Origin of the sequence: Rhodococcus sp. 077-4, assembly GCF_047782425.1 — a bacterium.
Taxonomy (GTDB): domain Bacteria; phylum Actinomycetota; class Actinomycetes; order Mycobacteriales; family Mycobacteriaceae; genus Rhodococcoides.
This window is the reverse complement of sequence record NZ_JAJPWC010000008.1, coordinates 1-55722: the sequence shown is the minus strand read 5'-3', so window position 1 is coordinate 55722 and position 55722 is coordinate 1. Positions and strand designations below refer to the sequence as shown.

At 64.1% G+C, this 55722-nt stretch carries 58 protein-coding genes, 2 tRNA genes and 1 riboswitch (1 of these 61 only partly in view); of the genes, 28 read left to right on the top strand and 32 right to left on the bottom strand.

What is annotated here, in order from left to right:
- From ACNEOT_RS24770 to ACNEOT_RS24750, 5 genes are all read left to right on the top strand, one after another.
- On the top strand, nucleotides 1–333 hold the end of the coding sequence (locus ACNEOT_RS24770) for a DUF3105 domain-containing protein (protein WP_415977384.1). The gene continues 573 nt to the left of window position 1, outside the view; 333 of the gene's 906 nt are visible here — the last part of the coding sequence; its start codon lies beyond the left edge, outside the window; its stop codon occupies nucleotides 331–333.
- A complete protein-coding gene (locus ACNEOT_RS24765) occupies nucleotides 333–1055 on the top strand; it encodes a DUF305 domain-containing protein (protein WP_415977383.1) in 723 nt (240 codons plus the stop codon). Before ACNEOT_RS24770 ends, ACNEOT_RS24765 begins: the two co-directional genes overlap by 1 nt.
- 69 nt (nucleotides 1056–1124) lie before the next feature.
- Nucleotides 1125–1197: transfer RNA gene (locus ACNEOT_RS24760), tRNA-Arg, on the top strand.
- 60 nt (nucleotides 1198–1257) lie between these two features.
- Nucleotides 1258–2151, top strand: a complete 894-nt coding sequence (locus ACNEOT_RS24755) for a hypothetical protein (protein ID WP_415977382.1) — start codon at nucleotides 1258–1260, stop codon at nucleotides 2149–2151.
- 14 nt (nucleotides 2152–2165) lie between these two features.
- Entirely contained in the window at nucleotides 2166–2753 is a 588-nt protein-coding gene (locus tag ACNEOT_RS24750; protein WP_415977380.1) for a class I SAM-dependent methyltransferase, read from the top strand.
- A gap of 53 nt (nucleotides 2754–2806) precedes the next feature.
- On the opposite strand, the gene ACNEOT_RS24745 is transcribed toward ACNEOT_RS24750, so the two are convergent.
- Nucleotides 2807–2877, bottom strand: a tRNA-Cys gene (locus tag ACNEOT_RS24745).
- 131 nt (nucleotides 2878–3008) lie between these two features.
- Between ACNEOT_RS24745 and ACNEOT_RS24740 the strand changes: the two genes are divergently transcribed.
- Together ACNEOT_RS24740 and ACNEOT_RS24735 are read left to right on the top strand one after the other, a co-directional pair.
- Nucleotides 3009–3542: a MarR family winged helix-turn-helix transcriptional regulator gene (locus ACNEOT_RS24740; RefSeq protein WP_415977379.1), complete on the top strand. Its 534-nt coding sequence runs from the start codon at nucleotides 3009–3011 to the stop codon at nucleotides 3540–3542.
- A 103-nt stretch (nucleotides 3543–3645) separates the two neighbouring features.
- Entirely contained in the window at nucleotides 3646–4470 is an 825-nt protein-coding gene (locus tag ACNEOT_RS24735) for a hypothetical protein (RefSeq protein ID WP_415977377.1), read from the top strand.
- A gap of 46 nt (nucleotides 4471–4516) precedes the next feature.
- On the opposite strand, the gene ACNEOT_RS24730 is transcribed toward ACNEOT_RS24735, so the two are convergent.
- The 7 genes from ACNEOT_RS24730 to ACNEOT_RS24700 form a co-directional block, all read right to left on the bottom strand.
- On the bottom strand, nucleotides 4517–5293 hold the full coding sequence (locus ACNEOT_RS24730) for an enoyl-CoA hydratase (RefSeq protein WP_415977376.1): 777 nt from the start codon (nucleotides 5291–5293) through the stop codon (nucleotides 4517–4519).
- Nucleotides 5290–6198 (bottom strand): 3-hydroxyisobutyrate dehydrogenase, encoded by a 909-nt coding sequence (mmsB, locus tag ACNEOT_RS24725; protein WP_415977374.1) that lies wholly within the window; start codon nucleotides 6196–6198, stop codon nucleotides 5290–5292. Before mmsB ends, ACNEOT_RS24730 begins: the two co-directional genes overlap by 4 nt.
- A complete protein-coding gene (locus tag ACNEOT_RS24720) occupies nucleotides 6195–7268 on the bottom strand; it encodes an enoyl-CoA hydratase/isomerase family protein (RefSeq protein ID WP_415977372.1) in 1074 nt (357 codons plus the stop codon). Before ACNEOT_RS24720 ends, mmsB begins: the two co-directional genes overlap by 4 nt.
- Nucleotides 7265–8404, bottom strand: a complete 1140-nt coding sequence (locus ACNEOT_RS24715; protein ID WP_415977370.1) for an isobutyryl-CoA dehydrogenase — start codon at nucleotides 8402–8404, stop codon at nucleotides 7265–7267. Before ACNEOT_RS24715 ends, ACNEOT_RS24720 begins: the two co-directional genes overlap by 4 nt.
- A 7-nt stretch (nucleotides 8405–8411) precedes the next feature.
- Nucleotides 8412–9920, bottom strand: coding sequence for a CoA-acylating methylmalonate-semialdehyde dehydrogenase (locus ACNEOT_RS24710; RefSeq protein ID WP_415977368.1), 1509 nt, complete (start codon nucleotides 9918–9920; stop codon nucleotides 8412–8414).
- Nucleotides 9921–9997: 77 nt separating this feature from the next.
- Nucleotides 9998–10750 (bottom strand): SWIM zinc finger family protein, encoded by a 753-nt coding sequence (locus ACNEOT_RS24705; RefSeq protein ID WP_415977367.1) that lies wholly within the window; start codon nucleotides 10748–10750, stop codon nucleotides 9998–10000.
- On the bottom strand, nucleotides 10750–13593 hold the full coding sequence (locus ACNEOT_RS24700; protein WP_415977416.1) for a DEAD/DEAH box helicase: 2844 nt from the start codon (nucleotides 13591–13593) through the stop codon (nucleotides 10750–10752). Before ACNEOT_RS24700 ends, ACNEOT_RS24705 begins: the two co-directional genes overlap by 1 nt.
- A gap of 72 nt (nucleotides 13594–13665) precedes the next feature.
- On the opposite strand from ACNEOT_RS24700, the gene ACNEOT_RS24695 reads away from it, so the two are divergent.
- The 3 genes from ACNEOT_RS24695 (at nucleotide 13666) to ACNEOT_RS24685 (ending at nucleotide 16242) form a co-directional block, all read left to right on the top strand.
- A complete protein-coding gene (locus ACNEOT_RS24695) occupies nucleotides 13666–14565 on the top strand; it encodes an NADP-dependent oxidoreductase (RefSeq protein ID WP_415977366.1) in 900 nt (299 codons plus the stop codon).
- A gap of 144 nt (nucleotides 14566–14709) precedes the next feature.
- Nucleotides 14710–15384, top strand: a complete 675-nt coding sequence (locus tag ACNEOT_RS24690) for an HNH endonuclease family protein (RefSeq protein WP_415977414.1) — start codon at nucleotides 14710–14712, stop codon at nucleotides 15382–15384.
- 30 nt (nucleotides 15385–15414) lie between these two features.
- Complete coding sequence (locus tag ACNEOT_RS24685) at nucleotides 15415–16242, top strand: shikimate 5-dehydrogenase (protein WP_415977365.1); 828 nt, start codon at nucleotides 15415–15417, stop codon at nucleotides 16240–16242.
- A 1-nt stretch (nucleotide 16243) separates the two neighbouring features.
- Here ACNEOT_RS24685 and nagB read toward each other — a convergent pair whose 3' ends face one another.
- The 3 genes from nagB to ACNEOT_RS24670 are packed head-to-tail and all read right to left on the bottom strand — an operon-like array spanning nucleotide 16244 to nucleotide 19452.
- The gene (gene nagB, locus ACNEOT_RS24680; RefSeq protein WP_415977364.1) at nucleotides 16244–17023 is read right to left on the bottom strand and encodes a glucosamine-6-phosphate deaminase; all 780 of its coding nucleotides are present in this window, start codon (nucleotides 17021–17023) and stop codon (nucleotides 16244–16246) included.
- The gene (locus ACNEOT_RS24675) at nucleotides 17024–18208 is read right to left on the bottom strand and encodes an N-acetylglucosamine-6-phosphate deacetylase (protein WP_415977362.1); all 1185 of its coding nucleotides are present in this window, start codon (nucleotides 18206–18208) and stop codon (nucleotides 17024–17026) included.
- Complete coding sequence (locus ACNEOT_RS24670) at nucleotides 18205–19452, bottom strand: PTS transporter subunit EIIC (protein ID WP_415977361.1); 1248 nt, start codon at nucleotides 19450–19452, stop codon at nucleotides 18205–18207. The genes ACNEOT_RS24675 and ACNEOT_RS24670 overlap by 4 nt, the downstream gene beginning before the upstream one ends.
- A gap of 162 nt (nucleotides 19453–19614) precedes the next feature.
- Between ACNEOT_RS24670 and ACNEOT_RS24665 the strand changes: the two genes are divergently transcribed.
- Both ACNEOT_RS24665 and ACNEOT_RS24660 read left to right on the top strand, forming a co-directional pair.
- A complete protein-coding gene (locus ACNEOT_RS24665; protein ID WP_415977360.1) occupies nucleotides 19615–19845 on the top strand; it encodes a glucose PTS transporter subunit EIIB in 231 nt (76 codons plus the stop codon).
- Nucleotides 19842–20306 carry a PTS sugar transporter subunit IIA gene (locus tag ACNEOT_RS24660; RefSeq protein WP_415977359.1) on the top strand — a complete coding sequence of 155 codons (465 nt, stop codon included), beginning with the start codon at nucleotides 19842–19844 and terminating at the stop codon, nucleotides 20304–20306. The genes ACNEOT_RS24665 and ACNEOT_RS24660 overlap by 4 nt, the downstream gene beginning before the upstream one ends.
- 2 nt (nucleotides 20307–20308) lie before the next feature.
- Here the strand turns inward: ACNEOT_RS24660 and ACNEOT_RS24655 are convergent, their stop codons facing one another.
- Nucleotides 20309–21055: a GntR family transcriptional regulator gene (locus ACNEOT_RS24655; RefSeq protein WP_415977412.1), complete on the bottom strand. Its 747-nt coding sequence runs from the start codon at nucleotides 21053–21055 to the stop codon at nucleotides 20309–20311.
- A gap of 176 nt (nucleotides 21056–21231) precedes the next feature.
- Here ACNEOT_RS24655 and ACNEOT_RS24650 point away from each other — a divergent pair, with 176 nt between their 5' ends.
- Nucleotides 21232–22449, top strand: coding sequence for a benzoate/H(+) symporter BenE family transporter (locus ACNEOT_RS24650; protein WP_415977358.1), 1218 nt, complete (start codon nucleotides 21232–21234; stop codon nucleotides 22447–22449).
- 10 nt (nucleotides 22450–22459) lie between these two features.
- The gene (locus ACNEOT_RS24645; protein ID WP_415977357.1) at nucleotides 22460–22933 is read left to right on the top strand and encodes an acyl-CoA thioesterase; all 474 of its coding nucleotides are present in this window, start codon (nucleotides 22460–22462) and stop codon (nucleotides 22931–22933) included.
- Nucleotides 22934–22936: 3 nt separating this feature from the next.
- On the opposite strand, the gene ACNEOT_RS24640 is transcribed toward ACNEOT_RS24645, so the two are convergent.
- A complete protein-coding gene (locus ACNEOT_RS24640; RefSeq protein WP_415977356.1) occupies nucleotides 22937–23962 on the bottom strand; it encodes a phosphotransferase family protein in 1026 nt (341 codons plus the stop codon).
- 109 nt (nucleotides 23963–24071) lie between these two features.
- Complete coding sequence (locus ACNEOT_RS24635; protein ID WP_415977355.1) at nucleotides 24072–24398, bottom strand: hypothetical protein; 327 nt, start codon at nucleotides 24396–24398, stop codon at nucleotides 24072–24074.
- A gap of 593 nt (nucleotides 24399–24991) precedes the next feature.
- Between ACNEOT_RS24635 and ACNEOT_RS24630 the strand changes: the two genes are divergently transcribed.
- The gene (locus tag ACNEOT_RS24630) at nucleotides 24992–25705 is read left to right on the top strand and encodes a hypothetical protein (protein ID WP_415977353.1); all 714 of its coding nucleotides are present in this window, start codon (nucleotides 24992–24994) and stop codon (nucleotides 25703–25705) included.
- A 40-nt stretch (nucleotides 25706–25745) separates the two neighbouring features.
- On the opposite strand, the gene ACNEOT_RS24625 is transcribed toward ACNEOT_RS24630, so the two are convergent.
- From ACNEOT_RS24625 to ACNEOT_RS24615, 3 genes are read right to left on the bottom strand one after another with little or no spacing between them, the layout of a single operon-like run.
- Nucleotides 25746–27167 (bottom strand): NAD(P)(+) transhydrogenase (Re/Si-specific) subunit beta, encoded by a 1422-nt coding sequence (locus tag ACNEOT_RS24625; protein WP_415977352.1) that lies wholly within the window; start codon nucleotides 27165–27167, stop codon nucleotides 25746–25748.
- On the bottom strand, nucleotides 27167–27490 hold the full coding sequence (locus ACNEOT_RS24620; RefSeq protein WP_415977351.1) for an NAD(P) transhydrogenase subunit alpha: 324 nt from the start codon (nucleotides 27488–27490) through the stop codon (nucleotides 27167–27169). The genes ACNEOT_RS24625 and ACNEOT_RS24620 overlap by 1 nt, the downstream gene beginning before the upstream one ends.
- On the bottom strand, nucleotides 27490–28608 hold the full coding sequence (locus tag ACNEOT_RS24615; RefSeq protein ID WP_415977350.1) for a Re/Si-specific NAD(P)(+) transhydrogenase subunit alpha: 1119 nt from the start codon (nucleotides 28606–28608) through the stop codon (nucleotides 27490–27492). Before ACNEOT_RS24615 ends, ACNEOT_RS24620 begins: the two co-directional genes overlap by 1 nt.
- 255 nt (nucleotides 28609–28863) lie before the next feature.
- Here ACNEOT_RS24615 and ACNEOT_RS24610 point away from each other — a divergent pair, with 255 nt between their 5' ends.
- A complete protein-coding gene (locus ACNEOT_RS24610) occupies nucleotides 28864–29304 on the top strand; it encodes an HIT family protein (protein ID WP_415977348.1) in 441 nt (146 codons plus the stop codon).
- On the top strand, nucleotides 29301–29951 hold the full coding sequence (locus ACNEOT_RS24605) for a Type 1 glutamine amidotransferase-like domain-containing protein (RefSeq protein ID WP_415977347.1): 651 nt from the start codon (nucleotides 29301–29303) through the stop codon (nucleotides 29949–29951). The genes ACNEOT_RS24610 and ACNEOT_RS24605 overlap by 4 nt, the downstream gene beginning before the upstream one ends.
- Before the next feature lies 1 nt (nucleotide 29952).
- Here ACNEOT_RS24605 and ACNEOT_RS24600 read toward each other — a convergent pair whose 3' ends face one another.
- The gene (locus tag ACNEOT_RS24600; RefSeq protein ID WP_415977346.1) at nucleotides 29953–30264 is read right to left on the bottom strand and encodes a hypothetical protein; all 312 of its coding nucleotides are present in this window, start codon (nucleotides 30262–30264) and stop codon (nucleotides 29953–29955) included.
- A 192-nt stretch (nucleotides 30265–30456) separates the two neighbouring features.
- Here ACNEOT_RS24600 and ACNEOT_RS24595 point away from each other — a divergent pair, with 192 nt between their 5' ends.
- The 3 genes from ACNEOT_RS24595 to ACNEOT_RS24585 all read left to right on the top strand — a co-directional run bounded on the left by ACNEOT_RS24595 (nucleotide 30457) and on the right by ACNEOT_RS24585 (nucleotide 32986).
- Nucleotides 30457–30972 (top strand): DUF3558 domain-containing protein, encoded by a 516-nt coding sequence (locus ACNEOT_RS24595; protein WP_415977345.1) that lies wholly within the window; start codon nucleotides 30457–30459, stop codon nucleotides 30970–30972.
- A gap of 10 nt (nucleotides 30973–30982) precedes the next feature.
- Nucleotides 30983–31513 (top strand): DUF3558 domain-containing protein, encoded by a 531-nt coding sequence (locus tag ACNEOT_RS24590; protein ID WP_415977344.1) that lies wholly within the window; start codon nucleotides 30983–30985, stop codon nucleotides 31511–31513.
- Between the two features lie 90 nt (nucleotides 31514–31603).
- Nucleotides 31604–32986, top strand: a complete 1383-nt coding sequence (locus tag ACNEOT_RS24585; protein WP_415977343.1) for an FAD-binding oxidoreductase — start codon at nucleotides 31604–31606, stop codon at nucleotides 32984–32986.
- A 103-nt stretch (nucleotides 32987–33089) separates the two neighbouring features.
- Here ACNEOT_RS24585 and ACNEOT_RS24580 read toward each other — a convergent pair whose 3' ends face one another.
- The 10 genes from ACNEOT_RS24580 to ACNEOT_RS24535 form a co-directional block, all read right to left on the bottom strand.
- Nucleotides 33090–34394: an aspartate aminotransferase family protein gene (locus tag ACNEOT_RS24580; RefSeq protein WP_415977341.1), complete on the bottom strand. Its 1305-nt coding sequence runs from the start codon at nucleotides 34392–34394 to the stop codon at nucleotides 33090–33092.
- Nucleotides 34395–35537, bottom strand: a complete 1143-nt coding sequence (locus ACNEOT_RS24575; RefSeq protein WP_415977340.1) for an ABC transporter substrate-binding protein — start codon at nucleotides 35535–35537, stop codon at nucleotides 34395–34397. It lies immediately after the preceding gene.
- Between the two features lie 3 nt (nucleotides 35538–35540).
- On the bottom strand, nucleotides 35541–36284 hold the full coding sequence (locus tag ACNEOT_RS24570; RefSeq protein WP_415977338.1) for an ABC transporter permease: 744 nt from the start codon (nucleotides 36282–36284) through the stop codon (nucleotides 35541–35543).
- The gene (locus ACNEOT_RS24565; protein ID WP_415977337.1) at nucleotides 36281–37060 is read right to left on the bottom strand and encodes an ABC transporter ATP-binding protein; all 780 of its coding nucleotides are present in this window, start codon (nucleotides 37058–37060) and stop codon (nucleotides 36281–36283) included. Before ACNEOT_RS24565 ends, ACNEOT_RS24570 begins: the two co-directional genes overlap by 4 nt.
- Nucleotides 37057–37992 (bottom strand): ABC transporter permease, encoded by a 936-nt coding sequence (locus ACNEOT_RS24560; RefSeq protein WP_415977336.1) that lies wholly within the window; start codon nucleotides 37990–37992, stop codon nucleotides 37057–37059. Before ACNEOT_RS24560 ends, ACNEOT_RS24565 begins: the two co-directional genes overlap by 4 nt.
- Nucleotides 37989–39020 (bottom strand): TIGR03842 family LLM class F420-dependent oxidoreductase, encoded by a 1032-nt coding sequence (locus ACNEOT_RS24555; protein WP_415977335.1) that lies wholly within the window; start codon nucleotides 39018–39020, stop codon nucleotides 37989–37991. The genes ACNEOT_RS24560 and ACNEOT_RS24555 overlap by 4 nt, the downstream gene beginning before the upstream one ends.
- 3 nt (nucleotides 39021–39023) lie before the next feature.
- On the bottom strand, nucleotides 39024–40445 hold the full coding sequence (hydA, locus tag ACNEOT_RS24550) for a dihydropyrimidinase (protein WP_415977334.1): 1422 nt from the start codon (nucleotides 40443–40445) through the stop codon (nucleotides 39024–39026).
- The gene (locus ACNEOT_RS24545; RefSeq protein ID WP_415977410.1) at nucleotides 40445–41284 is read right to left on the bottom strand and encodes a nitrilase-related carbon-nitrogen hydrolase; all 840 of its coding nucleotides are present in this window, start codon (nucleotides 41282–41284) and stop codon (nucleotides 40445–40447) included. Before ACNEOT_RS24545 ends, hydA begins: the two co-directional genes overlap by 1 nt.
- An 84-nt stretch (nucleotides 41285–41368) precedes the next feature.
- Nucleotides 41369–42889: an ATP-dependent DNA ligase gene (locus ACNEOT_RS24540; RefSeq protein ID WP_415977333.1), complete on the bottom strand. Its 1521-nt coding sequence runs from the start codon at nucleotides 42887–42889 to the stop codon at nucleotides 41369–41371.
- 137 nt (nucleotides 42890–43026) lie between these two features.
- A complete protein-coding gene (locus ACNEOT_RS24535) occupies nucleotides 43027–44589 on the bottom strand; it encodes a carboxylesterase/lipase family protein (RefSeq protein ID WP_415977332.1) in 1563 nt (520 codons plus the stop codon).
- 98 nt (nucleotides 44590–44687) lie between these two features.
- On the opposite strand from ACNEOT_RS24535, the gene ACNEOT_RS24530 reads away from it, so the two are divergent.
- From ACNEOT_RS24530 to ACNEOT_RS24505, 6 genes are all read left to right on the top strand, one after another.
- A complete protein-coding gene (locus tag ACNEOT_RS24530; protein ID WP_415977331.1) occupies nucleotides 44688–45332 on the top strand; it encodes a hypothetical protein in 645 nt (214 codons plus the stop codon).
- 117 nt (nucleotides 45333–45449) lie between these two features.
- Nucleotides 45450–46847 (top strand): sugar porter family MFS transporter, encoded by a 1398-nt coding sequence (locus tag ACNEOT_RS24525; protein WP_415977330.1) that lies wholly within the window; start codon nucleotides 45450–45452, stop codon nucleotides 46845–46847.
- A 63-nt stretch (nucleotides 46848–46910) separates the two neighbouring features.
- Nucleotides 46911–47010: riboswitch (TPP riboswitch) on the top strand.
- Nucleotides 47004–47726, top strand: coding sequence for a TenA family protein (locus tag ACNEOT_RS24520; protein WP_415977329.1), 723 nt, complete (start codon nucleotides 47004–47006; stop codon nucleotides 47724–47726). (Overlaps the previous riboswitch by 7 nt.)
- Entirely contained in the window at nucleotides 47723–48736 is a 1014-nt protein-coding gene (locus ACNEOT_RS24515; protein ID WP_415977328.1) for an ABC transporter substrate-binding protein, read from the top strand. Before ACNEOT_RS24520 ends, ACNEOT_RS24515 begins: the two co-directional genes overlap by 4 nt.
- Nucleotides 48714–49550 carry an ABC transporter permease gene (locus ACNEOT_RS24510; RefSeq protein WP_415977327.1) on the top strand — a complete coding sequence of 279 codons (837 nt, stop codon included), beginning with the start codon at nucleotides 48714–48716 and terminating at the stop codon, nucleotides 49548–49550. The genes ACNEOT_RS24515 and ACNEOT_RS24510 overlap by 23 nt, the downstream gene beginning before the upstream one ends.
- The gene (locus ACNEOT_RS24505; RefSeq protein WP_415977326.1) at nucleotides 49543–50289 is read left to right on the top strand and encodes an ABC transporter ATP-binding protein; all 747 of its coding nucleotides are present in this window, start codon (nucleotides 49543–49545) and stop codon (nucleotides 50287–50289) included. Before ACNEOT_RS24510 ends, ACNEOT_RS24505 begins: the two co-directional genes overlap by 8 nt.
- Before the next feature lie 12 nt (nucleotides 50290–50301).
- On the opposite strand, the gene ACNEOT_RS24500 is transcribed toward ACNEOT_RS24505, so the two are convergent.
- Nucleotides 50302–51597, bottom strand: coding sequence for an LCP family protein (locus tag ACNEOT_RS24500; RefSeq protein WP_415977324.1), 1296 nt, complete (start codon nucleotides 51595–51597; stop codon nucleotides 50302–50304).
- A gap of 20 nt (nucleotides 51598–51617) precedes the next feature.
- Nucleotides 51618–52274: an FMN-dependent NADH-azoreductase gene (locus ACNEOT_RS24495; RefSeq protein ID WP_415977323.1), complete on the bottom strand. Its 657-nt coding sequence runs from the start codon at nucleotides 52272–52274 to the stop codon at nucleotides 51618–51620.
- Nucleotides 52275–52349: 75 nt separating this feature from the next.
- Between ACNEOT_RS24495 and ACNEOT_RS24490 the strand changes: the two genes are divergently transcribed.
- Nucleotides 52350–52712, top strand: a complete 363-nt coding sequence (locus tag ACNEOT_RS24490; protein WP_415977322.1) for a helix-turn-helix domain-containing protein — start codon at nucleotides 52350–52352, stop codon at nucleotides 52710–52712.
- Between the two features lie 15 nt (nucleotides 52713–52727).
- Here ACNEOT_RS24490 and ACNEOT_RS24485 read toward each other — a convergent pair whose 3' ends face one another.
- Both ACNEOT_RS24485 and ACNEOT_RS24480 read right to left on the bottom strand, forming a co-directional pair.
- Nucleotides 52728–53048 (bottom strand): homoserine dehydrogenase, encoded by a 321-nt coding sequence (locus ACNEOT_RS24485; protein WP_415977409.1) that lies wholly within the window; start codon nucleotides 53046–53048, stop codon nucleotides 52728–52730.
- Nucleotides 53049–53279: 231 nt separating this feature from the next.
- On the bottom strand, nucleotides 53280–54050 hold the full coding sequence (locus ACNEOT_RS24480; RefSeq protein ID WP_415977321.1) for a hypothetical protein: 771 nt from the start codon (nucleotides 54048–54050) through the stop codon (nucleotides 53280–53282).
- A 185-nt stretch (nucleotides 54051–54235) separates the two neighbouring features.
- Here ACNEOT_RS24480 and ACNEOT_RS24475 point away from each other — a divergent pair, with 185 nt between their 5' ends.
- Nucleotides 54236–54520 carry a GNAT family N-acetyltransferase gene (locus ACNEOT_RS24475; protein ID WP_415977320.1) on the top strand — a complete coding sequence of 95 codons (285 nt, stop codon included), beginning with the start codon at nucleotides 54236–54238 and terminating at the stop codon, nucleotides 54518–54520.
- Nucleotides 54521–55722 lie beyond the last annotated feature (1202 nt).

Genomic DNA, 55722 nt, shown 5'->3' with positions numbered 1-55722 from the left:
CCTGTTTCGCTGCAGTCCTGGGGTCACCAGCTCAAGCTGGACAGCGTCGACGACGAACGGATCAGCCAGTTCATCGCTGCACTGCGCCTCAATCGTTTCGCATACCCGGAGGTCGGTGCCAGCTGCGCATCGGTCCCGAACACCACCGGCGACGGCTTCGATCCCGATAGCCCGCCCCTGTTCGACGCTTCCGCACCGGGCGCGGACGCTGTCCCGATGGACGGCGGCGGCATCACCCCCGATACCAGTGAGACCAGCGGAGCCGGCGGACTACCGGGTGGCCTCCCGGGCGGAATGCAGCTGCCCGACGGTCTTCAGGTACCCGCGAGCTGATGACGGAACCGACACCGCCCGACGCCGCGGCAGCCACCACGACCGCGACGAAGCCGAGTCAGCGCACCGCCCTGGTAGCGCTGGCCCTGATCGCCGTTCTGGCGATCGGCTTCGCCCTGGGCTTTCTGGTGCAGAGTCCGCTGCGCGACGACGACACTGCACCCGCCGCGGACTCGGTCGATGTCGGGTTCGCTCAGGACATGACCGTGCACCACAACCAGGCCATCGAGATGGCCGCGGTGGCATTGACCAACGCCCCTGATCAAGCCGTCAAGAATCTGGCGTTCGACATGCTCACCTCGCAGCAGAACCAGGTGGGACAGATGCAGGGCTGGTTGGCTCTGTGGGACCGAGCACCGATTTCGACCGACGGATACATGACCTGGATGACCGAGGACGATTCTCACGGCCACTCGATGGGTGGGATGTCGATGGATCCCGGTTCTTCGGATCCCACCAGGGCCATGCCGGGCATGGCCAGTTCGGCGGAACTCGCCGCGCTGCGCCAGGCGACCGGCTCGGCCGTCGACGTGATGTTCCTGCAGCTCATGCTGCGCCACCACGAGGGCGGCCTGGCAATGATGGAGTACGCGCAGACGCATGCGCAGTCACCGGCGGTGATCAATCTGGCCAAGTCCATGGTTGCCACCCAGACCAGCGAGTCGACGCTGATGAAGCAGATGCTCGCCGCGAAGGGTGCGCAGCCGCTGCCCGAGGGGTGATTTCGGCTGCGGTCACCCATGCGCTAGTCTTTCGTACAGCCCAACAGGCACACCGGCTGAAGCCGGTGCGCCCCCGTAGCTCAGGGGATAGAGCGTTCGCCTCCGGAGCGAAAGGCCGCAGGTTCGAATCCTGCCGGGGGCACACATCTTTCACGCACGTCATCCTCGTACGGTGACTGCTCGAACGAGACGGACTTTCTCCATGTCCGAGGATCTCCCCCATATCGACACCGTCACAGACGACCTGTATTCGCTGGCACCCGCTGATTTCGTCTCGCATCGCACCGCCTACGTCACCCGGTTCAAGAAAGCCGGCGACAAAGCCGGTGCCACCCGCATCGGTGCCCTCCGCAAGCCCACGGTCGTAGCGTGGTTGGTCAACGTCCTCGCCCGTCGAGACGAGTCCGCCCTGGCGGAGCTGTTCGACCTCGGTGAGCAACTGGAACGAGCTCAGCAGCGCGGAGACGGCCCCCGGCTGCGCGAATTATCCACTGCTAGAAGCACTTCGATACGGACACTCACCGATCGAGCCGTCTCGCTGGGACGCGACCTCGGGACGACCGTCGGCGACAACGCCGCCCGCGAGATCTCCAACACCCTCAATGCGGCGATGGCCGACCCCGAGATACGCGACCGGGTTCGCGCAGGCAGAACTGTGGTGGCCGAAACCTACAGCGGCTTCGGGCCTGCGCTGCTCTCGCTCGTTCCCGATCCACCCGACGATCACGATGACGACGACGTCCATGAGTCAGGCCCGGCATCTCCGGAGATCGAGGACGACCGGCAGAAAATCGACGAAGCCGAACGGAACCGACTGCTCGCCGAACTCGAGTCGGCCGAATCCGATCTCGATACCGCTCGCACCGACGCCGAGGTCGCCCAGGCCGACACCGAACGAACGGCGTCCGAATTACGCAGCGCTGCAGCAGAAGTCGAGCGGATCGAGGCCGAGTTGGAGGCCGCCCGAGCCAGAGCGCAGGCTGCGCGAGAAGCAGACGAGGCCAGTGTCGTACAGGCGGAGTCGACGGCAGAGGCACTCGAAGCGGCCCGCGCCCGGGTCGCCGAAGCCCAGTCGGCCCTCGAAGAACTGAGCTGACCTACCCTGGCGAGGTGACCACACGCTGGCAAGCCGAGAACTCCGCGGACGACTCCGCGCGCTACATCGAGCGATTCGACCGCCTGGCCGAACGCGGCGTGGATCTACACGGCGAGGCCCGGATGGTCGACGCGGTGGTCTCCCCCGCGTCGAGCATCCTCGATGCCGGATGCGGAACCGGCCGACTCGGTGCGGAGTTGGCCCGACGCGGCCACCGTGTGACCGCCGTCGATCTGGATCCGGTTCTGGTCGACGCGGCGCGGAGTCGCCCCGAACTCGAGGTGCATCTCGCCGATCTGACGACGCTCGATCTGGGACGGACGTTCGACGCGGTTGTCGCGGCAGGCAATGTGTTGGTATTCATGCAGCCCGGTACCGAACACACTGCGCTCGAACGTATTTGGGCACACCTGGCCGATGATGGGGTGTTCGTCACCGGATTCGCCACAGATCGCGAGTACACCGTCGGCATGCTCGACGAGGATCTGGCTGCGGCAGGATTCATCCTCGAGCATCGATTTGCGACGTGGGATCTACGGCCCTGGCACGTCGACGCCGACTGGGCCGTCACCGTGGCACGGAAGCCGGCATTGCTGGCCTGACGTCCCGGGAAAAGCAATCGGGGCCGACCACTGATGGTCGGCCCCGATCTTCGAGCGAGCGACGGGATTCGAACCCGTGTAAACGGCTTTGCAGGCCGGTGCCTAGCCACTCAGCCACACCCGCATCGCCTATGACGATGCCGTGTACGGCACCGGAGATCCACAGTTGCGATCACCGTGATTCGAAGACCCTCGACATCACGGCCCCGTGATTCGGTAGACGCACGAACCGGACACCGTGGGAGGATGGTCGGTATGCCAGCACCGTCTCCGCTTCCCCTCGATCCCATTGCAGAGGCTCATCGTCAATGGACCAAGCACGGGTGGTCCGACGCCGCCGACGGTATGGCCGCGGTGACGTCGTTGATGCGTGCGCAGCAGATCATGCTGGCCCGGGTCGAGGAAGCGTTGAAGCCGACGGGGCTGACCTTTTCGCGTTACGAATTGCTGACGTTGTTGACGTTCACCAAGAATGGCGCCCTGCCCATGGCAAAGGCGAGTGCGCGTCTGCAGGTGCATCCCACGAGCGTGACCAACGCTGTCGACCGACTCGAGTCCGTCGGGTACGTTCGGCGCATTCCCCACCCGAGCGATCGACGCACCACTCTTGTCGAAATCACCGAGCAGGGACGCACGTTGGCCGTCGAGGCCACCGAGCGCTTGAACTCGCTGGTATTCGCCAAACCAGGGCTGGCGCGTGACAAGTTGCTGGCTCTCGTTCGGATCTTGGCGGAACTGCGTTCGGATGCAGGCGATTTCGACAGTGACGAAATAACCACATCGTTCTGAGTTCGGTCGTGACTCGTCACAAGGCAATGGCACACCCGTACCGTTCCGTGGTCCAATTGCAGTGGGGTCAGGGCGGAGTCGATCTGCTGAAGGGTGGGGCGGGGTGCTGGTGTTGGGGGTCGGTGCGGGGGCACACGGTGTACGCGCAATTCTGACGTATTTGGACAGTCCCCATCGCACCCCCATCGTGTCGCGGACGGTGCGGCGCGCCCCCGGCCAGTCGCTGTCCACCACGATCGCCACCGGCGTCGACGCCATCCACTCCATCGCCGCGACGATGTCGCTCCCGGTACAGTTCTCGGCCATCGCCTACCGGGTGGCCACCGATCCCGGCCCGGTGGCCACCCGCGGCACGGCCCGCACTGCCTCGCTCGTTCCCGAAACCGCTGCGCAAGTGCGCTATCTGCGCTTCATCGGGCTGGTACCCAATCATGGAGTGACGGTGCTGTGCGATATCGGTAGCACCGGAACCACGGTCACCGTCATCGATCTCGCGTCCACTCGCACGCTCATGACGCGGCGCACTGCCACGTTCTGCGGCGACGATCTCGATCACTCGGTTCGCAGACTGCTCTCGTCCAACGGCGTTCGCGTCGGAATCGACGCCAGCCGATCCATCAAGGAGCAGCTGAGCGTCGACCCCGTCGTCAGCACGGCGGATTCATCCGGTGCTGCGCGGCATGTGCTGACCCGACGCGACTTCGACGATCTCATCGCCGGGCCGGTGCGGTACGCGGGCATGCTGGTGGAGCAGACGATCGAATTGTCCGGTGCCAGACCGCAGTCCATCGTCGTGGTCGGCGGAGGCGCGAACATTTCCTCGATAGCGCGGTCTCTCGAGCTGCGCACCGGCCTGACGACGCTGGTGCCGTCGATGCCGGAGCTGGTGTCGGCTCGCGGTGCCGCCCTACTGTCCCCCGGCAGGTAGGGCGGCCCACGAGTGGAGCCCGCGGAACGACCCGAAAGAGCGCCCCCTACCGGTGCTGGAAGTTCGGCGTCCGCTTCTCGATGAAGGCCGACATTCCTTCCTTCTGATCCTCGGTGGCGAAGGTCGAGTGAAACACGCGGCGCTCGAACAGAACACCCTCGCGCAGACTCGACTCGAACGATCGGTTCACCGCTTCCTTCGCCATCATGGCGACCGGTAGCGACATCTCGGCGATGGTGGTCGCAGTCGCGATGGCGTCGTCGAGGAGATCGGCGACCGGCACGATGCGCGAGACCAATCCTGCTCGCTCGGCTTCCTCGACATTCATGTTGCGGCCGGTCAGACACATCTCCATGGCCTTGGCCTTGCCCACCGCACGGGTCAGGCGTTGTGAACCGCCGATTCCTGGAATCACTCCCAGCTTGATCTCGGGCTGTCCGAACACCGCAGTGTCGGAGGCGATCAACACATCGCACAGCATCGCGAGTTCGCATCCGCCACCGAGCGCGTAACCGGACACCGCAGCGATCAACGGAGTCCGAGCCGCGGCCAGTCGATCCCAGGCCGCGAAGAAGTCGTCCAGATACACATCCATGTAGGACTTGGGCTGCATCTCCTTGATGTCGGCCCCGGCGGCGAATGCGCGCTCGGATCCGGTAATGAGGATGGCACCGATGCCGGTGTCCGCGTCGAGTTCCTCGACCACCGAGACGACCTCACGCATCAGCTCGGAGTTGAGCGCGTTCAACGCCTTCGGACGGTTGAGCGTGATGATGCCGACGCGTCCTCGACGCTCGAGCAGAATCGTCTCGTAGTCACTCACTGGCCTGCTCCGTTCGAGCGTTCGCGGATGTCGTTGATGATGCCGGAGAAGTCCACATCGGTGCCGCCCCCGGACGTTTCCTTGAACCGCGCGTACAGCTCGGCTGCGGCCAGGCCGAGGACGCCCTCGACACCGTTGTCGCGCAATGCATTCGCAGCCAGACCCAGGTCCTTGTCCATGAGCGCCGCGGCGAAGCCCGGCTTGTACTCGTTGTTGGCCGGGCTCGTCGGAACGGGACCGGGCACCGGGCAATTGGTCGTCAGCGCCCAGCATTGACCGGATGCAGTCGACGCCACGTCGAACAACGCCTGGTTGCTCAGGCCGAGCTTCTCCCCCAGCACGAAGGCCTCGCTGATGGCGATCATCGACACTCCGAGGATCATGTTGTTGCAGATCTTGGCGGCCTGGCCGTTGCCCGCCGCGCCGCAGTGCACCACCTTCCGACCCATGACATCGAGAACTGCTGCGGCAGAGGCGAAGTCCTCCTCGGAACCACCGACCATGAAGGTCAGCGTTCCCGCGGCGGCTCCCCCGACACCGCCGGAGACCGGCGCGTCGAGACTGCGATGGCCGGCCTCGTGCACAAGCGCGTGTGCTGCGTGTGCGTCGGCGACGTCGATGGTGGAGGAATCGATGAACAATGTGCCCGGCGCGGCAGCAGGCAGCAGGTCCGCGTACAGACCGAGAACCAGTTTTCCGTTGGGCAGCATGGTGATCACGATGTCGGCATCGGCGACGGCGGCAACGGCCGATTCCACCACGGTGACACCGTCTTTCGTGGCCTGCTCGAGCGCAGCGGGCACCAGATCGAAGCCCTGCACCGTGTAGCCGGCCGCAGCCAGGTTGGCGGCCATCGGTCCACCCATGTGGCCGAGGCCGATGAAGCCGATCGTCTTCTCGCTCATGACTGCTCACCTTCTGTGTGTGCGTTCGACAGGCCCAGTTCCGCGTCCCCGAGAGGTGCGAAGTAACGGTCGATGTCCTCGGTCGTGACGTCCGCCAACGTACGCGGCTGCCACTGCGGGTTGCGATCCTTCTCGACCACCTGCGCTCGAATCCCTTCGACGAGGTCGTGGCTGGACAGCGACGCGACCGACACGCGATATTCCTCGTCGAGCACTGCTTCGAGAGTGGGCAGCGTCGCGGCCCGACGCAGCGATCTCAGTGTCACAGCCAGCGACACCGGCGATTTGGACGCGATGTCCTGCGCTGCCTGCTGTGCTTCCGGCACTGAACTGGCGGCCAGAGCATCGATGATGCCCTGGACGTCGTCCCCGGCGTAGCACTTGTCGATCCATTCCTGCTGACCGGCAACCGCGGACTCCGGTGCCGGCTCACTGTACGTCGCGACGGCTTCTCCGACGCTGACCGTCTCGAGCGCCGAGTAGAAGTCTTCCAGCTTGTCGGAGGGAATGTAGTGATCGGCGAAACCGGCCGCGATGGCGTCGGCGGCGTTCATGCGCGCCGTGGTGAGTGCGAAGTGGGTGCCGATCTCGCCAGGTGCGCGCGAAAGTAGATACGTGCCACCCACATCGGGGATGAAACCGATTCCGACCTCGGGCATGGCGATCTTGGAACGTTCCGTCACGATGCGGGTGTTGGCATGTGCCGAGAGTCCGACGCCTCCACCCATGACGATGCCGTCCATGATGGCCACGAACGGCTTGGGGAAGTGAGCGATCGCGGCGTTGAGGATGTACTCCTCGCGCCAGAAGTCCTTGCTGCCCCCGGAGGTTCGAGCACTGCCGCCGTCTTTCGCGTCGTGGTAGATCGAGACGATATCGCCACCGGCGCACAGACCGCGTTCACCGGCTCCGGTCAGAAGGACAGTGTCGACCGTGTCGTCGGTTGCCCACTGCGCCAACACCGGTGCGATCTCGCGCACCATCGCATGGTCGAGCGCGTTGATGGCCTTGGGGCGGTTGAGGGTGATGCGGCCGACACCGCCGGAGACCTCGAGGATCACATCGCTCATGCGGCACCCACGATCGAACGAGCAACGACGACGCGCATGATTTCGTTGGTACCTTCCAGGATCTGATGGACCCGAAGGTCGCGGACGATCTTCTCGACACCGTATTCGGCGAGGTAACCGTAACCGCCCAACAGCTGCAAAGCTCCGTTGGCGACGTCGAATCCGGTGTCGGTGCCGAAACGCTTTGCCATCGCGCACATTTCGACCTTGTCGGGAGCGTCGTTCTGCAAGGCGTCCGCGGCCCGCCACAGCAGGGTTCGGGCAGCTTCGAGCTCGGTCTTGAAGTCGGCCAACCGAAACTGGAGTGCCTGCGCGTCGAGCAACCGTGCCCCGAACGCCTTGCGCTCGGCGAGGTACGCAACGGCCTTGTCGAGAGCGGACTGCGCGCCGCCGATCGAACACGCGGCGATGTTGATGCGTCCGCCGTTGAGTCCGTTCATCGCGATACGGAACCCGTCACCCTCACTACCGAGCAGGTTCGCGGCCGGAACACGTACTCCTTCGAGAACGACCTGCCGGGTGGGCTGAGCATTCCAGCCCATCTTCTTCTCGTTCGCTCCGAACGAGAGCCCCGCGGAGTCCTTCGACACGATGAACGCCGAGATCCCGCGCGGCCCAGGCGCGCCGGTACGCGCCATGACGACGTACACCTCCGACGTTCCTGCGCCCGAAATGAATTGCTTGACGCCGTCCAACACGTACTCGTCGCCGTCGCGCACAGCTTTGGTGCCGAGCATCGCGGCATCGGATCCCGCGCCGGGCTCGGTGAGGCAATAACTCCCCAGCTGATCCATTGCGCACAGCCCAGGCAGCCAACGCTGCCGTTGCTCGTCGGTGCCGTAGGTGTCGATCATCCAGGCGACCATGTTGTGGATGGAGATGTACGCCGCGATGGACGGATCGCCGGTGGCCAACTGCTCGAAGATCCGCACCGAATCGACTCTGGTCAGACCCGATCCGCCGACATCCTCACGAATGTAGATGCCGCCCACACCCAGTCCCGCTGCCTTGCGGAGCACGTCGACCGGGAAGTGCTTGCGCTGATCCCAGTCGATGGCATTGGGGGCCAGGAACTCGTCGGCGAATTCGCGGGCGGTGTCGTTGATCGCTCGCTCGTCGTCGTTCAATGTGAACATCGCCGGGTCAGTCCATGTTCGGAATGACGAAGTGATTCTGTGCCGCAGCTTCTTTGGTGCCCGACGGCCAGCGCTGGGTGACGGTCTTGGTCTTGGTGTAGAAGCGAATCGAGTCGGGTCCGTGCTGGTTGAGATCGCCGAATCCCGAACGCTTCCAACCGCCGAACGTGTGGTAGGCGATCGGCACCGGAATCGGCACGTTGACTCCGACCATGCCGACCTGGACGCGGGAGCAGAAATCACGAGCGGTATCGCCGTCGCGGGTGAAGATGGAGACACCGTTGCCGTATTCGTGTTCGGTGGGAAGGCGCAGTGCGTCCTCGTAGTCCTTCGCGCGCACGACGATCAGGACGGGTCCGAAGATCTCTTCCTTGTAGATGCGCATGTCGGTGGCCACCTTGTCGAACAGCGTTGCGCCGGCGAAGAATCCGTTCTCATGGCCTTCGAGCACGAAGCCACGGCCGTCGACGACCAACTCGGCCCCCTCGTCCACGCCGATCTGGGTGTAATCGTTGACTCGCTTCAGCGCATCGCTGCCCACGAGCGGGCCGAAGTCCGCGCTCTCGTCGTCGGAGCGACCGATCTTCAGCTTCGCCACGCGCTCGGTCAGCTTGGCGACCAATGCATCCGCGGTCTCCTCGCCCACCGGAACTGCGACGGAAATGGCCATGCATCGCTCGCCCGCCGAGCCGTAGGCGGCACCGAGCAGAGCGTCGGCTACCTCGTCCAGATCGGCATCCGGCATCACCAGGGCGTGGTTCTTGGCTCCACCGAAGCACTGCGCGCGCTTGCCGTGCTGCGCTGCGGTCTCGTAGATGTACTGCGCGATGGGCGTCGAGCCGACGAAGCCGATCGCCTTGACGCGGTCGTCGGTGAGGAGCACGTCGACGGCAGTCTTGTCTCCGTTGACGACGTTGAACACACCCGGCGGCAGCCCTGCTTCGAGGAAGAGCTCGGCGAGCTTGAGCGGAACGGACGGGTCACGCTCGGACGGCTTGAGGATGAACGCGTTACCGCACGCGATGGCCGGGCCGGCCTTCCACAGCGGAATCATCGCGGGGAAGTTGAACGGGGTGATGCCTGCGACGACGCCGAGCGGCTGACGCATCGAGTAGACGTCGATTCCGCCGCCTGCTCCCTCGGTGTACTCGCCCTTGAGCAGATGCGGGATACCGACGGCGAATTCGACGACCTCGACACCTCGCTGGATGTCGCCTTTGGCGTCGGCGATGGTCTTGCCGTGCTCGGAGGACAGCAGACGGGCGAGCTCCTCGGTGTCGCGAGTGACCAACGCGAGGAACTTCATCAGCACGCGGGCGCGACGCTGCGGGTTCCACTTCGCCCACTCACGCTGGGCCTGTTCGGCATCGGCGATCACGGCCTCCACCTCGGACACATCGGCCAGGGGTACCCGTGCCTGCACCTCGCCGGTGTTGGGGTCGAAGACGTCCCCGAAGTTTCCTGAGGTACCTGCAACGTGCTTGCCGCCGATGAAGTGCGTGAGTTCGCGAGCCATGGAGTCGTCCGTCCTCGAGCGTGGAAAATGAAGTACGCCCATCCTATAGTCGGATGTCCACGTAAGTCCAGAGGCCGTCACATTCGGTCGTAGAACTGCCTCAGATCAGCAGTGGCACGACTGACCTCCGCCTCGGTGGAGCCGTCGGCTCGGAAGATCCGGCGCAGGATCAACGGATCGAGATCGTCTATCGCGGGAGCAAAGGACACGTGGGGAAGTTCGGGGAACGACGCGTCATCGGCAAACCAGTCGTCGGGGTCGAACTCGTCGCCCCCGTCGCCGACCCCCTCGATCAGCTGATCGAGATCGACTCCACGCAGCGTCAGGATGGTGGCCGCGGACGCATCGATGTGCTCGGCAGCGATGTACATCAGCGCGGCCGCGTGCTTGCAGGGCCACCCGTCGTCGGGGCAGGTGCAATCGAAATCGAGCTGCCCCTTGTCGTGTGGCAACAGCACCGTGGCGAGCGCCTGCGGAATGGCATTGGACGCCAACTCGGCCAGCATGCCTGGGTTCGATCGAACCCTGCCGACGAGAGCGGCAACCTCACCCTGAGTGAGGGGGTCGACGGTGACCGAGGCCGAGAACGGCTCGAGCTGACTGCCCTGCACCTCGCCGTAGATCTGTCCGCGTTCGACACCGAGCGTGAGCACCTGACCCTGGCGCGCATACGTTCTGCCCCGAGCGATTCGCCCCGGGTCCGCGAGATCCTCCATGGCCGCCACGAAATGCCTGCCCCACCACGTCTGCCCGAAAGCCCCGCGCTTGTTTCTGGACTCGATGCCGCCCTTGACTTTTCGCCGTTTGCCGTACTGCGAGAAGTCGACCATCACTCCCCCACTGCATCCTCGCTGAGGCGAAACAGTTCCTGCAGTTCCGCGGTGTCCATCTCGGTCACCCAGTTCTCGCCGGTGCCCACCGCCAGATTCGCCAGATCCTGCTTGGAAACGAGCATCGAGTCGATTCGTTCCTCCACGGTGCCAACACACAATAGTTTGCGCACCTCGACGTTCTTGCGCTGACCGATACGGAAGGCTCGGTCCGTCGCCTGATTCTCCACCGCAGGATTCCACCAGCGGTCCAGATGCACAACATGATTGGCGGCCGTCAGATTGAGCCCGGTACCGCCCGCCTTGAGCGAGAGCATCATGATCGGCGGACCGTCGTCGCTCTGGAACGTCTCCACCATCGCGTCGCGCTTGGCCTTGCTCACGCCGCCGTGCAGGAACGGTACGGCGGTCCCGAACCGTTCGGCGAAATACGGTGCAACCAGCTCACCGAACTCACGGAACTGCGTGAACAACAGCGCCTTCTCGTTGTCGCCCAGAATCGAATCGAGCATGTCCTCCACCAAACCGATTTTGCCGGACCGATGCTGGCCCCGCTTGAGTACCGGCGAGCCGTCGGACAGGAAATGAGCGGGATGGTTGCACACCTGTTTGAGTCGAGTGAGCGCCGAGAGCACCGCACCCTTGCGCTTCATGCCTTTCGCGTCGGCGATCTGCGCCATCATCTCGTCCACGACTGCCTTGTACAACGCGGCCTGCTCGGCGGTGAGGTTGGCGCGCACGGTCATCTCATTCTTCTCGGGCAGATCCGAGATGACCGTCGGATCGGTCTTGACGCGCCGCAGAATGAACGGCGAGGTGATGGCGCGCAGACGCGAGACAGCGTTCTCGTCGTTCTCCCGCTCGATCGGCACCGAAAATCGCTTACGGAAATCGGACGGTCTGCCCAGCATGCCCGGATTGGCGAAATCGAGAATGGACCTCAACTCGTCGAGACGGTTCTCCACGGGAGTTCCGGTGAGCGCCAACTTGTGATCCGCAGGAATGGCGAGCGCCGCCTTGGCCTGAACGGTGCCGGAGTTCTTGATGTGTTGAGCCTCGTCGAGAACGACGCGGCGCCACGTCTGCTCCGCCAGTTGTGCACGATCCTTGGCCATCAGCGCATACGTGGTGACGATCAGATCGTGTTCGGCAATTGCGCGGTCGAGTTCCTCCCCCTTGGATCTGGCCGGACCGTGATGCACCAGAACTCGCAGTGCCGGAGTGAATTTCGCTGCCTCGCGCTGCCAGTTGCCGACCACCGACATCGGTGCCACCAGCAGCGTCGGCGTCGAACTCTGCTCGTGCTCGAGCAGAGTCAGCACCTGCAGCGTCTTGCCGAGCCCCATGTCGTCGGCGAGTACCGCTCCGAGACCGAGCCGACTCATGAACGCGAGCCAATCGAGCCCCCGCTGCTGATACGGCCGCAGAGTGGCGTTCACACCGGCAGGAACTGGAATTGTCTCCGGCACCGCACCGGGTTCGAGCAAGGTGGCCGCCCACCCGGTGGCCCGAATGTCCTGGACCGGAGCCGGCGGTGGATCGGCCAACGTCATCTCGCGCATCAGTGTGCTCAGCGCAGTGCCGTCACCGTGATGCTCGGCAACGTATTTCGCGGCTCGCGCAAGCTGACCACCGTCGGCCAACACCCACTGACCGCGGAGCCGCACGAGGTCGCCCTTCGAGACGGCGAGTCTGTTCATCTCCGCCTCGGTGAGCACCATGTCGCCGAGCTGAAGTTGCCAGTCGTAGGACACCAATTCGTCCATACCGACCGCTCGATCGGCGGCTGCTTTCGTCACCGCGGGTGAGTCGACGCGCAGCCTCATCGACGGATCCAACCTGGTCCACGCCCGCGGTAGCAGAACTGTCGTTCCGGTCGCCTGCAGTGCCGTCGCACCGTGTTCGACGAGGTCGATGACCACCGACGTCGGAAGCAGCAGATCGAGAGTGCCTTCCTGGGACGGCAGATCGCGCAACCTCGGGTACGCCGCGACGGCCTCACCGAGCTTGCGCACCGCGATCGAGAGCAGGGTGGCATCGACCTTGCGGCTCATCGGAACCGGTCGCGGCGCTTCGCCATCCGCGCGCAGACACACCTGGAGCGTCCAGTACGACTCCACGGCCTTCTCGGGGACGTCGGGGCCCTCGGGCACGTCACGCTGCTCGTCGTCGGGCTCGAGCAGGCGTAGCACCAGGGAGGGTTCGTCCACGGTCAGGCTTCCGCGCCAATTCTCCAGCAACGTCGAGATCTGTTGAGTGCCGTCGGAATACGGATCATCGCGAACCAGAGCCGACAGCAACGGATGCTCCGAGTCGGGTCTACCCAGAACAGATCTGACGATCGGATCGGTGAGCTCCTCGATCATGTCGTCGAGGATCTTCTTGGGTCGCTCGCCTGCACGCTGCACCGACGGCATGGCGACGGCAAGTTCGCTGAGCCAGGCCCGTTGACGCTCGCCGCCGACCAGACGCCAGCGCGGCCACCACTGACCGTCCATCAGCTTCAGGGCCGGTACGACGCGACCGCCGCGGACCCAGCGTTCGATTCCGCGAGCGACGTGCGCCAGGTAGCGCAGGTCCCCGGAAATCAGCGGGTGGTCGGCCGGCGTCCGCAACAGCAAGTCGACCGAATCGTGCGGTGCGAGCGCGATCGCAGGGACCTGTACCGGGGCCTGCGCGGTAGTGCTGCGTCCCGGTGCAGGAAACGACACCGCAGCACGGTGCCGGAACGTTCGGGTGAGCACGTGTGCGTGCGTCGGGGGCAGATCCGGTTCGTTGCCGCTGGTGATCTCGTCGTCCCAGAGCATCAGCCCGGCACCGGGGGACCACAGACCGTGCAACATCGGTCCATCCAACCAGGACACACCGACATCACCGGCGTCGAGGCGGCCCGATGTATGAGGCACAGTAAGCGCATGATCGCGTACGGCTTCATCGAATACGGCGGGCCCGATACCCAGGCCTTCCTCGACCTCCCTGTCGCCGAGCCAGGGCCGGGGCAGATTCTCGTCGCGGTACACGCCGCCGGAGTCAATCCCGCGGACTGGAAAGTGCGGGCAGGCAATCGCAAGAGCACCGTGCACATCACTCTGCCCGCGGTGTTGGGGCGAGAAGTGGCGGGCACGGTCGTGCGCGTCGGCTCGGGAGTGGACGGATTTTCCACAGGCGACGCCGTGTTCGGGGCAACGGCGTCCGGTCACGGCGGATATGCGCAGTACACACTGCTCGATGCCGCAGGCGCAGCACCCAAGCCCGAGACGGTGTCCTGGGCGGTGGCGGCCACACTGCCGGTGGCTGCCGGAACGGCGTACGACGCGCTGCACGGACTGTCGGTGGTGGCAGGCAACACCGTTCTGGTACTCGGCGCAGGAGGCGGCGTCGGGTCATCGGTTCTTCAGCTGGCGCGCGCCGAAAGTATCGACGTTCTCGCGGTCGCGAGCGCAGGCAAGCGGGAATGGATCGAGAGCCTGGGAGCCGAGTTCGTTGCCTCCGGCCCCGACTACGTCGACTCGATCTCGCGGTCGGTTGACGGCATCGTCGATCTCGTCGGCGGCGACACGCTGCGTGCGGCCGCCGAGAAGACGGGGGCACCGATCGTCAGCGTGGCCGATCCGCTCCTGGCTGCGCAGTGGGGTGGATCAGGAGCCGAACGCGATCGCACCACAGCGGCATTCACCCGGTTGGCGGAACTCGTGTCCTCCGGTGTGCTTCGTCCGCGCATCGAGCACGTCTTCCCCCTCGAGCGCGCAGGCGAAGCTCTCGCTCTCGTCGAGAACGGACACGTGCTCGGCAAGGTCGTCGTCGAGGTCCGCTGACGCTCGGTTCGTGCGAGCGGCAGCTGTCGGTGCCGTCCGGCACACTGCTGACGCGAGAACCGAAAACCGAGTACGAAGATCGACGATGGGGCGTGCGTGAGAAAGCTGTGGGTGGCTGTGTTGCTGGTGATCGCTGCGGTGGTGATGGCTGCGTTCGGCTCGTGCGACCGGTCCGTCATACCCGGCTTCTCCCCCGCCGCACCGGCCCCTGGCAGTCCCACTCGCACCCAGATCGATCAGTTGCTCGCCCAGGTTCGCGTGGTCGCCACCCGACCCGACGCCCTCGGTTACGAGCGCGGGTGCAAGAGCGGCGAGGGGTGCGTGTTCGGTCCGGCGTGGACGGACGACTACGACGGGCCCGGCGGTCACGACGGTTGCGGTACCCGTGACAACGTGCTGGCGCTGTCGATGACCGAGGTCGAGTTCCGCGCAGGCACCCGCGACTGCGTCGTGCTCTCGGGTTCGCTGGCCGATCCGTATTCCGGCGAGCGGCTGCAGTTCACCAAGTCCGACGCCGGGAAAATTCAGATCGATCATGTCTACCCGCTGTCCGCTGCCTGGGACATGGGTGCGAACACGTGGTTGCCCGACAAGCGCATTCGGTTCGCAAACGACGTCGCATTCGAATTGTTGGCAGTCAACGGCCCGGACAATCAGACCAAGAGTGACAAGACGCCGTCGCAGTGGATGCCGCCGAACGCGGCCTACCACTGCTTCTACGCGGGCAAGTACCTGTCCGTCGCCGCCCAGTACGAGTTGCCGATCACGGCGGCCGATCACGATGTTCTCGCTTCCGTCGCATCGACGTGCTCGCCGTGAACCGACACCGATAGCGGTAACGTGAGGCCGATGGCAACGGCACACTCTCGCAGCTTCCTCGACCGTGAAACACAGCTCTGCATGTCACTGTCCGGCCGACCGAGCAACATCGGAACACGCTTCCACAACTACCTGTACGACGAGTTGGGCTTGAACTTCGTCTACAAGGCGTTCACCACCACAGACCTTGCCGCCGCGGTCGGCGGCGTTCGTGCGTTGGGTATTCGAGGCTGCGCCGTCTCCATGCCGTTCAAGGAAGATGTGATCGAACTGGTCGACGTGATGCACGAGTCGGCGAGCTCCATCGAATCCGTCAACACCATCGTCAACGAGAACGGCGTTCTGCACGCGTACAACACCGACTACCAGGCTGTCGCGAATCTTGTTGCTGCCAGCGGATTCTCGACCGAATACTCGGTAGCCGTCACCGGCAGCGGCGGCATGGCCAAGGCCGTCGTCGCCGCACTGCGCGACTCGGGTTTCACCCGTGGCACCGTCGTTGCCCGCAACCCGAACACCGGCCCGGACCTCGCCGAGGCCTACGGCTACGACTGGTCGGCCGAGGCAGTCGGCGCAGACCTGCTCGTGAACGTGACTCCGGTGGGGATGACCGGTGGGCCCGACGCCGATTCGACCCCGTTCACCGACGAGCAGATCTCCGCCGCGAGCGCAGTGTTCGACGTCGTCGCCATGCCGTCCGAGACGCCGCTCGTTCTCGCCGCGCGCGCAGCGAACAAGCCCGTGATCACCGGCGCTCAGGTGATCGCCCTTCAGGCAGCCGAACAGTTCGTCCTCTACACCGGGGTGCGGCCGTCGGACGAGCAGATCGCGCGCGCATCGGAATTCTCGCGCAGCTGACTCACAGGTGCTGCCAACGGGGCTTGTCGGCGTAGGCGTATCGGTAGTACTCGGCAAGAGCGAGCGACGACGCCGCGGCCTCGTCCAGCAGCACCGTCGCATGCGGGTGCCATTGGATCACCGAGGCGGGGCAGTATGCCGACAGCGGTCCTTCGACCGCCGCTGCCACCGCATCGGCCTTGGCCTCCCCGGTCGCGATCAACACCAGGTGTCGCGCCTCGTCGATGGTGCCCAGACCCTGCGTCAACACGTGGTGCGGCACGTCCTCGGGCGAATCGAAGAAACGCGCATTGTCGGCGCGAGTCTGTTCGGTGAGCGTCTTCACGCGCGTCCTGGACCGCAGGGATGACCCGGGCTCGTTGAATCCGATGTGCCCGTCGGTGCCGATTCCGAGGATCTGAACATCGATGCCGCCTGCAGCCGCGATCGCCGCGTCGTACCGCTGCGCCTCGGCAGCGATGTCGTCCGCTTCGCCGTCCGGCGAGAACACCTCGGCGTCGTCCACGTCGACGTGGTCCACGAAATTGTCTCGAATGAACGAAAAGTAGGATTGCTCAGCCGTTTTCGCCAGCCCGATGTACTCGTCGAGCAGAAACGCTCGACACCGAGCAAACGTCAGACCGTCCTCGCGATGCCGTCGAGACAACTCGCGATACGCACCTACCGGGGTGGACCCTGTTGCCAAGCCCAGTACGGCAGGACCGGCTCGGACGACTCGTTCGACGATGTCGGCGGCAGTTCGATCCACAGCCTCGACCCCCTCGAGGATCACGACCTCCATCTAGCTGTCCTCTCTTGTCGCGGTTCCGCCTCTGATCACCTGACGTGGCTCGAAAGCGGCGTCGAGCACCAGCACGTCGGCCCTCATGCCCTGTTCGAGGCAACCGATGTCGGAGCCGAGGCCGATCGATGTGGCCGGGGTCGACGACCCGGCCCGTACCGCCTCGACCAAGGGCACACCGGCGTTCTGTACGGCTCGACGAACCAGGTCCAGCACGGTTGCGGTACCGCCCGCGATCGGAGCCGTCTCGGGATCGGTCTCACGGGACAACCGCGCGATCGAGTCGTGCACGGTCACGTCCAGTGGCCCGAGTCGATATCGACCGTCCGCCATACCGGCCGCCGCCATGGCGTCGGAGACCAGGGCGATGCGTGCGCCACCAACGAGATCGAACACCGCGCGCACGGTCTCGTCGGCGAGATGCACTCCGTCGCCTATCAATTCCAGCACCATGTCGCCGCGGGCCGCAGCCGCCAGGCATTCGCTCACCGGCCCCGGTGCCCGGTGGTGCCAGGTCGGCATTCCGTTGAACAGGTGGGTGGCGGTGATCGGCCCGTGTCCCAGCAATTCGATACCTCGGCGGGTGGTGAGCGCGTCGGCGTCCGTGTGTCCGACACTCGGCAGTACGTCGTTCTCGCGCAACATCTCTGCGACGGCGGCGAACCCGTCGACCTCGGGTGCCAGAGTCATCGAACGCACCGATCCCCGACCTGCGTCGAGGATATCGCGCAGCAGTCCGGGATCACCCGTCCGGAGCGACGCCGGGTCCTGTGCTCCACATCGAGCGACCGACAGAAACGGTCCCTCGACGTGTACCCCGGCGACGTCGCCCGACTCGTACAGATCGCCCAACAGAGACGTCTGGGCGACCAGCCGTTCGGCCGGTGCCGATACCAGCGAGGCAAGCATCGTGGTGGTGCCGCGGGAGCGATGATGCTGCACGGCCGTCCTGAGATCGGCCGAAGGCGAATCAGGAAAAGAGACCCCGGCGCCGCCGTGACAGTGCAGATCGACCAAGCCGGGAAGGATGATCGAATCCGATTGTGGTGCAACGCCCCCGAGCCACTCTCGAGCCGGTCCGACCCACGAGATTCGGTCTCCGATCCAGGCAACGACGCCGTCCTCGATCACCTCATCCCGGGTGACGACCCGACCTCGGAGCGTCGTCGCAGTCGGTGCGGTCATGCCCGATCGGGTTCGGGCGCGGCCTCGTCCTCACGTCCGGGGGTGCGCAGATTCCACTTCTTGATGACGAAGCTGAACAAGAAGTAGTAGATCACCGCGTACACCAGACCGATGGGGATCAGCAGCCATGCCTTGGTGGCGATTCCGTAGTTCAGCAGGTAGTCGATGCCACCGGCGGAGAAGAAGAACCCGTCATGTATTCCGAGGGCATTGGTCAGCGCCATCGAGGTTCCGGTCAGGACTGCGTGAATGATGTAGAGCGGCCAGGCGACGAACATGAACGAGTACTCGAGCGGCTCGGTGATACCGGTGACGAATGCAGTCAGGCCGGTGGACAACATGATTCCGCCGACGATCTTCTTCTGCGACGGCTTGGCGTTGCGGTAGATCGCGAAGGCGGCAGCGGGGAGCGCGAACATCATGATCGGGAAGAATCCGGTCATGAACACTCCGGCGGACGGGTCGCCGGCGAAGAATCGGTTGAGATCACCACGCACCAGCTGGCCGCTCGCATCCTGGTAGTCACCGACGAGGAACCAGACGACGGAATTCAGAATGTGGTGCAGCCCGGTGGGAATGAGCATGCGGTTGGCGAATCCGTAGATTCCACTTCCCACCACGCTGTGGTCGGCCACGGTGTTACCGACCCATTGGAGGGCACTGTAGAAGAGTGGGTACACGAACGACATGATCACCGCGACAACGAGACCGGTGATCGCCGTCATGATCGGCACGAGCCGGCGGCCGCTGAAGAAGCCGAGATAGTCCGGCAGCTTCTGTCGATAGAACCGCTGCCAGAGGACAGCCGAGAGCAGTCCGATGACGATGCCCGCCAGGACTCCGTAGTCGATCACGGCCGGGTCGCCTTTGGCGTCGACCTTCCCGTCGAGCACGACTGGTGACATCGCGGTGAAGACACCGTTCATCACCATGTAGCCGACCACCGCGGCGAGCGCGGTCGAACCGTCGGACTTCTTCGCCCAGCCGATTGCGATACCGACCGCGAAGATGAGCGGAAGCCAGGTGAACACTGATTGACCTGCGGCGGAGATGACCGCAGCGGTGGTCTCGAGTGCACTGAATCTTCCCAGCAGGTCGTCCTGACCGAGCCGCAGCAGGATTCCGGCGGCGGGCAGAACAGCGATAGGAAGCATGAGGCTGCGACCGAACCGCTGCAGTCCGGCCAGTGATCGGGATTCCTTCTTCGGCTCGGTGTCGACCGAGTCCGTCTTCTTCTGGGTCATGGCGACCTTCTCTTCGAGGCTGGTCCCTACAGGGCGACTTCGCTGTTGTGACCGGATGACATCAGGGGTACTGTCCGGTCATTACCAGTTGTAGTTTGGCCAGGTGGCAAGCACATGTCAACCCGGCCATGTGATCCAGCCGACAGAATGCGAGAACCGAACATGACCAAGGCGGACGCGATCGTGAAGGGTCTCGGCGGTGCCGAGAACATCGTCGAAATCGAAGCGTGCATCACCCGGCTACGCACCGAGGTGAAAGACGGGTCGTTGGTGGACGAGGCAGCACTGAAGGCGGCAGGGGCCCATGGGGTCTTTCACAAGGGAACCGCCGTTCAGGTCATCGTCGGCCCAGAAGCCGACACGCTCGCAGAAGACATCGGCGACATTCTGTGAGCAACGGCAAACGGATTCTCAGTCCCGTTGCCGGCCGGATCATCTCCCTTGCCGACGTGCCCGACCCGGTGTTCTCGGCGCAGATGGTCGGCTCCGGTGTCGCACTTCGCCCGACAGCAGACAAGGGTGCCGTCGAGGTCCGCTCCCCGATCGCCGGCACCATTCTCAAACTGCACCCGCACGCGTTCGTCGTCCTCACCGAGAACAAGGCGGGCATATTGGTACACATCGGTATCGACACCGTGAAGATGAGAGGCGAGGGCTTCGAACTCGTTGCAGCGGAGGGTGATCGAGTCGAAGCCGGCGACCTCGTCGTAACCTACGATCCTGCTGCGATCGCGGCGGCGGGCTACTCCGATGTCGTTCCCGTGGTCCTGATGGACTCGAAACCGGACTCGATCACGAGCGCCGGCATCGGCAGCAGCGCCGCGGTGGGCGACCTGTTGTACGAGTTGCCCTGACCTCACCGACGCTGCGAGGTGCGTCGCCCGCCTTCTACTTCCATCGACAGTTGATACCGGTCGCAGCGGTACCAACTCTCGGTGTGCTCGAGAGGCTCGTCACCACTGAAAGAGACGCGGTCGAAATACAGAACGGGTGCACCGCGCTTGGTACCCAGCAAGGTGGCCGTATCACTGTCGGCTGCAGTGGCTTTGACGGTCTGCTCGGCCCGATCGATGGTCAACCCGTAATGGATCTGCACCGCCTCGTACACGGATTTGCTCAGATCGTGATCGATCAGACCCGGGAGCAGTGCGGCACGAAACCAGCCGTCGTCGACACTCACGGGTTCTGCGTCGGCCAGTCGTAGACGCTTGACGTGGTAGGTCTGCTCGCCGTCGGCCAGGCCCAGAGCGCGAGTCGTTGCCGCCGAGGGGTTTTCGAGCCGCGCGAACAACACCACCGTCGTGGGCGTCAAACCCTGCGCGCGCATCTCCTCCGAGAACGAGGCGAGGTGCAAGCGAGACTGCACGGTACGACTGGCCACGAACGTGCCCTTGCCGCGAACCCGCACGAGGTGTCCGTCGTTGACGAGCTGCCCGATGGCTTCGCGGACGGTGATACGACTGACCCCGTAGTCCTCCATCAACTTCCGCTCACTCGGCATCAGATCGCCGGGCTGAAGCTCTTTGGTGCAGCGGTGCAGCAGAATTGCGCGAAGCTGTTCGTGCTTCGGTATCTGACTGTCCCTCAGATGTACGGGCATCACCACTGCGCCGGCCTTTCCGTCACTCGCCGAACCAGCGGTACGGACTGGTCCGGTCCAACCAAGACTACGTCACACCGGTGGTGCCCCGACAGTATTCGGCCGCCGCCACGTAGCGCCGCGCGACTCGACATGAAACGACGCGACAGGCGAGGGAACACAGTGCATCATCGTCCATCGTGACCACTGCCGACGCGGCCGACAGACCGACCCCACTCTCGACCCCCATCAGCGCCGGAATCGTGGCCTCGCTGGTCGGCTTCACCAGCTCGTTCGCTGTCGTACTCACGGCCTTGCGCGAAGTGGGTGCCGGCCCCACGGAGGCGGCCTCCGGATTGGTGGCGCTGTGTGTGGTGCAGGCCGTGGGCATGATGTGGCTCGCGCGCAGATATCGACAGCCCATCACCTTGGCGTGGTCGACACCGGGCGCGGCTCTGCTGGCCGGAACCGGTGTGGTCGTCGGAGGATGGCCCGCTGCCGTGGGTGCGTTCGTCACAGTCGGGGTGTTGATCTTTCTGACGGGGTTGTGGCCTGCACTCGGCGCACTTGTCTCGAGGATTCCGATACCACTCGCCCAGGCAATGCTGGCCGGAGTGTTGTTGCCCCTGTGCGCGGCACCGGTTGTCGGCTTCGCCGACTCCCCCGCTCAGGTAGCGCCGGTGGTGCTCGTCTGGCTCGTGGTGCTCCGATTCGAAGCGCGGTGGGCAGTGCCCGCTGCGTTCGCGGCGGCCGCCGCAGTCATCGCAGCGGACTTGATCAGCGACGGCACACCCATCGCGGCGTCCGATCTGGTTCCTCGAATCGACTGGACGGTTCCCCACTGGACCTGGCAGGCGACGGTCGGAATTGCAATCCCCCTGTACATCGTGACGATGGCGTCGCAGAACATTCCGGGTACCACCGTCATGGCGTCGTTCGGCTATCGCATCCCGTGGCGAGCGGCGATGACCGTCACCGGAACCGGGACCGTCCTGGGCGCGTTCGCGGGCGGTCACGCGATCAACCTCGCCGCAATCAGTGCTGCGCTGTCGGCGAATCCCGGTGCCCATCCGGACCCGAGGCGACGATGGATAGCAGCGTTCTCGGCCGGTTGCTCGTTTCTGGGGCTCGCATTGCTGTCCACGGCACTGGCAACCCTGGTGGCCGCTGCACCTGCCGGAGTGGTGGAAACCGTTGCCGGACTTGCTCTGCTGGGAACCCTCGCCACGTCGTTGTTCGGCGCACTGCAACACGCTCCGGACAGAGAAGCGGCCGTTCTGACGTTTCTCGTCGCCTCGTCCGGCCTGACATTCGCTGGAATCGGATCGGCATTCTGGGCGCTGGTCGCCGGACTCGTGGTGCGGGCGATCCTGGGTCGACAGTCCCCGGCCCTGCCTACGTCCGAGAACACTGACTAGGGTCACGTTCATGACGGACCAGGTGAACGCCGACCCAGAATTGTCACGGGCATCCGATTTTCCGGTGCTGTGGCCGGTGACGACGCGATGGGACGACAACGACCATTACGGTCACGTCAACAACGTCACCTATTACGCGTATTTCGATACCGCCGTGAACGGCTGGTTGATGGAGACCACCGGAGTCGACATCCGGACGCTGTCGGCGATCGGTGTCGTCGCGGAAACCTCGTGCCGGTACCTGTCCGAGTTGAGTTTTCCGGATCGCCTTCAAGTGGGCCTTGCCGTCGAGAAGCTGGGCACCCGAAGCATCGTCTACTCGCTGGGATTGTTTCGCGAGGCCGGTGACGATGCCTTGGAGCTGGCGGCTCGGGGTCGATTCGTACACGTATATGTCGACGGAGTCACTCGCAGACCGGTCGCGATTCCGCCCGAGATCGAAAGCGCTGCACGCACTCTGGTGATCGGAACCGCGACGAGCTGACTGCTAGAGGCCGATTTCGTCGGCTGTCCCCAGCGCCCTGGTGACGATGTCGTCGATGAGCGTTGTGGTCGGCCCGCCTGCCACGGCCCGGTTTCTTGAATCCGCTTCCATTCGCCTCATGACGCCCTCGGCGATGATCGAGAGCTTCCACAGCGCCAGCACCTGCCAGAATCCGACGTCGGAGACGTCGCGCCCGGTGTGCTCCGCATACGACTCGATGAGCTCCGCACGGGAAGGAAAGCCAGGAAGTGTCGACGCCATGAACGGACCGGCGACCCCGTCGTCGGCTTCCGGCCAGTAGGCCAGCAGCCCGCCCAGATCCGCCAACGGATCTCCGAGTGTGCACAACTCCCAGTCGACGACGGCGGCCACTCGACCGTCGTCGCGGGCTGTGATGACATTGCTGAGGTGGAAGTCTCCGTGCACCAGGGTCACCTCGTGCTGCTGAGGAATACCGGCCGCCAGTCGAGCTGCCAGCGAGTCGATACCAGGCACTTCCCGTGTTCGCGAGGATTCCCACTGCTTGGTCCACCGCGCGAGTTGCCGCGCGGCGTACGGCTTGTGGCTGGCCAGGTCGGCCAGACCGGAGGAGTCGAGATCGACTCGGTGGATGTCCGCCAGAGCCACGGTCAGACCGAGCCCGACTCGGCGTCGGTGATCGGGGTCGAGTTGTTCGGCTGTGCTCACCGAGTCGACGACAATTCCGTCCACGAAACTCATCAGCACCAGAGGAACCTCGGATACGGACGAATCCTGGGTCAGTGCAATCATTTTCGGAACGGGCACGGCCGAGTTCTGTAACCCCGAGAGAATTCGATGTTCACGCACTACATCGTGTGCGGATGCCAGCAGGTGCCCCAGAGGTGGGCGTCGCAGCACCCAGGTACTGCCGCCCGCATCGCGGACTGCGTAGGTGAGATTGGACTGTCCGTTGCCGATCCGACGGAAGGTGAGCGGGGACGTTGCGCCGATTCCCAACCCGGCAATCCAGGTCGACACTGCTTCTTCGTCCAGCCCCACTGCACTCATGAAGAACCCTTACCTCGCCGCGCGACACCGTTGTCGACTGCCGTCATCGGAATCCGATGATCGTAGCGAAGCAATGCCCACCCAGCTCCGAAACGCTGAGCGGGTTCGACTAGCTGGCTCGCTCGAAGCTGGAGATCAGCGCCGGAGTAGCAATTGCTGCGGCGGGCACCGCAACTTCGTGGCGCTTGACGGCGATTTCGTCCACTTCACCGACGAGGAGGGAAATCATGGCTTCCGGCTGCGAGGCCCAGACAGCCGAAATATTGCGCACCTCGGACGGGGCGAACAGTCCGCTGTTCTCCAGCGCCTCGACCCACTCTGCGATGGCGTCGGTCGTATGCTCGGGCATGGTCGTCCGGTCGAGAGAATCCGCTTCGAACTCGTTGCAGAAGAACGCGCGGACCATGTCGAGCTGTCCCTGAGACATTACGGTCATGTTCTTCTCCTCCAGGTTTTCGGCGTCCGTAGGTTTCGAGTACCCAGCCACGACGGCACGTGACCGGTATCACCAGCCGTTTCCGGATCGTTATCGACCCGCATGTAACGGCATAAAGCGGTTTTCCGATGGGGCTGAAACTACGCCCTTTTCGACGGTCTCGCCCAGGGTGAATCGGACTATGTGACCATAGTCACACAAGTTGACCCATCCAATCAACGCTTTGCAACGAAGTCATAGTTCGCCTACCGAAACATTGTGAGGCGATACAAATCTGATGCAAAACACCAGGTGAAAGGCCAGGTCGCTCGCCGAGAGCGCAGTCTCGTCGCAACTGACCGACCTTCTACGCCATCGACCACTCCAACCGAAATTAAACCTCGAGACTGCGTGAGTGCCGGCAAACAATCTGCGTGCCCCAATTATGCGCATTCTGCCCACCTCGCGCATTTGACAGATAGGTTTCGATCCCTCGTGGAACCCGACCCTGACCAGGGGTCCTACGTGATCGAACCGTTACCGACCGAGCACACTCAGCGGGTTCCTACGCCGCTCACACCCGACGCTCAGCCCACTGCACCACTGTGGCGGTCATGCCAGCACCGCGCCACGAACCTGCATCGATGCAAGCGGCTCCTCGCGCCGGTTCGGCAACCGCACCGATCGAGCCCGCGTCCCTCCCGAATCGGAAAGCAGTGGCCACGCGACTGGGCCTTGCGGGCACAGCCGCCGTTCTGCTGGCAATCCTCCTGACGTGGGCACCGCACATGCCGGCCCCGGTGTTCGTAGAGTCCGGCCCCGCCGCCGCCGTGGCCGCCATCGCCCTCGGTGCGATCGACGCGACCGCAGTGCTGACCGCCGTCGCCGCCCTCGCCGTCGTGGCGCTGCTGCGCACACTGCCCTACGGAATCGGGGCGGTGATCACCTGCACCATCGGAGCACTGGTGACCAGCGCCCTCACTCGGGAGTTTCTGGGAACGGCGATGCCGTCCGTCGATCTGCCGAGTGGCCAGCTCGTCGCCGTGGTGTCCCTGCTCGGCGCTGCGTCCATGGTGGTGTCCGTGAGCTGGCGGCCCGTGGTGTTGGGCCTGGGAACCATCGCAGTGCTCGCGGTGGCTGCGGCCGCAGTCCTCGTCGGATCTGCGTCGATCGTCGGGATCGTGGGCGCAGTGGCGATCGCGCTCGTGTGGTGGCCGGCATGCTCGATCGTCATGCTCTTTTCGCCCGCCGCCGCTGCCCGTGAGGCCGCGAACCCGCTCGATACGGCGGGATTGGCCGTTCAACGCAGAATGGGGCGCTCCCGGTGAACTACCGGAGCGCCCCATCGGTACTGCTGTTGGTTCGTGACTAGAGAGCCTTGAGCTCCTCGGTCACCTCGGACACCGACTTCTTCGCGTCACCGAACAACATCGACGTGCCCTCGGCGAAGAACAGCGGGTTCTCGATCCCTGCGAAGCCGGACGACATCGAACGCTTCAGCACGATCACCGATTTGGACTGATCCACGTTCAGGATCGGCATCCCGTGAATCGGGCTCGACGGATCGTTGCGCGCCGCGGGATTGGTGACGTCGTTGGCGCCGATCACCAGCGTGACGTCGGTACGCGAGAACTCGTCGTTGATGTCGTCCATTTCCTTCATCGCGTCGTACGCGACGTCGGCCTCGGCGAGCAGCACGTTCATGTGCCCCGGCATGCGACCGGCGACGGGGTGAATGGCGTACTTGACCTCCACGCCCTTCGATTCGAGCAGTTTCGCCATGTCCTTCACCGCGTGCTGTGCCTGCGCGACGGCGAGGCCGTATCCCGGCACGACGATGACCTGGTTGGCGTAGGCCATCTGGATCGCCGCGTCGGCTGCGGACGTGGCCTTGACCGTTCCGCCGCTGGCACCGGCCGGACCGGCAGCAGCATCGCCACCACCGAATCCACCGGCGACGATGGCCGGGATGGAACGGTTCATCGCCTTGGCCATGAGGTTGGTCAGAATTGTGCCCGACGCGCCGACGATCATGCCGGCGACGATCATCGCCGTGTTGTTGAGCGCCAGACCTGCCGCCGCAGCGGACAGACCCGTCAACGCATTGAGCAGAGAGATGACCACGGGCATGTCTGCACCACCGATGGGCAGCACCACCGTGAGGCCGAGGATGCCGGCCAATACGAGAACCGCAACGATCCACCACTGCGAGACCCCGCCGCCCGGAGTGGCATTGATGCCGATGACCACCGCAGCGGCCACTGCACCGATCAGCAGCAGAGCGTTGAGCGGTTGCTGCAACTTACCGATGGTGATGGGCGATCCGGGCAGGGTCTCCTGCAGCTTGAGGAACGCGATCAGTGATCCCCAGAACGAGATCGACCCGATGATCGCCGCGAACAGGGAGCCGATGACGATGTGCACCGTCGGCGATTCACCGTGCTTGAAGTTCGAGAATCCCGACGTGTCGAGGAACTCGGCCCAGGCGATCAACGCGACCGTTCCACCGCCGACGCCGTTGAACAGAGCCACCAACTGCGGCATCGCGGTCATCTTGACGCGACGGGCGGGTGGAATTCCGAGCGCAACGCCGACGACGAGGCCGACGACGATCAGGATCCAGTTCCCGGTGTCGCGGATGGAGATCAGCGTGGCCACGACGGCGAGGAACATGCCGACCGCAGCGATCTGGTTGCCACGTACGGCGGTCTTCGGGCCGGTCAGGCCCATCAGGCCGTAGATGAACATGCCGAAGGCAACGATGTAGAGGATGTTGACGAGATTGTCCATCAGGAGTCAGCACCCTTCGTGGCCTCGGCAGGGACCGGCTTGGACTTGAACATGCCGAGCATGCGGTCGGTGACCACGAATCCACCGATGACGTTGACGGTTCCGAACACGAGAGCGACGAACAGGATGACCTGCAGGCCGATGGACGGATCCTCGACCTTGCCGAGCACCACCAGGGCACCGAGCACGACGATGCCGTGGATGGCATTGGTTCCCGACATCAACGGCGTGTGCAAGGTGTTGGGCACCTTGGAGATCACCGCGAAGCCGACGAACCCGGACAACACCAGGATCGCGATGTTCGCGAGCAGCGGGGTGTACATCAGTTCTCCTTCTCACGTGTCACGCAGGCACCGGCGAGAACCTCGTCCGAGAAATCGGGGGCGAGTTTGCCGTCGACCAACATGAGTTCGAGCAATGCCGAGATGTTCTTCGAGTACAACTCGCTGGCGTGCTCGGGCATCGAGGCGGGCAGGTTCAACGGCGAGCAGATGGTGACGTCGTGCTTGACGACGGTCTGGCCGGGCTCGGTCAGTTCACAGTTGCCGCCCGTTTCGCCTGCGAGGTCGACCACGACGCTGCCGGGCTTCATCCCCTCGACGGCCGCGGCCGTCACCAATCGCGGTGCCGGGCGGCCGGGTACCAGTGCCGTGGTGATGACCACGTCGAAGCCCTTGATGGCCTCTTCGAGTGCTTTCTGCTGTTGCACTCGCTCGTCCTCGGTCAGCTCGCGCGCGTATCCGCCCTCGCCTGCGGCGTCGATCCCCAGATCGAGCCATTGCGCTCCGACGGACCGAACCTGATCGGCCACCTCGGGACGCACGTCGTACCCGGTGGGGCGGCCGCCGAGACGCTTCGCGGTGGCGAGCGCCTGCAGACCGGCCACGCCGACGCCCAGCACGAGCACCGTCGCGGGTTTGACGGTGCCGGCCGCGGTGGTGAGCATCGGAAAGAACCGAGTCGATTCCGATGCCGCCAACAGCACTGCCTTGTAGCCGGCAACGTTCGCCTGCGAGGACAGTGCGTCCATCACCTGGGCGCGCGAGATACGCGGGATGGCCTCGACGGCGAAGGCCTGCACGCCGGCCGCCTTCAAAGCCCCGATGCTGTTCTCCGCGTTGCGTGGTGCCAGAAATCCGATGAGCGTCGAACCCGACGTCAGCTTGGCGATCTCGGCTTCGGACGGTGGCGCAACCTTGACCACGACATCCGCCGACCATGGATCACCGATCGTCGCTCCGGCGGCAACGTACAACTCGTCGGGAATGAGAGCGCCGAGTCCGGCACCCGATTCGACGACGATCTCGACGCCCTTGCTCGTCAGGGAGGCAACGATCTTGGGCACCAGGGCGACGCGGCGCTCGCCCTCCCCCGATTCCCGGACCACACCGACGACAGTCGTGGATCCCGAACCCTTCTCAGTGCTCTGCGATGTTTCCAAATCTCCGTCTTCCTGCGTTGAATGGTGTCCACCGGTCGGCCAACGGCCCCGAGCTTGCGACGAGTGGACGAACCCATGCGACAAAGGCACAAGGTCCCTGATAGTAGCCAGAGGAAACAGACCGCGGGTAACCCAGAACACAGTCCGATTCGTTCTGAATCGAATCCGTTCGGCATTCCGCGACTACGGGACGGGCAATTGTGATGCACGTCATATGGGTCTGTCGGTGATAGATCGGACCCTACAGTGACAAACGTGGAAACTTGCATCTTCTGTGCCATCGTCGCCGGCGATGCTCCGGCACACCGCGTGTTCGAGAACGACCACGCGGTCGCGTTCCTCGACATTCGACCGATCAGTCGCGGGCACTTGCTGGTCGTCCCGCGCGTGCACTCCACCGACTTGAACTCGACTCATCCGGCGGCGGCTGCCGACGTGTTCCGCGTGGGCCACACGCTGGCACGGGCCGTGCGCCACTCGGACCTGCGCGCCGACGGGGCAAACCTCGTGATCAACGACGGAAAAGCCGCGTTCCAGACGGTATTCCATCTGCATCTACACGTCGTGCCGCGCTGGCACCGGGATCGACTGCGGTTCGCCGCAGGTTTCGTGACTTGTCGACTGCGGGAGCCCGATCGGGTTGCCGATGCCGTTCGCGTGGGACTGACTCGATTGAACGGCGAATCGACGGTATGAAGCTGTTCCTGTCGTCGTATCGATTCGGCGGCCACTCCGACGCTTTCGTCGAACTCACCGGCCCGCCGTCCGATCTCGCCGTCATCGCGAACGCATCGGACGCTTGGCCGGTCGCCGCACGCCAATCCTCGCTCAGGAGTGAGTTCGGTCCGCTGCGCGCGCTCGGGTACCGCCCTGCGGAGTTGGATCTGCGCGAGTTCGTGGGCCGGCCCGCAGCATTCGAGCGAGCGCTCGACGGCTTCGGTGCGATGTGGGTGCGCGGGGGCAACACCTTCGTACTGCGCGCTCAACTCGCCCGCTCGGGAGCAGACGAGATCGTGGCCGAGCGTGTTCGGCAGGGCTCGATGGTCTACGGCGGATACAGCGCAGGCGCGTGTGTGGCCGCTCCGTCACTGACCGGAGTAGAGGACGCAGACGACCCCGGCGAAGTGCGGCCCGCCACCGGCGTCGATCCGGTGTGGAGCGGACTGGATCTGGTCGACTTCTCGATAGTCCCGCACGTCAATTCCGTACTGGACGAGAACGATTCGGGGTCTGCAACTCTGCAGCGTTTACGCAGCGACGGTATCGACTGCCATGGGTTGACCGACGAGCAGGCAATCGTCGTCGATGCGTCGGGGACGCGGTTGCTCGGCCCCCGAACGTAGTTCAGCCCAGGCGGGCAAGGGGTGCGAGCCGGTCCAGCGAGGACCACGCCAGCGAGCATCGTCGGGCGGTCATCTCGTCCGCGTCGAGCACCAACATGTCGAACAACTGCCGGGGGGCCTGACGCCACGAGTCGGCAATCTGCGCGACAGCGGCTCGATCGAACAGCCCCGATTGCGTCAACGCCTCTGCCCACTCGTCGATCTCGCCTCGGTGAATGCGTTCGATGGTGTCGTATTCGATTCCGCCCCCGAGGAATTCGTACGAGAACATCGCGGCCACGTAGTTCCAGGAGTCACTTCCGGGGTCGATCATGGTGCAGCCTCCTTGTCGACTCACACCACATGGGGTGCGAGGTTCGCTGCGCTGGACGCTAGCGTGGCGAACTACAAGATTGCGTGTCGACGACGCATCGATCTGGTAACGCCTGAGGCTGATGTTGCTGATGTGACTCGCTTCTCGCAATCGCTCGTCCTCGCCCTCGTGCGGTGGGTAGAGTCCGCGTTCGTGCGCACTCGAGCCGTTGCAGCGTTGATCGCGGCAACCGTGTGTGCAGTGGCCGGATGCTCGAACACACCGGTCCCCGGAGCCGATCCGGATCCGTCCGAGACCGCGGATCGGCCCATCACCGACGAACTCTTCGTCGGTGAGTGCGGGTCGATGGACGACACCGAACTACAGGCGGCGGCCGGCATTGCCGACCTGACGGTGGTGTCCGAGAACGCCATTCGCTGCCGGTGGGAGTCGGCGAGCGGGGCGTACGCAATGTTCACCTGGTACCGCGGCAGCCCCATCGACCGCGAGAAATCGGTGGCCGAGGCCGTGGGTCGCACCATCGAACGAATCGATGTCGACGGGCACCCGGGATTCACCGCGGCGGCGACGGCGGCATCATGCGAGGCAGGTGTCGAGAACGGGGACGGGTTTCTGCACTGGTCGATCAACTACATCGTCGACGGCCCCCGCGATTCCTGCAACGTTGTCGAGGATCTGGCCCGCGCCACGATCTCGAAGGCCGAGTAGGGCAATCCTGATGACCCCTTCCACGACATCCGCCCGTCGCATTCTCGCCGCGGCCCTCGTCGTGGCCGCCGCGACTACGGGATGCTCCACCACCGTGAGCGGCACCGCGATGCCCGTTCGATCCGGCGACAGCGGACAGTTCGACAAGCTGCTCGAGGAATGCATCGCCGTCCCGGATCCCACCATCGCCGAAACCGTGGGTGCCGACGTCGTCGACCAGTACTTCTACGGTGCGGTGTGCATGTGGACCGGCGTGGGTGCGGGCGGACTGATCGACGTGACCTTCGCCTGGTTCGAGAACGATGCGCTCTCGCGCGAGCGCGACCTGGCCGATCGGCTCGGCTACGCGACCGAGGATGTCGCCGTCGCCGGCACCACAGGGTTTCTCTCGCGCCGACCGGCCGACCCGTCCTCGTGCGGAATCAGCGTGGCCTATTCGGGTGTCATCACCTGGTGGGTGCAATATCGAGGCGGCAGTCCGGCCGACCCGTGCGGTGCCGCGACCGAACTCGCAGAACTGACCTTGCAACGCAACCAATGACCGAGCGTCGACCGACCCCGACTCCGCCTCACGTGCGGCCGTGACAGACTCGAGTGTCGACGGTCACATTTTCGACGTGAGGAGACCGAGATGTCGGTGACGACCGAGACAGATGCCCGCCTGAGCGAGCTCGAATCCCTTCTTCCGCCCGGCTCGGTTGTCACCGACCCGGACATCACCGAAGGCTACCGACGCGACTGGGCCAAGGATCCCGACGCCGGTACCCCGCTTGCCGTCGTGCGCGCACAGTCGACCGAGGACGTTCGTTCCGTCATGCGGTGGGCCACCGAGCATGCAGTGGCGGTCGTCCCACGCGGCGCGGGATCGGGTCTGTCCGGTGGAGCCACCGCCGTGGACGGTGGAATCGTTCTCACCACCGAGCTGATGCGAGAGATCACCGTCGATCCGGTGACCCGCATCGCCGTCGTACAACCCGGCCTGCTCAACGCCGAGGTCAAGAAGGCCGTCGCCGAACACGGCCTGTGGTACCCACCGGATCCGTCCTCGTTCGAAATGTGTTCCATCGGAGGCAATGCGGCCACCAATGCGGGTGGTCTGTGCTGCGTCAAGTACGGCGTCACCACCGACTACGTTCTCGGCCTCGAGGTGGTCCTGGCCGACGGCACCGCCGTCCGACTCGGCGGACCACGCCTGAAAGATGTTGCAGGACTGTCTCTTGCAAAGTTGTTCGTCGGCTCCGAGGGCACCCTGGGCATCATCACCGAGATCACATTGCGACTGATTCCGGCGCAACCTCCCGCCAGTACGGTGGTCGCGTCGTTCGCCTCCGTGCACGATGCAACCGCCGCAATTCTGGCCATCACCAGGAACTTGCGGCCCTCGATGCTCGAGTTCATGGACCGCGCGTCCATCGGTGCCGTCGAAGACGCCATGAACATGGGCCTCGATCGCGAGGCGGCGGCGATGCTCATTGCTCGGTCCGACTCCCCCGGCGCCGACCGAGGCCGCGAAATCGAGATCATGGCGGCCGCATGCACCGAGGCCGGTGCGTCCGACGTCTTCACCACCGATGATCCCGACGAGGGCGAGGCCTTCGCTGCCGCGAGGCGATTCGCGATTCCTGCGGTCGAGCGACTCGGTAGCCTGCTGCTCGAGGATGTCGGTGTTCCACTGCCCGCGCTTCCGGCACTGGTCGACGGAATCGCCGAGCTGTCCGCGAAATACGACGTACTGGTCGCCGTCATCGCTCACGCCGGCGACGGCAACACCCACCCGCTGATCGTCTTCGACCCCGAAGACGCCGATATGACGCGGCGCGCCAACATCGCCTTCGGCGCAATCATGGATCTGGCAATTTCGTTGGGCGGCACCATCACCGGTGAGCACGGCGTAGGGCGCCTCAAGAAGGCATGGCTTCCGGATCAGGTCGGTGAAGACGTCATGGAGCTCACGCGCCGGATCAAGACCGCACTCGATCCGGCAGGCATCCTCAACCCCGGTGCTGTGCTGTGAGCAGAGCGGCCGACGCCGCAGAAGCACACAGTGTTTTCCGGGTCGTTCCGCGGGCTCCACTCCTGCCTCGTAGCCTGGGTCGAAGTTCCGCGCACGACCTCGGTCAGACGGTGAACCCGTCCGCCACCGTCAGCACCTCGTCGAGGATTTCCAGTCCCTGACGAATCTCGTCCTCGGAGGTCGTCAGCGGCGGGGCGATCTGGAGGCGGTTGCCTGCGACGAACGGCCACAGGCCACGCGATTTCGCTGCCACGGTCACCTCACCCATCGCCGCCGCATCCTTGCCCGACGCGGCGAACGGCACCAGCGGCTCTCGTGTCGTTCCGTCCTTGACGAGCTCGACGGCCCAGAAGAATCCCTTGCCGCGCACCTCGCCCACGCTCGGATGCGATTCGGCCAGCTTCGACAGGCCCGCACCGAGGACGTCCTCCCCCACATGACGCACGTGCGGCAAAATCTTGTCGCGCTCGAACACTCCGATGGACGCGACTCCCGCTGCGCACCCGAGCACATGCCCCGAGTAGGTCAAACCGCCCGGGTAGGCCTTGTGGTCGAATTGCGAGGCGATCTTCTCCGAGATCACCACACCACCGAGTGGCACGTAGCCGGAGTTGACGCCCTTGGCGAAGGTGATCAGATCCGGTGTGACGTCCCAGGCCTGGCACGCGAACCATTCACCGATCCGGCCGAACCCGACCATCACCTCGTCGGCGATGTAGACGATTCCGTACTTGTCACACAGCGCTCGCACTCCGGCCAGATATCCGGGCGGCGGGATGAGCACACCATTGGTGCCGATGACAGATTCCAGGATGAGTCCGGCGATGTTCTGCGCGCCTTCGAGCACGATGACCTGTTCGAGGTGCGCCAGTGCCGCAGCCGACTCGTCCTCGGGTGTCGTTGTGCCCCAGGGTGACCGGTACGGATACGGGCCGAAGAACCGGACGACGTCGACGTTGGTGGGTTCGGTGCCCCAGCGCCTCGGCTCTCCGGTGAGACCGATCGCAACTCCGGTGCCGCCGTGGTAAGACCGATATGCGGCAAGCATTTTCGTACGTCCGGTGTGCTGTCGAGCCAGCCGAACCGCGTGCTCGACGGCTTCGGCTCCACCCGTCGTGAAGAACACTCGCTCGAGATCACCCGGGGCGCGTTCGGCGATCAGCGCGGCGAGTTCGCTGCGCTTGTTGTTCGCGACGGTCGGCGAAATGGTCGTCAGCACCTGGGCCTGCTCGACGATGGCGGCGACGACGTCGGGGTGTTGATGCCCGAGGTTGACGTTGACCAACTGTGAGGAGAAATCCAGGTACCGATTGCCTTTGTCGTCCCAGAACCACGATCCCGCGGCACCTTCGACGGTGATCGGATTCAGTTCGGCCTGCGCTGCCCAGGAGTAGAACACGTGATCCATCTACTTGCCGCCTTCCTCCAGTGTGACCTCCATCGGAGCGTACGACTCTCCGGTGACGTCCACGCCGTCGGCCTTCAACAAATCCAGCGCTTTGCTCACGTACTCGTTGGTGTAAGCCTCGGGATCGGGATCAGCGGTCAGCACGGTCGAGCCCTCGGCGTTCTTCGTGGTCTTCGCCACGTCGACCGTTTGCTGCCAGGCTGCCTCGTCGATCGTGCCGATTCCGTCGGCGGACGGCCAGATCAGCTTGTTCACCTCGTTGACCTGCCAGAGCTGATGACTTGCACCGAGTGTCGAGCCTGCCGCGACGGTGATGTCGCGGCACTTCTCGACGTTGTCGCGGCAGAAGATCCACCCCTTCAGCGATGCTGCCAGGAACTTGACGGTCTGCTCCTGGTACGCCTCGTCGGACAGCTTGTCGGTGTTGGCCCAGATCGCGTCCTGCAACATCGCCACACCGTCGTCGTTCCAGTTCAGCGTCGTGAAGTCGTCTGCGGTGTACAGCGCACCCGTTGCAGGGTTCACGGTCTCGAGCAACTGCGCGTACTCGTTGTACGACATCGCTTGCGCTGCAGCAATATCGCCCGAGAGCAGGCCGTTCATGTCGAACTGCTGCTGCACCAGTGTGACATCGGATGGACTGACTCCGGCCTTCGTCATACCGGCGAACAACTCGAACTCGTTGCCGTAGCCCCAGTTTCCGACCGTCTTACCGCGAAGGTCGGCAGGTGACGCGATGTTCTGATCCTCGAACGAGACCTGCAAGGTGCCGGATTTCTGGTAGATCTGGGCCACGTCGGTGATGCCGGCTCCGGCCTCCCGCGAGGCGAGCGCCTTCGGTACCCACGCCACGGCATAGTCGGCCTGTCCCTGCGCAAGAACAGTTTGCGGAACGATATCGGTTCCACCGTCCAGGATTTCGACGTTCAGTCCCTGTTCTGCGTAGAACCCTTGATCGACTGCAGCGAGATAGCCCGCGAACTGACCCTGCTTGAACCACTGCAGTTGCAGCTTGATCGTGCTGTCCCCGTCGGCATCGGTGTCGGTGCCGGTCGTGGTGGTGCTGCAGGCCGAGGCGACCACCGCCAGGGCCATGACGGCGGCGAGAAGAGGTCGGGGGGTACGAGTGATCTTCACGTTCATCTCCTAGGTACGACGCCGGGACACGAGCTTCTCGAGCAACAGAACAACGAGAAAGAAGAGCAAACCGACTGCGATGGCACCCACCACGTAGGCCCAGGCGCGCGGGTAGGCAGTGTTCGCCGCGGCGGAGGTGATCCGCGACCCCAATCCGTTCTGCAGTCCACCGAAGTATTCGCAGATGATGGCTGCAATGACAGCATTCGGAGCCGCAACCCGCAAGCCGGTGAAAATGTGCGGAACGGCGGACGGGAGGCGAACGATTCGAGTGAACTGCCAACCGCTGACGGAGTACGACGTCATCAGGTCGTGGTGTACGGCCGAGACCTGACGCAGACCCTTTGCCGCACTGACGAATACCGGAAAGAACACCACGATGGTCACCACGAGCCGACGCGGTAGATCGGTGGTCGAGGAGAACATCGAGTTGAACACCGGAGCAAGAGCGACGATGGGGACGGCTGCGGCACCCGCTGCCAACGGAGTGAGCAATTCGTCGACGATCCGCAGGCGAACCGCTGCCATCGCCGCGAACAGACCGAGGACCGACCCTGCGATCAACCCCACGAAAGCATTGGTTCCCGTTGCCAGACTTGCCGATCCGATGTTGCCGGCGTTGCGAGCGAACTGTTCGGCGATCGCGCTGGGCGACGGCAGCAGAAACGACGGTACCCCCGCGACGACCGTGAGCAGCTGCCACAGCCCGAGCAAAATTGCACCGAGCGCCAGAGGGGGCAGCCAGATCTTCATCGCAGATCGCCAGTGCGAACCGAGCGGCCGTGCAACGCATCCCGGACCGCGGTGATGGAGGCGAAGAACTCCCCTGATTCGCGCGGGTCCCCGTTCGTGTCGAACGTGCCGATGGTGAGGGTGTCGACGATACGGCCCGGACGCGGAGACATCACGACCACTCGATCGGAGAGGTACACGGCTTCGGGAATCGAGTGGGTCACGAACACCACTGCCGCCCCCGACTCCTCGGCGATACGGAGCAGGTCGTTCTGCATCTTCTCTCGGGTCATCTCGTCCAGGGCACCGAACGGTTCGTCCATCAGCAACAGTCCCGGCATTCGGGCCAGCGCCCGGGCGATCGCCACCCGTTGTTGCATCCCACCGGACAATTGTCCGGGAAATTTGTCTGCGAAATCGCTCAGGCCCACCAGGTCCAGCAGCTCACGAACCCGTTCCGTCCGTTCACGTTTGGGAACCTTGTGCAGTTCGAGCGGCAACGCGACGTTCGAGTGCACCGTGCGCCACTCGAGCAACCCGGCCTGCTGAAAGGCGATGCCGTATTTCTGTTCGATGCGGGCACGGCGAGCAGTCAGCCCGAACACCGACACAGCACCGGACGTGGGTTGCTCGAGGTCGGCCATGATGCGGAGCAACGTCGACTTACCACATCCCGACGGCCCGATCAGCGAAACGAATTCACCGGGGGCGATCGAGAGCGATACACCCTCCAACGCCGTCACTGCCCCGTCGAACGTCTTCCCGACGCCCTCGACGAGAACAGCATGTTCGGTCATGACAGAGCCGTCCGCCCGGGCGCACGGCCCGCGTACCGCCCCAGTGCCTTCTCGAGCAGCGACACCAGTCCGGTCACCACCAGCCCGAGCACCGCGGCGCCGAGAACGGCGGCGTACAGACGAGATGCGTCACCTGTCGCCTGCTGCGAGAACACGATGATCTGCCTTCCGATACCGCCGGTCGTCCCGGTGGAAATTTCCGCGACAACGGCACCGATCACCGCTGCAGCCGCGGCCAGCCGCAGAGACGGGATCAGATGCGGCACAGAAGCGGGCAGACGCAGTCGAACGAGTGTGGTCCACCATCCGGACGCATAGCTGTGCATCAGGTCCAGTGCCGCCCGGTCGGGTGCACGCAGACCGCGCAGCATCCCCACCGCCACCGGGAAGAAGGCGAGATACGACGCGATGACGGTGATGCTCATCCACGGCTGCCACGCGTATCCGCCGATGGCGATCTTCCCACCCCAACCCGCCACCAGTGGTGCCAACGCGATCAGCGGAACCGTCTGCGAGACAATCACGTACGGCAGTACGGACCGCTCGACCCAGACGAATCGTTGCATGGCCACCGCCAGCACCAGACCGACCACCGCCCCCAGAGCGAACCCCAGCACCGCCAGCCCGAACGTGAACAGCCCGCTGGAGACCACCGCGGCACCGACACTGCGTGCCCCGGCCACGTTCACTTCCGGTTCGGTCAGTGCCGCAAGCACAGACCACACATGGGGCAGTGCGCCGTCATCGGTACGCGGCAGCACCCGCACTCCGGCGATGGTCACCCCGTTCTCGGGGACGAGAACTTTCACCAGTTCCCACAGAACCAGCAACAACACGATCGCCGCCAGAGCCATCGCCGGACGCCGTAGTCCTCGCGCCGAGCGCGCGGGTGTGGGTGCAACCACCGAAGCCTGATCGAGAACACTCGTCACGATGTTGCCGTCACGCTCGGACGGATCTGCGGAATGATGCTCTCTCCGTACGCTTCCAACGTGGCTGCCTTCGCATCGTGCTGGAGGTACACCGAGAACTGATCGACGCCGAGGGCCTCGAGTTCCTTCAGTTTGGCGATGTGATCGGCCGGGGTGCCGAGAAGGCAGAATCTGTCGATCACCTCGTTCGGAACGAATTCGGCATGCGAATTTCCGGCGCGGCCGTGCTCGTTGTAGTCGTACCCCGTGCGCGCCGCGATGTAGTCGGTCAGGGCCGCAGGAACACCGCCGCCGTCACCGCCGTATCGCGCCACTATGTCTGCAACGTGATTGCCGACCATCCCGCCGAACCAACGACACTGGTCCCGGGCGTGTTCGAGCCCTGCGTCGGTACCGTCGGTCACGTAGGCGGGAGCGGCGACGCAGATCGAGATGGAATCCGGGTCGCGCCCCGCCTGCTCGGCCGCGGCGCGAACCCGGCCGATCGTCCATGCCGCGATGTCGGGGTCTGCAAGCTGCAGGATGAACCCGTCCGCCACCTGTCCGGTGAGTTCCAGAGCCTTCGGCCCGTACGCCGCGACCCAGACTTCGAGCTGTGATCGTTCCGCCCACGGGAACTGCACGGTGGTCTCACCGACCCGCGCACTGCGCCCGTTGGCCAGGTTGCGAATCACCTCTATCGACTCCCGCAGCGCGGCAAGCGTTGTCGGCTTTCCGCCGAGGGCACGGACGGCCGAATCGCCGCGGCCGATACCGCAGACGGTCCGATTGCCGAACATGTCGTTGAGCGTCGCGAACGTCGATGCCGTCACCGTCCAATCGCGCGTGGCGGGATTGGTGACCATCGGACCGACGGTCACCCGCCTCGTCGCGGCCAGAATCTGACTGTAGATGACGTACGGCTCCTGCCACAGAAGGTGGGAATCGAACGTCCACACGTGCGAAAACCCATGCGTCTCGGCCTGTCTGGCCAGATCGACCACACGAGACGCAGGCGGATTGCACTGGAGCACCACTCCGATGTCCATGGCTCAGATCAGATTCTGGGACAGATCGCGGCGAACGAAACGGCCGTGTCCCGCAGTGCCGGAATAGGATCCACCGTCGACGATGATCCGGCCACGCGAGATGACGGTGTCGACATGCCCGTCGATCTCGAAACCCTCGTACGCCGAATAGTCCATGTTCATGTGGTGGGTCTTGTCCACCCCGATACTGGTGTGCCCGTTCGGGTCGTAGATCACGATGTCCGCGTCGGCACCGGGACTGATGACGCCTTTTCTCGGATACATGCCGAACATCCGTGCCGGGGTGGTGCAGCACACGTCGACCCACTTCTCGAGGGTGATCTTGCCGCTCTTGACGCCCTGGAACATCAGATCGATGCGATGTTCCACGGACCCGATTCCGTTGGGAATCCTGGAGAAATCGCCGATTCCCATCTCCTTCTGATCCTTCATGCAGAACGGGCAGTGATCGGTACTGACCGTGGCCACGTCACCGGTACGCAGGTAGCGCCACAATTCGTCCTGATGGCCCTCGGCTCGCGACCGCAGTGGCGTCGAACAGACCCACTTGGCACCCTCGAATCCCGGAGCACCGAGTTGTTCCTCGAGGGACAAGTAGAGGTACTGCGGGCACGTCTCGGCAAACACGTTCTGCCCGTTGCCCCGTGCCTGCGCGATCTGCTCCAGAGCCTGCTTGGCGGAGACGTGCACCACGTAGAGGGGCGCGCCGGTCACGTCGGCCAACATGATGGCCCGATGCGTCGCTTCTTCCTCGAGCTGCCACGGCCGCGACGTGCCGTGGAAGTACGGGGCCGTGTCTCCGCGCGCGATCGACTGAGCGACGAGCACATCGATCGCGATGCCGTTCTCCGCGTGCATCATCAGCAGTGCACCCGTTTCGGCGGCGGACTGCATGGCGCGCAGTATCTTTCCGTCGTCGGAGTAGAACACACCCGGGTAGGCCATGAACAGTTTGAAGCTGGTGACACCCTCGGTCACCAACTCGCTCATGGCTTTCAGGGAATCGTCGGTGACGTCACCGATGATCTGATGGAAGCCGTAGTCGATGGCGCATTGCCCCGCGGCCTTCTCGTGCCACTGCGTCAGAGTGTCCTGGACGCGCTGACCGGGCGTCTGAATCGCGAAGTCCACGATGGTCGTCGTGCCGCCCCACGCCGCTGCACGCGTTCCGGTCTCGAACGTGTCGGATGCAAAAGTTCCACCGAACGGCATCTCCATGTGCGTGTGGCCGTCGACCCCGCCCGGAATGACGTACTTGCCCGTGGCGTCGACGACGACGTCCGCCGATGTCTTCAGGTCCGCGGCCAGCGACACCGATCCGGGCGCGAGCACGGCGACGATGGTCTCGCCGTCGACGAGAACATCCAATTCCTGTGCGCCGGTGGTCGATACCACTGTTCCACCGTGCACGAAGGTGGTGGCCATCAGGGCTGCACCAATGGGCCGTAAGCGTCGGGTCTGCGGTCACGATAGAAAGCCCAACGGTCGCGAACAACTTTGATCAGGTCCATGTCCAGGTCGCGAACGATGATTTCGGGTTCCGAATCCGACGCCACCTCGCCGACGAATTTGCCCTCGGAATCCACGAAATAACTGGTCCCGTAAAAGTCGTCGTCGCCGTATTCGGATTCGATTCCGACTCGATTGATCGCACCCACGTAGTACTCGTTGGCGACGGCCGAGGCGGGTTGTTCGAGCTTCCACAGATAGTTGGACAGTCCCCGAGAGGTGGCCGAGGGATTGAAGACGATCTCGGCACCGGCCAGGCCGAGGGCGCGCCAACCTTCGGGAAAGTGCCTGTCGTAGCAGATGTAGACACCGATGCGCCCGACCGCAGTATCGAACACCGGCCACCCGAGATTTCCGGGGCGGAAGTAGAACTTTTCCCAGAATCCGTTCACGTGTGGAATGTGGTGCTTTCGGTACTTGCCCAGATATGTGCCGTCGGCGTCGACGACGGCAGCGGTGTTGTAGAGAAGTCCGGGCTGCTCCTGCTCGTAGACCGGCAGGATCATCACGATTCCGAGCTCCTTCGCCAATGCGGCGAAACGATCGACGGTTGGCCCCGGTACCGATTCGGCGTACTCGTAGAATTTCGCGTCCTGCAGCTGACAGAAGTACGGTCCGTAGAAAAGTTCTTGGAAGCAGACGACTTTCGCGCCCTGCTCGGCGGCGGACCGAGCAAACCCCTCGTGTGCCGCGATCATCGATTCTTTGTCACCGGTCCACGTGCTTTGGACCAGAGCAGCTCGAACTGTGGACATCATTGGCACTCCATCTCTCGCTGGCTTGCACCCTCAAGATATTTTGCGCCGTGTTACGGGATCGTTCGTCCGGTTTCGTGTGTATTAATCGTCCGAACGGCTCAGGAGTGCGCGCACGGCGTCGATCGTGTCTGCGCTGGCGAGGTTCTTGTCGGGTCGGTACCGCAGTACTCGCGCGAAGCGCAGGGCCACTCCACCCGGGTAGCGCGGGCTGACCTGCACGCCGTCGAGTTCGATTTCGACGATCAATTCGGGACGCAAGTAGACGGTGTGCTCGTCGCGCTCTCGTTCGTGTTTCGGGAATTCTTCGGTCTGCCACTGCAGCAGAACGTCGGTCAGGCCTTTGAACGTCTTGCCGACCATGATCGGCTCACCGCCGTCGGGATCGCGAGCGCCCAGGTGAAGGTTGGAGAGGTAGCCGGTGCGGCGGCCGTATCCCCACTCTGCTCCGAGGACGACCAGGTCGAGGGTGTGCTCGGGTTTGACCTTCTGCCAGCTCTTTCCGCGGCGGCCTGCGGCGTACGGGGCACCGAGGGCTTTGAGCATGACCCCCTCGTGCCCGGCGTCGAGCGCGGCATCGAAATGGGCTGCGGCTCCGTCCGCGTCCGGGCGCACGGCGCTGGGGATTCGGTGCCCTGGTGCCACCCGGTCGAGTGCGGCCAGCCGCTGCTCGAGCGGCGCATCGAGCAGGTCGACGCCGTCGAGATGCAGGCAGTCGAAGAAATAGGGCTGCAGCAGCAGTTCGTGCGCGCTCTCGGCACCGAAGCGACTCATCGTTTCCTGGAACGGCCGCGGACGTCCACTGTCTTCGAGTGCGAGCGTCTCCCCGTCGAGGACCACCGAATTGCACGGCAGCGCGAGCACCAGCTCCACCAACTCGGGAACGCTCGCAGTGATCTCACGCAGTGTCCGCGTGTAGATGCTCACCTCGGTTCCGTAGCGATGCACCTGAATTCGGGCACCGTCGAGCTTGTATTCGACCGTCACATCACCGGACAGTTGTTCCCACGCACCGCGAAGCGAGTCCGCGGGCGAGGCCAGCATCGGCCGCACCGGGCGTCCCACTTCGAGGCGGAATGCATCCAGAGCTTCGACGCCACCGGTCATGGCAGCAATGGCTGTGGCGGGCAAGCTGCCCGACAGCATGAATGCTCGACGCACTGGTGCCTGCGGTAGGTTCGTGGCCGCGGCAACGGCGTCGACCATGATTCCTTCGAGAGCGCCCTGACGCAGTTCACCGGTGACCAGCCTGATCAGGAACTGACGTTCCTCGGTGGTACTCCGCGAGAACAAATCGCTCAACAGAGCTACTCGACGCGCAGCCGAACCCGCGCCCGACGTCGACGCAACCGCAGAAATGGCCTCGTCCACCGCGGCAACCGTGAGCGTCGAGTCCGCAGCGGACGCGACGTCGAGATCAGCGAGAGTGCGCCAACCGACGCCTATCCGCCCCTGCGGCAACTCCCCCGACAACCACGAGACAGCAGGCTCGATGTCACCGGCCTCCGCCTCGGCGAGCAACGTACCGATCAGCTCGATCTTGACCTTGCGCGAACGCGTCGCTGCCACGGCACGGGACGTTTCGACGATCCTGGACATCAACACCCGTCGAACATAACCGCCCCCACCGACAGAGCGCTGACATCCAATTGTTACCGCTGTGACTCCAGCGGCCGGTGTTCCTGCTGTTACGTTCGATTCATGTCAGCCACGTCCGTGCGACAGAACGCATGACCGACGTGTCAGCTGAATCCGAGAACGCGGTCGCCCCACGCAGCGCGCATGTCGCCGTCGGGATCGTCGACGAGAGTGTCGGACGTGTCGATCACCAGTGTCCAGCGTGCCTTCTCGGTGTACGGAGCCCAGTGCTTGGACGCATCCAACGCGGCGGGGACGCCGTATCGAGCGAACGCGAGCCAGCGTCTCTGCATCCGCGCCGACACCGCCATGGCCGGCTTGCGGCCACCCAGCCAGAAGGTGGGATCGCGGCTCAGGGTGCCGAAATTGCCGAAAACATACGGCAGTTCGGTTGCGTGTCCGGCTCCCACCCGCGCAGCCTTGAGCATCGGTGTCGCGTGATCGAATCGGTACATCCACGTCGGCGAATGCCTGCTGTGCCCGTCAGCGATCCACAGGCTCGGCATGAGGAAGCCCGCGTCGCGCGAAATAGCCTGCGCCCCAGCAGGTTTGTCACGGTCCGGGTACGCCGCCATGATCTCGGCAACACGGTAGGCAGGAAGATCGGCGTGATCGTGCGCGATGGCGCGGAACATCTCCGAGACGGTGTCCGACGTGATCGGCATCAACGGCGACTTCATGAATCGGAAGATCGAGGGCTCGTCGTGATTGGTACCGATGATCAGCGGGATCCTGTGCGAAAGTCCCTTCTGAAAAGCCGCGACGGGGTAACGCGGGACGATGTCTCCGTCGACGACCGGCGAAAGGCCAAGGGTTCCAGGCACTGTCGTCGGAATCTCGTAGCAGAGCGTATCGCCCGCGGTGACCAGCCTGGTGAAGTGCATCTCGAACAGTTCACCGATGTCCGCCGGGTCGACCCCCACCAACTCCAGGAATCTCGCGGCCACCGCGGCACCGCGCTCAGGGCCGTACACCGACGTCGCAGGGGCACTCTGCACGATCGCACGTTGAAACAGACCCTCGGCCTTCGGGGACGTCATCAATGTGGTGACCGAAGCGCCCCCCGAGGATTCGCCGAACAGGGTGACCTGGTTCGGATCACCGCCGAACGCGGAAATGCACTCGCGTACCCACTCCAGAGCCGCGATCTGATCTCGGAGGCCGAGATTCGTTTCGAAGGTGTGCTCGTCGGTCGAGAACGACGAGAGGTCGAGGAACCCGAATGCACCGAGACGAAAATTGACGGTGACCACCACCATGTCGCCGTTCTCGCTGAGATTGCGCCCGTCGTAGACCCGCTGAGCAGACGATCCGAGCGAGTACGCACCGCCGTGGATCCAGACCATCACCGGACGCGGCTCCCCGTCGGGCCGAGGAGCCCAGACATTGAGCGAGAGACAGTCCTCGGAGATCGACAACGACGGATCGATCGGCACCGGACTGTCGCGCCCCTGCGGAGCCATGGCGCCGAACTCGAGACCGTCGAGTACCCCGGACCACGGCCGCAGCGGCCGCGGTGCACGGAACCGCAATTCGCCGACGGGAGGCGTCGCGTAGGGAATGCCCCTCCAGGCCACGATCGGCGACGCGTCGGCGTCGACCGGATAACCGAGGACATCTCCGTACGGCGTACTCACGCACACCGTGGAATCGGATGCAGCGTCCATCGAACCTCCCGTTCGGTCGTTGCCCAACGTACCAACATCATCCACAGCGTCGGTGCCGTCTCGTGCGGTGTCGTCGACCTCGAGTGAAGGAATCGACGATGAAGAGAATCGGATGGACCGCAGCGTTGGTCCTCGGGACTGGCCTGCTCACTGCCTGCGGATCGGGCGGAGGCGACGCACCGATGGCGACCGTCATCACCGACCGACCCACTCCGATCACGACGGCCGAATCGGCGACATCTGCCGCGCCGAGCACCTCATCGCCCTCGATGACGACGGCCCCGTCCACCACCACAGCATCACCGACCAGTCCTGCTGCAGCACAAGCGAAACCGCAGGATTACGCAGGCAAGGCACCCGGCTGGTACTACTTCTCGAGTCCGAGTGGAAAATTCGAGTGCGGTATCGCCGTCCTCCAATCCTCGATCGCCGGCTGCCACGGATCACTGCCGGATTCGGCACCCGAGGTTCCCGGCAGTGGGGCGTCGGGAACGGCGGTGAAACCCAATGCGGTTCAGCTGATCGCCGGGTCCCCCGCGAAGTTCGAGAGCCTGGGCGACCCCAAGTTCCACCGTTTCGACGGTCCAGCAGCGGCTCTGCCGTACGGCGAGGTGCTGACCGTCCCCGGAAGCGGCTCCACCAACGGTCTTCGGTGCAGCGTCGACGAGCAGACGGGGGTCACGTGCACCGATCAGGTCGGTCATGGTTTCACCGTCTCGGACGAGAGTTTCGACCTTCGCTGACGGCGTCGTTCGCGCGGCAAACTACCAGGCGTAATGTGCTGGGACGGTACGACAATTCCTGCCGTACGGTCTCCCAGCGGCCGACGCCCATGCGCGCGGCCGGAAGGTGCATCACTCATGAATCAGACCTCGGACCGTCACACAGCAAAGGTCATCGGTGTCAGCATCGCCGCAGCTGTGGGTGGATTCCTGTTCGGCTTCGACAGCTCGGTCATCAACGGAGCGGTCGACTCGATCGAAGATCACTTTCTCCTCGGCTCTTTCACCACCGGCTTCGTGGTCGCCATTGCGTTGATCGGATGCGCAGTAGGGGCCTGGTTCGCCGGTAGCCTCGCCGACCGTTGGGGACGCAAGAAAGTCATGGTGCTCGGCTCGGCCCTGTTCACCATCTCCTCGGTGGGTTCGGGGTTTGCGTTCAGTGTCCCCGATCTCATGCTCTGGCGAGTGCTCGGCGGACTCGGTATCGGCATCGCCTCGGTGATCGCACCGGCCTACATCGCCGAGATCGCACCGGCCAAGTGGCGCGGGGCCCTGGCTTCCCTGCAGCAATTGGCCATCACCATCGGTATCTTCGCCGCGCTGCTGTCCGACGCACTTCTCGCCGGTGCCGCGGACGGGGCATCCAACGACCTGTGGTTCGGCGTCGAGGCATGGCGCTGGATGTTCCTGGTCGGCGTATTGCCCGCCCTGGTCTACGGGCTACTGGCCACGTTGATCCCAGAATCCCCGCGTTACCTGGTGGGTCAGCACCTCGACGAAGAAGCAGCCAGAGTCCTCGCCGACATCACCGGCGAGCTGCACCCCGACGAGCGGGTGCACGAGATCCGACTGACACTGCGCAAGGAGTCGCGATCGTCGTTCGCGGATATTCGGGGGCCGAAGTTCGGCCTGCAGCCCATCGTCTGGGTAGGCATCACGATGGCCGTGCTGCAACAGCTGGTCGGCATCAACGCGATCTTCTACTACTCGACGACGCTGTGGCGTTCGGTCGGTTTCAGCGAGGATCAGTCGTTCACGACGTCGGTCATCACCGCAGTGATCAACGTGGTCATGACGTTCGTGGCAATCCTGTTCGTCGACCGAATCGGCAGGCGCAAGCTACTGATGGCGGGCTCGATCGGCATGTTCGGCGGGCTCGTCATGGCGTCGGTGGCGTTCTCGCAAGCGATCGGCAGCGGCGACGACGTGACGTTGCCGGCTCCATGGGGCGCGATCGCCTTGGTCGGTGCCAATCTGTTCGTCATTTTCTTCGCCTCCACCTGGGGTCCGATCATGTGGGTCATGCTCGGTGAGATGTTTCCCAACCGCATGCGAGCCATGGCGCTCGGTATCGGCACCGCTGCCAATTGGATGGCGAATTTCGCTGTCACGCTTGCATTCCCACCGCTGACATCCTCTGTGGGGCTGTGGGTGATCTACGCAGGCTTTGCCCTGTTCGCGGCGCTCTCGTTCTTCTTCGTCAAAGCCAAGATCACGGAGACCAAGGGCATGGAACTCGAAGACATGCTGGGGTGATGCCGGACCGCAGATCCAGGGGCGGCAGCAGCGACACCGAGTGACCGGTGTTACTGTCGCTTTCGTTCTGACACGGGGTGTGTCCGCCGATGCGGATGCTGAGATCAAACCCGCCGAACCTGATGCAGGTAATACTGACGAAGGGATGTCAAGGCGATGACGCCTGTTGTATCTGCGGACCCGGTCCGCTTCACCGATCGTCTGTGGAATGCCTCCGAGGACATTCGACGCGCAATCGACGATCTGGAATTTCTGCAACTACTCGGGGCAGGGACGCTTCCACTCGATACGTTCCGTCGGTACCTCGAACAGGACTCGCTCTACCTCTGCGGATACGTCAAGTCGCTGTCGTTGCTGGCTGCGCACGCACCGAACCCTGTTACCGGGGCATTCTGGGCGAGCGCAGCGGCAAGCGCCATGGACGAAGCCGCCTCGCACGAGGCGATGCTCACCGGTGGAGCGCTCCCGCCGTCGACCCGGACGCCCGAGCCCTCACCGGAATGCCTCGGGTACACGTCCTATCTGACTGCGACGGCGGCGACCGAACCGTATCCAGTTGCGGCAGCGGCAGTTCTACCGTGTTTCTGGATTTATGCCGATATCGGACGCTCTCTCGCCCGCGCTGCGAAGGCGGTTCTCGATCGGGATCCCGACCACCCGTATGCACAGTGGGTGGCCACGTACGACGCACCCGAATTCCACGCCATCGTCGACGCTGCGAAGAATTTCGTCGACGACGCCGCAGCCGCCGCGACTGCGCTGCAGCGCGAGCAGATGATCGACGCCTTCGTCGTGGCATCGAGATACGAATTGATGTTCTGGGACAGTGCTTTACATCCCACCCCATGGCCCCTGGCCGAGAGTGCGGTGTTCGCATGAGAACCACTCGAATCTTCGCGGCGTTGGCGGCCGCCGTCGTTGCCACCACCGGACTGGCGGGATGCTCCGACTCGACGGACTCCGACACCATTCGGTTCGCGCTCGACTGGACGCCGAATACCAATCACACCGGCCTCTACGTCGCGCTACAGGAGGGTTACTTCGCCGATGCGGGCCTGAACGTGGAGATCCTGCCGTACAACAACACGGCGGCCGACACCCTCGTCGATGCAGGTAACGCAGAGTTCGGAATCAGCACCCAGAGCTCGGGGGTTTTCGCCACCTCGGCAGGCGCACAAACGGTCTCGGTTCTCGCGCCGCTGCAGCACTGGGCGACGGGCATCGGAGTTCGCGCCGATCGTGCCGACATTCCGAGCCCCAAAGCATTGGACGGCAAGGTCTACGCCGGCTTCGGCGAGTCGGGCGAGCAGGCCGGTATCAGAAAGGTAATCCAAAACGACGGCGGCACAGGTGAATACGAGACGGTAGTGCTCGGCACCTCGGCGTACGAGGCAGTCTATTCCGGTACCGCCGACTTCACCGTCTCCTACTTCGCATGGGAGGGCATCGAGGCCGAACACAGCGGAACTCCCATGAAGTACTTCGATTACACCGACTACGGGTTCCCCGACGCCTATGCCCTCACGATCAGCGGAAACGAACCCTGGCTCGCGGCGCACCCGGACGAGGCGAAGAAGTTCGTGCAAGCACTCCAGCGCGGCTACCAGCTCGCCGCCGACGATCCCGACAAAGCTGCACAGGATCTGATCGACGCCAATCCGGGAACCTTCACCGACGAATCGCTCGTCTTCGAGAGCCAGCAGATGCTTGCGGCGAACTACATGAAGGACTCCACTGGCGAGGTCGGACGGCAGAGTCTCGACAAGTGGACCGCGTACTCGAAATTCCTCTACGACAGCGGCGTGCTGGCCGATCAAGACGGTGCGCCACTCACCGCAGAGCCGGACTGGTCGACCTACTTCACCAATGACTACCTCGGCGATCGATGAGCCGGTTACCGCTGACCGAGGCACTTACTCGTTCAACGGTATCCGAGCCTCGCTGCGGTGGGCGTGGCCTGCGCTCACCGTCGTCGTTCTGCTGATCGCCGCCTGGCAGGTCTACGTCGAGGTCAGCGGCATCCGGCCGCAGGTGCTGCCGTCCCCCGCCCGCGTGGTCGTCCAGGGTTGGGCGCAGCGCGATGCGATTGCCGAGAACGCCGCGGCGACCCTGCAGGTGACCCTCGTAGGCTTCGCCGTCTCCCTGGCTCTGGCGTGGTTGCTGGCCATCGCCGTGGATTTCTCGCCATGGCTGCGGCGTGCGTTCGTTCCCCTCTTCGTCGTGTCGCAGACTCTTCCGATCATTGCGATCGCGCCCCTGTTGATCATCTGGTTCGGATTCGGCCTGCTGCCCAAGATCCTGGTGATCGCCCTGGCCACGTTCTTCCCGATGGCCATAGGGCTCGTCGAGGGATTCGCTGCCGCCGACCGAGACGCGCGATCTCTACTGGCCAGCATGGGTGCCTCGAGATGGCAACAGTTCACGTACGTGCGGCTACCGTCGGCGCTGCCCAGGTTCTTCACATCGTTGCGAATCGGGATCACCTACGCCGTCGTCGGTGCGCTCTTTGCCGAATATGCCGGGGCCACTGCGGGTCTCGGCATCTACATGAGCCAGCAGAAGAACTCGTTCCGTACCGATCTCGTACTCGCGGCGGTTGTCGTCACGGCGGTGATCAGTGTGCTCCTGTTCGTTTCCACCTTCGTGGTGGAGCGGCTCGTGGCTCCCTGGGCACGCCACGGTTCGGCAGGTCTGCATGTCTGACTCGAGTACCGCCGACACCTGCATCGACGTCCGCGACCTGACGAAGTCGTTCAACGGCAACCCTGTGCTGGACGGCGTTTCGTTCGGAGTGCGCTCCGGTGAGTTCGTATCGATCATCGGCCCCAGCGGTTCCGGCAAGAGCACGGTGTTCAATATGTTGGCCGGTCTCGACACACCCGATTCCGGCTCTGTACGAGTCCCGCCGTGCGCCTACATGCCGCAGAAGGATCTGCTGTTTCCTTGGCGTTCCGTACTGGACAACACCACCCTCGGACTCGAGGTGCAGGGTGTCGCGAAGAAAGAGGCGCGCGCGCGGGCACGCGAATTGTTCCCCGTGTTCGGCCTCGACGGATACGAGTCCGCCAGGCCGTTCGAGCTCTCCGGAGGCATGCGCCAGCGTGCGGCGCTCCTGCGCACCGTTGTGCAGGGCCGGTCGGTAGTTCTACTCGACGAGCCGTTCGGGGCGCTGGATTCGCTGACTCGCAGTGAGATGCAGACGTGGTTGCAGCAGGTTTGGTCGGAGTTTCGGTGGACGATGCTGATGATCACCCACGACATCCGCGAGGCGGTCTATCTGTCCGATCGCGTGATCGTCCTCTCCCCCAGGCCCGCACACGTCCGACGGCAGGTGGAAGTGACGCTGCCCCGCCCACGCCGGCTCGAGATCGTGACGACGCCGCAGTTCGCGGCGATCGAAAAACAGTTGATGGACGTTCTGTCGATCACGTCGACGCTCTGACCGACCCGACGCTCAATCGACGCAGGGGATTCCGCCGTCGCTGTGCACACCCTCGTCGGGGGCAATAGGCAGATCCCCGGTCACGTCCGGTGTGGCGACCTCGAGCGGGGGCGATGCGGTCGCCGTCATCACTCCTGGCGCCTCTGTGATCGGCGGCGACAGTGGTGGTGGTGGTGGTGGTGGGTTGCCGATCAACCGCGCGGTTTCTGCTCTGATGGCGTCGACGTCGACGAGGTTGACGTCCTGGCCGTCCACCGTCTCGTAACCGGTGATCGGCAAGGTGTAGAAGTCGATGTTGCCCTGCAGGACGGCTCCGGCTCCGTTGGCGAGCCTCATCGGATCCAGAGATGCGTCGATCACGATGTCGTTCTTCGTGCCCGCGATCAACGCCCGCAATTCACCGATGTTCGCAAGGACACCCGACGAGCTGAGCTTGGCCATCACACCGGCCACGAATGCCTGCTGGCGTTTGGTTCGGTCCAGATCGCCGTTGTCGAGACCGTGCCGTTGCCGTACGAAGGACAGCGCCTGCGATGCGCTCAGTTCCTGGGCACCCGCCGGAAAGTCGGCACCCGAGTAATTGTCGTGGACAGGGTTGTTCAGGCATACCTGGATCGGCCCGACCGCCGTCGCCACGTCGTAGAAGCCGAGTAGATTCACTTCGGCGAAGTGGTCGATCGGCACGTCGAGCAAATCACGAACCGCGGTCAACGTCGCGCGTCGACCCGCCTCACGTGCTCTTCGCTCCCGCTCGGACGCATCCGAGACACCCGCGTCGAGCAACTGAGTGTCTGCGTCTGCTTTGGCCAGTCCATACGCTTCCTTGATCTTGCGCTTGCCGTATCCGGGGACCTCGACGTAGTCGTCGCGGGGAATCGAGAGTGCCGTCGCGCGGCCGCCGCCTGCCGGAAGATGAACCAGCAGAAGAGTATTGGTGTTGTAGCCTCCGACATCACTGTCGCCCGCGTGCAAAGTGTCGGTGACGAACTCCGCGGGCAGGTCGTTCCCGTCCATGTCCTTTCGGCTGTCGAGTCCGATCAGCAGGATGTTGGTGTCTTCGCCGTTGCCACTCGGATCGTTGTTCGCGATTCCGTCGAGGGCATCGGAGGTGGTCAATCCCGTGGTGGCTTCGCGGTACACCGCGAAGCCGATTCCACTCACCGCGACCGACGCGACCGCAGCAATGGCGATGACGACTCGGCCGACCCGAAGCGCAAGATCGTGCTCACGCGAGGACGTCTCGATGCGATGTCGACCCGATCCGCGAGCACCGCGGGTGATGTGGTCGTCTGGGCCGTTCTGGAGCACCTCGCCAGGCTACTCGGCACCTACCTGGGCAATGCTCCGCCCAATTTCAGAGCGAGATCATCGACGGCCGTCAGCGCAGTCCTCAGACTGGCTCGGGACTGCGGAACAAGCGGTTCGAGCGCGGGCACCCGCCCCGCGAGCGTCAGGTCGACCGGAACGAAATGGACATCCATTCCTAGTGCGACTCCGAGAACCTGCCGCAACTGCGCCGTGGCGTGGTCGGCGGACGCGCCGTCGGAACCAGGGCTGTAATCGTTGCCCCGACTGGTCACCACGACCGCGGGCTTGCCGACGAGGGGTGCGGTGTCACTGTCGAACGGGACGGTGATGCCGGGAACGTGTACGTGATCGATCCACGCCTTCAATGTCGACGGGATCGACCAGTTGTACATCGGCGCTCCGATCAGCACCACATCCGCCGAGATCAGCTCCTCGATCAGTTCGACCTGTAAGGCCTCGGCCGACGCGTCGACGATTTCGTCGGCAGAGCGTAAGTGTGGCGCCCAGTGCAGCGCCGACGTGGGTAGGTGCGGTAGCGGACTCGAGTGGAGGTCTCGATGGATCACGGAATGATCGGTCCCGATGGCATGCCACGCGTCGGAAAAGCGAGCGGTCACCTGGCGGCTGACCGACCGAAGCGGGTCGGCGGACGAATCGAGATGCAACAACTGCGGCACTGAAAGCACTCCTCACATGCTGGGTGTCTCGAGCCTATGCGTTGCCGCGCGGTCGCTCGCTCTTATCCTGGACGAATGGACTTTCGATTCGTCATGCCTGCTCTCGAGTCGCGATCGGCCACCGCTCTCGCTGCGGTCGTACACGAGCGGACCGGCGAAGAAGTCGACGTGAGAATCGCAGGTGCGGACATACCGCTCGACGACGCATCACGTGGTGCAGTTCTCGAACTCCTCACCCAGCTCGCTACCGCCAGGGCGGTGGCCATCGGGACGGTGGACGAGTTACTGACCACTTCGCAAGCCGCCGCGGTGCTCGGAGTTTCCGACACGTATGTCAGACGGCTCGCCGATGCCGGCAATCTTCCGATCGAAATGCGCGGCACACACCGACGATTTCGGCTCGAAGATCTTCTGCGGCACCGCGATCGATTTCGGTGACGGTTCCCGTGACCGTCAACCGGCCTCGCGCTCGAAGTGCTCGGACTGGGCGGCCATCAAATCACGGAACGCCTGCCCGGCTGCCCGCCAGAGCTGTTCCGAGTCGATGTAGTCGACCCCGCGGATTCGGACATCTCCCAGGTACGCGCCGACGTCTACCGACAGCATTCCGATGACCGAGGAGACGTCGGCATCGAGATAGCTCGATTGCGTGTTCTGCAGCTCGCGGAACTGCGCCGAGAAGAACTCCGCCGGGATTCGTCTGTCGACGAACTGCGCGATGAGAAAGAGAAACCGCGACGCGTGAGCGGATGCCGAACGGTAGGACTGTTCCATGGTCAAGACCCCTCCCCGCGGTCGACAGCACCCCTCGCACTGTCGACCGTTGAGCTCACTGATACCCGAACTTCGATGCACGGACGAACTCTCGAACATCGATTCGACCCAGGGGCTAAAACAGGGAGATCGTCCTACCCGCGCAAGATTAATCGGACTTTCGCCCCGTTCTTGCCGGAAAGGACAATTTGGTGAGGACTCACAACAGAGCCGCCACGGTGTCAGGTCTCTCTATTGGAACGACCCCAGCGGGGCACGGTCCGGGGTGTCGAGTTGCCAGAACTGCCAACCGTCACGCTCCTCGACATCTCCGCTGATATGCGTGGCGACGGCACTGGCAGCGACGGACGGATTGTCGAACCGTCGGCCCTCCATCGGTCCGGCGGTGATCTCGAGCCGCTGGGTCTCGGGGTCGTAACGGCCGCTGAGTCGATAGCCCTCACAATCGGCGACCACCCGCACCCGGTTGTCGATCACTTCTTCTTCCACGGCCGCCTTGGCCGACTTACGCGGTGCTTTCACCCGCGGAGTGCGAACCCACGTCTGCTCCGGTCCGACATCGACCGATGTGTCCAACGTGGAGCTCAACCCCAGTAGGTCCCAGCGTTCGCTCCCGTGCAGCACCCGGTCCACCGCGATCGCGTGATGCCCGGTCCTGGTACGGAGGGGCGAATCCTGGACCCACAGGTCGACTTCACCGCGAATATCGGTGGCCATTTCTTCGGAGGAGACCATGTAGAAGCGCGGCTCTTCGTTCGCGAGATCCACGAACACCCAGTACGAGGACCCGGTGTCGTCACTCTCGAGCGACTCGTCCTGCCTGCGTGCCTTCCAGTCTCCGGTCACCTTCGATCGCACTCGAACGATGCACGAGGACGTGCCGTCCATCGACCAGACCTGGACAGGGTTACGGCGCGAGGTCGTCAGCCGCTCTGCCCGTCCACCGCGCTGCGCGACGGTACGAATGAATGCCTTGATTCCACGGTCGGATGTGTCTTCCACGGATTGCCACCTTCAGCCTCGAGAGCGCCCCGTACTTATGAAGAGCGGTGTTGCGACGGGTGGCGCTTGCACGACTCAGTTTCCCTAACCCTACTGCGTCGATGCCTGCTCGAGTAACCGCAGAACACCCACCGGACGACCGCCGGTTACGGTGAGGACACCGAACAGTGCCAGGAGGTACCGCCATGCCGGTGACGATCACTCACAACAGTGCCGACCGCCGGTTCGAGATCTACGTCGACTCGGAGCTGGCGGGCTACTCGGAATACCTGGACTCGGACGGCACCAGAACGTTTCATCACACCGTGACGCTTCCGCAGTTTCGTGGCCGGGGACTCGCTGCTCGACTCACCGCACACGCCCTCGACGACACCAGCACGCAGAGACTTCGCGTAGTCCCTGCGTGCTGGTTCGTTCGCGACTTCATCGCATCAGCAGGCGATCGCTACTCGCATCTGGTCGTGCGCTGATAGTCAGCGACGGGACGAGACCGTGCCCTTGTGAAGATCGGACTCGGCGATGACTACGTCCCCGCTGGGTGGTGCGTCGTCAACCACTCCTGAATCGGTTGAATTGCCTTCGTTTACAGTCGGTTTCGCAGCTCGCTCAGCCGCAACTCGACGCCGTTCGTAGTTCTGCACACCACGCGCGACACGTTGTCGATGTTCGTTCAGGATTTGTTCGTAGTGATACATCTGTTCTCCTACAGCAAGAATGGACACCGAACACAGAACAGCGCTGTGCGGCGAGGTATTGGGGCGGTGACGACATCGGCTAGGCCAGAACGGACCGATTCGGCCGAAGGTCTACTCAGAGAGCATGATCGGCGGCAGAGGAAAACCGTGTGCCGAGGATCCGACGGTATGCGCAATTCGATTGTGCTGTCATTGTCCACCTCCACGGTCTCTGCAACGTGCCTGTGAAGACGATCATGCACGGACGCAACTCCGAACTCCAACGAATTAAATTCCACGAGCGCGACTCATGGGTCGCAATCCACCAATGCGCTTGCCGTAGCAGCTATTTCGCGAACAGGTCTCCGACCACGGTCGCGTGAACGACGCCTGCACACCCCGTTGTCGATTACGTGACATCAACGCGGACCGGGGCCCTCGAGCCGATCTGCACCGCACGGTGACAACGGCGTCGGGGTCACCGCCTCGAAGTCTGCAGATGGCGCGGGTCCACCGAGTACCGACGCGCGTCACGTAAGCCGCGGGATGCCCAATCTGGGCGACAGCGCCCAGCCGGCGGGGACGAATGCGTGCGCGTTTGTCAGAAGCGCGGGACATCGCGAACGGTCGGGCAGCGAATTGGGGTGCATTCAGCGGAGGCGCGCGCATGTGTCGGAAATGCGTTGTGGTGGTGGCTCTGCGCGATTTCTGTGCAGGTGACGTCGGGGCAGGCTCGAAGGCCCGGGCGAGTGCGTGCGCGCTTGTCAGAAGCACGGGAGAACGCGACAAATCCAATGCGAAGTCGGGTGCGTTCCGCGGATGCGCGCGCGTTCGTCTGGGGTGTGGGTGAGGGGTGGGTCTGCGAGTGTGGTGGGTTGGTTTCGAAATGCAGAACACCCCCAGACCAGTGGTCTGGGGGTGTTCTGTGAAGTTGTGTTCGGCGGTGTCCTACTCTCCCACACCCTGTCGAGTGCAGTACCATCGGCGCTGGAGGGCTT

Bases quoted from the DNA above. Each gene is read 5' to 3' on its own strand.
- ACNEOT_RS24665 (WP_415977360.1), top strand. From the start codon at position 19,615: ATGACCAAGGCGGACGCGATCGTGAAGGGTCTCGGCGGTGCCGAGAAC.
- ACNEOT_RS24695 (WP_415977366.1), top strand. From the start codon at position 13,666: ATGATCGCGTACGGCTTCATCGAATACGGCGGGCCCGATACCCAGGCC.
- ACNEOT_RS24630 (WP_415977353.1), top strand. From the start codon at position 24,992: ATGCCAGCACCGCGCCACGAACCTGCATCGATGCAAGCGGCTCCTCGC.
- ACNEOT_RS24590 (WP_415977344.1), top strand. From the start codon at position 30,983: ATGACCCCTTCCACGACATCCGCCCGTCGCATTCTCGCCGCGGCCCTC.
- ACNEOT_RS24685 (WP_415977365.1), top strand. From the start codon at position 15,415: ATGGCAACGGCACACTCTCGCAGCTTCCTCGACCGTGAAACACAGCTC.
- ACNEOT_RS24545 (WP_415977410.1), bottom strand. From the start codon at position 41,284: ATGTCCACAGTTCGAGCTGCTCTGGTCCAAAGCACGTGGACCGGTGAC.
- ACNEOT_RS24645 (WP_415977357.1), top strand. From the start codon at position 22,460: ATGACGGACCAGGTGAACGCCGACCCAGAATTGTCACGGGCATCCGAT.
- ACNEOT_RS24475 (WP_415977320.1), top strand. From the start codon at position 54,236: ATGCCGGTGACGATCACTCACAACAGTGCCGACCGCCGGTTCGAGATC.
- ACNEOT_RS24555 (WP_415977335.1), bottom strand. From the start codon at position 39,020: ATGGACATCGGAGTGGTGCTCCAGTGCAATCCGCCTGCGTCTCGTGTG.
- ACNEOT_RS24570 (WP_415977338.1), bottom strand. From the start codon at position 36,284: ATGAAGATCTGGCTGCCCCCTCTGGCGCTCGGTGCAATTTTGCTCGGG.
- ACNEOT_RS24620 (WP_415977351.1), bottom strand. From the start codon at position 27,490: ATGTACACCCCGCTGCTCGCGAACATCGCGATCCTGGTGTTGTCCGGG.
- ACNEOT_RS24720 (WP_415977372.1), bottom strand. From the start codon at position 7,268: ATGAGCGATGTGATCCTCGAGGTCTCCGGCGGTGTCGGCCGCATCACC.
- ACNEOT_RS24715 (WP_415977370.1), bottom strand. From the start codon at position 8,404: ATGTTCACATTGAACGACGACGAGCGAGCGATCAACGACACCGCCCGC.
- ACNEOT_RS24600 (WP_415977346.1), bottom strand. From the start codon at position 30,264: ATGATCGACCCCGGAAGTGACTCCTGGAACTACGTGGCCGCGATGTTC.
- ACNEOT_RS24635 (WP_415977355.1), bottom strand. From the start codon at position 24,398: ATGACCGTAATGTCTCAGGGACAGCTCGACATGGTCCGCGCGTTCTTC.
- ACNEOT_RS24530 (WP_415977331.1), top strand. From the start codon at position 44,688: ATGAAGAGAATCGGATGGACCGCAGCGTTGGTCCTCGGGACTGGCCTG.
- ACNEOT_RS24705 (WP_415977367.1), bottom strand. From the start codon at position 10,750: ATGGTCGACTTCTCGCAGTACGGCAAACGGCGAAAAGTCAAGGGCGGC.
- ACNEOT_RS24510 (WP_415977327.1), top strand. From the start codon at position 48,714: ATGACTACCTCGGCGATCGATGAGCCGGTTACCGCTGACCGAGGCACT.
- ACNEOT_RS24690 (WP_415977414.1), top strand. From the start codon at position 14,710: ATGGCTGCGTTCGGCTCGTGCGACCGGTCCGTCATACCCGGCTTCTCC.
- ACNEOT_RS24740 (WP_415977379.1), top strand. From the start codon at position 3,009: ATGCCAGCACCGTCTCCGCTTCCCCTCGATCCCATTGCAGAGGCTCAT.
- ACNEOT_RS24710 (WP_415977368.1), bottom strand. From the start codon at position 9,920: ATGGCTCGCGAACTCACGCACTTCATCGGCGGCAAGCACGTTGCAGGT.
- ACNEOT_RS24700 (WP_415977416.1), bottom strand. From the start codon at position 13,593: ATGTTGCACGGTCTGTGGTCCCCCGGTGCCGGGCTGATGCTCTGGGAC.
- ACNEOT_RS24605 (WP_415977347.1), top strand. From the start codon at position 29,301: ATGAAGCTGTTCCTGTCGTCGTATCGATTCGGCGGCCACTCCGACGCT.
- ACNEOT_RS24670 (WP_415977361.1), bottom strand. From the start codon at position 19,452: ATGACCCAGAAGAAGACGGACTCGGTCGACACCGAGCCGAAGAAGGAA.
- nagB (WP_415977364.1), bottom strand. From the start codon at position 17,023: ATGGAGGTCGTGATCCTCGAGGGGGTCGAGGCTGTGGATCGAACTGCC.
- ACNEOT_RS24525 (WP_415977330.1), top strand. From the start codon at position 45,450: ATGAATCAGACCTCGGACCGTCACACAGCAAAGGTCATCGGTGTCAGC.
- ACNEOT_RS24575 (WP_415977340.1), bottom strand. From the start codon at position 35,537: ATGAACGTGAAGATCACTCGTACCCCCCGACCTCTTCTCGCCGCCGTC.
- ACNEOT_RS24675 (WP_415977362.1), bottom strand. From the start codon at position 18,208: ATGACCGCACCGACTGCGACGACGCTCCGAGGTCGGGTCGTCACCCGG.
- ACNEOT_RS24505 (WP_415977326.1), top strand. From the start codon at position 49,543: ATGTCTGACTCGAGTACCGCCGACACCTGCATCGACGTCCGCGACCTG.
- ACNEOT_RS24520 (WP_415977329.1), top strand. From the start codon at position 47,004: ATGACGCCTGTTGTATCTGCGGACCCGGTCCGCTTCACCGATCGTCTG.
- ACNEOT_RS24625 (WP_415977352.1), bottom strand. From the start codon at position 27,167: ATGGACAATCTCGTCAACATCCTCTACATCGTTGCCTTCGGCATGTTC.
- ACNEOT_RS24485 (WP_415977409.1), bottom strand. From the start codon at position 53,048: ATGGAACAGTCCTACCGTTCGGCATCCGCTCACGCGTCGCGGTTTCTC.
- ACNEOT_RS24515 (WP_415977328.1), top strand. From the start codon at position 47,723: ATGAGAACCACTCGAATCTTCGCGGCGTTGGCGGCCGCCGTCGTTGCC.
- ACNEOT_RS24640 (WP_415977356.1), bottom strand. From the start codon at position 23,962: ATGAGTGCAGTGGGGCTGGACGAAGAAGCAGTGTCGACCTGGATTGCC.
- ACNEOT_RS24535 (WP_415977332.1), bottom strand. From the start codon at position 44,589: ATGGACGCTGCATCCGATTCCACGGTGTGCGTGAGTACGCCGTACGGA.
- ACNEOT_RS24490 (WP_415977322.1), top strand. From the start codon at position 52,350: ATGGACTTTCGATTCGTCATGCCTGCTCTCGAGTCGCGATCGGCCACC.
- hydA (WP_415977334.1), bottom strand. From the start codon at position 40,445: ATGGCCACCACCTTCGTGCACGGTGGAACAGTGGTATCGACCACCGGC.
- ACNEOT_RS24765 (WP_415977383.1), top strand. From the start codon at position 333: ATGACGGAACCGACACCGCCCGACGCCGCGGCAGCCACCACGACCGCG.
- mmsB (WP_415977374.1), bottom strand. From the start codon at position 6,198: ATGAGCGAGAAGACGATCGGCTTCATCGGCCTCGGCCACATGGGTGGA.
- ACNEOT_RS24585 (WP_415977343.1), top strand. From the start codon at position 31,604: ATGTCGGTGACGACCGAGACAGATGCCCGCCTGAGCGAGCTCGAATCC.
- ACNEOT_RS24580 (WP_415977341.1), bottom strand. From the start codon at position 34,394: ATGGATCACGTGTTCTACTCCTGGGCAGCGCAGGCCGAACTGAATCCG.
- ACNEOT_RS24755 (WP_415977382.1), top strand. From the start codon at position 1,258: ATGTCCGAGGATCTCCCCCATATCGACACCGTCACAGACGACCTGTAT.
- ACNEOT_RS24565 (WP_415977337.1), bottom strand. From the start codon at position 37,060: ATGACCGAACATGCTGTTCTCGTCGAGGGCGTCGGGAAGACGTTCGAC.